The sequence below is a fragment of the Chitinophagales bacterium genome (assembly GCA_019694975.1).
GTDB lineage: Bacteria > Bacteroidota > Bacteroidia > Chitinophagales > UBA10324 > JACCZZ01.
Genome location: JAIBAY010000004.1, coordinates 346,029 through 403,699, shown reverse-complemented (window position 1 = coordinate 403,699; position 57,671 = coordinate 346,029). Strand labels below are relative to the sequence as shown.

31 protein-coding genes and 2 rRNA genes (2 of these 33 cut by a window edge) are annotated in these 57,671 nt (G+C 45.6%); 14 read left to right on the top strand and 19 right to left on the bottom strand.

The window, feature by feature from the left end:
* Positions 1-1,039, bottom strand: the 5' portion of a protein-coding gene (locus tag K1X61_10230; protein ID MBX7109011.1) for a DUF4397 domain-containing protein. 680 nt of this gene lie to the left of the window's left edge; 1,039 of the gene's 1,719 nt are visible here — the first part of the coding sequence; the start codon lies at positions 1,037-1,039; its stop codon lies beyond the left edge, outside the window.
* A 621-nt stretch (positions 1,040-1,660) separates the two neighbouring features.
* On the opposite strand from K1X61_10230, the gene K1X61_10225 reads away from it, so the two are divergent.
* Both K1X61_10225 and K1X61_10220 read left to right on the top strand, forming a co-directional pair.
* Positions 1,661-2,422, top strand: coding sequence for a toll/interleukin-1 receptor domain-containing protein (locus K1X61_10225; GenBank protein ID MBX7109010.1), 762 nt, complete (start codon positions 1,661-1,663; stop codon positions 2,420-2,422).
* Between the two features lie 13 nt (positions 2,423-2,435).
* Positions 2,436-3,218, top strand: a complete 783-nt coding sequence (locus K1X61_10220) for a TIR domain-containing protein (protein ID MBX7109009.1) — start codon at positions 2,436-2,438, stop codon at positions 3,216-3,218.
* A 212-nt stretch (positions 3,219-3,430) separates the two neighbouring features.
* On the opposite strand, the gene K1X61_10215 is transcribed toward K1X61_10220, so the two are convergent.
* The 4 genes from K1X61_10215 to K1X61_10200 form a co-directional block, all read right to left on the bottom strand.
* On the bottom strand, positions 3,431-5,575 hold the full coding sequence (locus K1X61_10215; protein MBX7109008.1) for a GH92 family glycosyl hydrolase: 2,145 nt from the start codon (positions 5,573-5,575) through the stop codon (positions 3,431-3,433).
* 144 nt (positions 5,576-5,719) lie between these two features.
* The gene (locus tag K1X61_10210; GenBank protein MBX7109007.1) at positions 5,720-7,705 is read right to left on the bottom strand and encodes a glycoside hydrolase family 127 protein; all 1,986 of its coding nucleotides are present in this window, start codon (positions 7,703-7,705) and stop codon (positions 5,720-5,722) included.
* Entirely contained in the window at positions 7,702-8,535 is an 834-nt protein-coding gene (locus K1X61_10205; protein MBX7109006.1) for a hypothetical protein, read from the bottom strand. Before K1X61_10205 ends, K1X61_10210 begins: the two co-directional genes overlap by 4 nt.
* Positions 8,525-9,361: a phytanoyl-CoA dioxygenase family protein gene (locus K1X61_10200; protein ID MBX7109005.1), complete on the bottom strand. Its 837-nt coding sequence runs from the start codon at positions 9,359-9,361 to the stop codon at positions 8,525-8,527. The genes K1X61_10205 and K1X61_10200 overlap by 11 nt, the downstream gene beginning before the upstream one ends.
* 129 nt (positions 9,362-9,490) lie before the next feature.
* Here K1X61_10200 and K1X61_10195 point away from each other — a divergent pair, with 129 nt between their 5' ends.
* A complete protein-coding gene (locus K1X61_10195) occupies positions 9,491-10,336 on the top strand; it encodes an AraC family transcriptional regulator (protein ID MBX7109004.1) in 846 nt (281 codons plus the stop codon).
* A gap of 191 nt (positions 10,337-10,527) precedes the next feature.
* Here the strand turns inward: K1X61_10195 and K1X61_10190 are convergent, their stop codons facing one another.
* From K1X61_10190 to K1X61_10130, 13 genes are all read right to left on the bottom strand, one after another.
* Positions 10,528-11,772 carry a hypothetical protein gene (locus K1X61_10190; protein ID MBX7109003.1) on the bottom strand — a complete coding sequence of 415 codons (1,245 nt, stop codon included), beginning with the start codon at positions 11,770-11,772 and terminating at the stop codon, positions 10,528-10,530.
* A gap of 324 nt (positions 11,773-12,096) precedes the next feature.
* Positions 12,097-12,208, bottom strand: a 5S ribosomal RNA gene (rrf, locus tag K1X61_10185).
* A gap of 124 nt (positions 12,209-12,332) precedes the next feature.
* Positions 12,333-15,233 (bottom strand): 23S ribosomal RNA (locus K1X61_10180).
* A gap of 1,666 nt (positions 15,234-16,899) precedes the next feature.
* Positions 16,900-18,945: a 1,4-alpha-glucan branching protein GlgB gene (gene glgB, locus K1X61_10175; GenBank protein ID MBX7109002.1), complete on the bottom strand. Its 2,046-nt coding sequence runs from the start codon at positions 18,943-18,945 to the stop codon at positions 16,900-16,902.
* A gap of 448 nt (positions 18,946-19,393) precedes the next feature.
* The gene (locus K1X61_10170; GenBank protein ID MBX7109001.1) at positions 19,394-19,816 is read right to left on the bottom strand and encodes a hypothetical protein; all 423 of its coding nucleotides are present in this window, start codon (positions 19,814-19,816) and stop codon (positions 19,394-19,396) included.
* Between the two features lie 299 nt (positions 19,817-20,115).
* Positions 20,116-21,708, bottom strand: coding sequence for a putative maltokinase (locus K1X61_10165; protein MBX7109000.1), 1,593 nt, complete (start codon positions 21,706-21,708; stop codon positions 20,116-20,118).
* A gap of 215 nt (positions 21,709-21,923) precedes the next feature.
* Positions 21,924-22,298, bottom strand: coding sequence for a four helix bundle protein (locus tag K1X61_10160; protein MBX7108999.1), 375 nt, complete (start codon positions 22,296-22,298; stop codon positions 21,924-21,926).
* Between the two features lie 279 nt (positions 22,299-22,577).
* Positions 22,578-24,524 (bottom strand): alpha-1,4-glucan--maltose-1-phosphate maltosyltransferase, encoded by a 1,947-nt coding sequence (locus K1X61_10155; protein MBX7108998.1) that lies wholly within the window; start codon positions 24,522-24,524, stop codon positions 22,578-22,580.
* 134 nt (positions 24,525-24,658) lie between these two features.
* The gene (locus K1X61_10150; GenBank protein MBX7108997.1) at positions 24,659-26,023 is read right to left on the bottom strand and encodes an MFS transporter; all 1,365 of its coding nucleotides are present in this window, start codon (positions 26,021-26,023) and stop codon (positions 24,659-24,661) included.
* Positions 26,024-26,097: 74 nt separating this feature from the next.
* Entirely contained in the window at positions 26,098-33,426 is a 7,329-nt protein-coding gene (sprA, locus tag K1X61_10145; GenBank protein MBX7108996.1) for a cell surface protein SprA, read from the bottom strand.
* A gap of 240 nt (positions 33,427-33,666) precedes the next feature.
* Positions 33,667-34,266: a Holliday junction branch migration protein RuvA gene (gene ruvA, locus K1X61_10140; GenBank protein ID MBX7108995.1), complete on the bottom strand. Its 600-nt coding sequence runs from the start codon at positions 34,264-34,266 to the stop codon at positions 33,667-33,669.
* A gap of 3 nt (positions 34,267-34,269) precedes the next feature.
* Complete coding sequence (locus K1X61_10135; GenBank protein MBX7108994.1) at positions 34,270-36,540, bottom strand: NADP-dependent malic enzyme; 2,271 nt, start codon at positions 36,538-36,540, stop codon at positions 34,270-34,272.
* Positions 36,541-36,910: 370 nt separating this feature from the next.
* Positions 36,911-38,503 (bottom strand): T9SS type A sorting domain-containing protein, encoded by a 1,593-nt coding sequence (locus K1X61_10130; GenBank protein MBX7108993.1) that lies wholly within the window; start codon positions 38,501-38,503, stop codon positions 36,911-36,913.
* A 109-nt stretch (positions 38,504-38,612) separates the two neighbouring features.
* Between K1X61_10130 and K1X61_10125 the strand changes: the two genes are divergently transcribed.
* From K1X61_10125 to K1X61_10105, 5 genes are all read left to right on the top strand, one after another.
* Positions 38,613-38,828 (top strand): hypothetical protein, encoded by a 216-nt coding sequence (locus tag K1X61_10125; protein MBX7108992.1) that lies wholly within the window; start codon positions 38,613-38,615, stop codon positions 38,826-38,828.
* A 65-nt stretch (positions 38,829-38,893) separates the two neighbouring features.
* Positions 38,894-39,274: a glycine cleavage system protein GcvH gene (gcvH, locus tag K1X61_10120; protein MBX7108991.1), complete on the top strand. Its 381-nt coding sequence runs from the start codon at positions 38,894-38,896 to the stop codon at positions 39,272-39,274.
* A 55-nt stretch (positions 39,275-39,329) separates the two neighbouring features.
* The gene (locus K1X61_10115) at positions 39,330-39,740 is read left to right on the top strand and encodes a VanZ family protein (protein MBX7108990.1); all 411 of its coding nucleotides are present in this window, start codon (positions 39,330-39,332) and stop codon (positions 39,738-39,740) included.
* Positions 39,741-39,924: 184 nt separating this feature from the next.
* A complete protein-coding gene (locus K1X61_10110; GenBank protein MBX7108989.1) occupies positions 39,925-41,775 on the top strand; it encodes a tetratricopeptide repeat protein in 1,851 nt (616 codons plus the stop codon).
* Positions 41,776-41,933: 158 nt separating this feature from the next.
* Positions 41,934-45,353, top strand: coding sequence for a T9SS type A sorting domain-containing protein (locus K1X61_10105; protein MBX7108988.1), 3,420 nt, complete (start codon positions 41,934-41,936; stop codon positions 45,351-45,353).
* A gap of 31 nt (positions 45,354-45,384) precedes the next feature.
* Here K1X61_10105 and K1X61_10100 read toward each other — a convergent pair whose 3' ends face one another.
* A complete protein-coding gene (locus K1X61_10100; protein MBX7108987.1) occupies positions 45,385-47,196 on the bottom strand; it encodes a hypothetical protein in 1,812 nt (603 codons plus the stop codon).
* A 279-nt stretch (positions 47,197-47,475) separates the two neighbouring features.
* Between K1X61_10100 and K1X61_10095 the strand changes: the two genes are divergently transcribed.
* The 6 genes from K1X61_10095 to K1X61_10070 form a co-directional block, all read left to right on the top strand.
* Complete coding sequence (locus tag K1X61_10095; protein MBX7108986.1) at positions 47,476-49,041, top strand: hypothetical protein; 1,566 nt, start codon at positions 47,476-47,478, stop codon at positions 49,039-49,041.
* Positions 49,025-50,632 (top strand): glycosyltransferase, encoded by a 1,608-nt coding sequence (locus K1X61_10090; GenBank protein MBX7108985.1) that lies wholly within the window; start codon positions 49,025-49,027, stop codon positions 50,630-50,632. Before K1X61_10095 ends, K1X61_10090 begins: the two co-directional genes overlap by 17 nt.
* On the top strand, positions 50,622-51,779 hold the full coding sequence (locus K1X61_10085) for a hypothetical protein (protein ID MBX7108984.1): 1,158 nt from the start codon (positions 50,622-50,624) through the stop codon (positions 51,777-51,779). The genes K1X61_10090 and K1X61_10085 overlap by 11 nt, the downstream gene beginning before the upstream one ends.
* An 857-nt stretch (positions 51,780-52,636) precedes the next feature.
* Positions 52,637-54,535: a guanylate cyclase gene (locus tag K1X61_10080; GenBank protein MBX7108983.1), complete on the top strand. Its 1,899-nt coding sequence runs from the start codon at positions 52,637-52,639 to the stop codon at positions 54,533-54,535.
* 628 nt (positions 54,536-55,163) lie between these two features.
* On the top strand, positions 55,164-55,796 hold the full coding sequence (locus K1X61_10075; GenBank protein ID MBX7108982.1) for a DUF1211 domain-containing protein: 633 nt from the start codon (positions 55,164-55,166) through the stop codon (positions 55,794-55,796).
* 342 nt (positions 55,797-56,138) lie between these two features.
* Positions 56,139-57,671, top strand: partial view of a methylmalonyl-CoA mutase family protein gene (locus K1X61_10070; protein MBX7108981.1) — the start only. 1,854 nt of this gene lie beyond the right edge of the window; 1,533 of the gene's 3,387 nt are visible here — the first part of the coding sequence; its start codon is at positions 56,139-56,141; its stop codon lies beyond the right edge, outside the window.

Below are 57,671 nucleotides of genomic sequence, written 5' to 3'. Positions count from 1 at the left end.
AAGCAGGTGCAGGATTGTAGCCCGTAGCACTTACAATACCGTTTGCCACCAGCAGGTAGGTGGAGCCACCTTCCAGGGTGTAGTTAAAGGAAGCAATCGGGTTGTCGGCATTGGTGCTGTTCTGATCCTTGATCGCAATGGTGAAGCTTTCACCGGCAGGAGCATCAATAAAAGGAGTGGCTGTCCTGAATATAAAATTGTCTATCAGTTTGGTATCATTCAGCCATACATCCACCGTAGCTGCAGCAGCATCGGAAGCATTGTGAATTACCTGCACACGGGCGGTGGAAATTGCGGCTGCAGGAAGGGCCACTAAGCTTCCACCTGACGGCAGCGCCACATAAATACCAAAAGCGGGGCCATTGCTGTTTACCGCAGGATTCAAAAATCCTGAAGCCAGTGCAACAGCTGCCGCACCATTCAGACCTAAGGTAGCCAGTGGTGCATCATATTGCGCTACGGTTGTAATGCCATGTGCATCACGCACCTGCAGGGAATAATCAGCGGTAGGCAAAGCCAGGTAGTCTGTAAAATCGCCGTATGCCAGGTCATCAATGATGGTACCTGCACCAACGCCTACTTCTTTCACATCCACTACCGGTGCATCGGTTGCTCCGTGAAATACCATGACTTCGGTGTTGGTAGACAGCGCCGCAGATTCCTTACCCATATCATAAGCATATAGATCAAAAGGTGTGGCAGGTGAATAACCCGATGGGCTTACGATGCCATTGGCGATCACCACATAGGTTTTTCCGGCGGTGAGTGTAAAATTTTTAGTGAATAAGGCATTCACCGTATCCGTGCTGTTTGCAGGCTGAATACTCACTTTAAAAGCGACGCCTGATGGCGCATCAATAAAGGGTGAAGCCGTCCGGAAATTAAAATCGTTCAGGAGCAGGGTGTTATCGAGCCAAACGTCAACTGTTGCGGCTGCAAGATCTGCTGCATTGTGAATTACCTGTAAACGCGCTGTTGCAAAAAGGTTGACACTTGTAACAAGCAACAAGGCGGATAAGAAGATGGATTTTCGTTTCATGGTAGAAGTTTTTTTGGTTAGTTAATTTGTGATGAATGCATGTCTTAACCACCGGCAATTTATTTTGTTTACACTTCACATCAATTCATTAAACAGTATTGCATTTTCATGACAATTTCAACTTGGGTTTTACCATTTTGATTGTCATGAAATAAAAACAGGATGGACACCCTCTAGAAGGTTTTTATAAACCAGACCCCGCATAAAAATGAAGCGGCAACGCTGACCATCGGCCCGATATTGAAGATTGGATATTGGGCGTCGGGTAATGAATATTGAGTTTGGAAATCCTGATAATCCTCTTGCCCGGCATTTTTCACGATTGCCGGCCTCATTGAAGCCTGTGGAAACCCGGACCAACAACTGACCCAATCCCATAAACTTTGAAAATACTCCAATCACCATTATTCAAAACATAGTAAGCTGCAGTGAAATAATACACTGCCTTATTCCATAAAATCCTGGTATTATATCAGCTGTTTGTTGCGGCAATAAGATTAATATTATCAAAATACATAAAGTTTTATTCCGTTAATTTGTGCATTAAAGAGAGGGCGGAATATTGGTCAACACCTTTTTCAGTGCGCTGTAGTGACTCACAACGGCTTTAATTTTTTTGATATGCGTCTATATATAAGCTATCATCCGGATGACAAAGGTTTTGTAGGAAGACTCCGTCTGTATATACAGGAGCATTTACCAGCATTAGAAGTTAAACAAAGTAACCCACAGACAACTGCTGCAACCATTGATTCAATAATCAGAGATATGGATGTGGTGTTGGTGGTGATAGGAAAAAACTGGCTACGCACGGTCAAACAATCCGCTACGATACTAAATGCGCCGGGCGACTATGTAAACCGGGAATTGACTGCTGCGCTGAAAAACACTCACATCCGTATTGCCCCACTGCTGATTGATGAAGCAAGAATGCCCGGGAAGCAGGATATCCCGCCTTCATTAACTGCCTTTGCAACCATACATGCCGCCACCATCAGGAATACTTCTTTTGAGAAAGATGTAATGCAGGTTGTTGAAATGCTTAGGTCTCCCGGAGACGAGAGTGCATGGCTCCCATCTGTTGAATATGGCACTATTCAGATTCGCACCAAAAAAGGGGGGTTCATCAGCCACTACCTCGAAACAGAATATCCTCCTGCCATTATTTTGATTGATAATGAAACAGTGGGAACCTTGCAGTTGATAAACAAAACATTTGAACACAAGGTTATTCCCGGAGAACATATTGTTGCAATCAAACCGGGCAATAAAGTTGGCAAACAATGCGAATGCCGAATAAAAGTCAGATCTCAACAGGTGTCTGTTTTATATGCAGATCGAAATGCGCATTGGGGTACGCTTTCACTAAGGTCAGAGAACTAAATTTTTAAACAGTATGCGTTTCTTTCTCAGTTACCGCCGGGATGACAGTTTGCATGAATCACATGCATTGGAAAAAGCATTGTTACGTTTAAGCACAGCAGAGTATCCGATTGAGGTATTCATAGACACGGAAAAGATCAAGGTTGGCCAGGACTTTGAAAAAAAGATGATAAAAGAACTGGAGAATTCAGATGTTGTACTAGCCATCATCGGACACAATTGGTTAAATGCCACGACCGGCAATGAAGGCAGAGCCCGTAAGATTGACAGGGCGGATGATCCTGTACGGATGGAACTGGAAAAAGCCCTCGAAAAGAAAATACCATTGGTGGTTGTCTTGCTCGACAAAGCCCAAAAACCACACAAAATGGATTTGCCTTCGAGCCTTGTCAGCCTGGTAAATGCAGAGCAATTCAAGTTAGACACAGATTTTGATGCATTTAAAAATGGCGTTCATGGCTTAACCAAATATCTTCAAAAATTCCCCAGCCGGCGCCCCAATGAGTCATTGCAAAAAGCACAACTATGTTTTTTTAACAAGGCTCCGGGTTTCCTCCAGAGTGAAAGCAACATAAACGTATTAGTCAATGGTAAAAAAATTGGTGAAATACTCGTTAACAAACTGACTTATAAATTTTCTCTCGAACAGGGAAAATATGAAGTCCAGCTTCGGCGGGGCCTGATCTATAGTTCCAATAAACTAATGCTAAATCTTCTTCCAGGCAGCACGGCAACCATTTCTTATGTATGGAATTCATTTGGCGGAATAGAAATCATGCTCAGCGGGCAATCATAACTGCACCGCCTGCTTTCCAACATACTGTTCCTGATATAGATCAAAATATGCCCCGTTGGTTGACTGATCAAAGCAAGCGAAAGACCCAGACTAGTAACAGTTACAAATGTGACTAATCAGTGGCGATTTGAATTTATTGCTGAATACCTGTGAAAATTTCTACGCACTTCATTCATCTGCACCTTTTCAACTTACATGCTCACTTAACCACTTTATTTAAATACCAAAACACCGCCTTTGCTGATTGTTGCATGTTCAATGAATGGATTGGAAACCGGTTGGCCATCAAAACAGGCAGTGACCTGGTGTGAATCCTGCATTTCATTTTCAATGGTTAAAGATTTGCCGTTGCTGAGATAAATGACTGCCTTCTTTACCTGAGGCATTCCAAACACATACTCGCCGCTTGCAGGATTTACCGGATAAAAGCCAAGTGTTGAAAAAATATACCAGGCACTCATTTGTCCGCAGTCATCGTTACCAATCATTCCATCCGGCGTATTACCATAAAACTGATTGCAGATTTGCGTAATAATCTGTCTTCCTCTTTCCGGCTTCTCAGCATAAGCGTAGAGGTAGGCAATGTGATGACTGGGCTCGTTGCCATGAGCGTATTGGCCAATCATGGCTTCCTGCCCTAAATATTTATTGGGATGTGGAGTTTGAATACTGAAGAAACTGTCGAGTTGCGCAGTGAATTTTTTCTTGCCGCCCAGCAATTGAATCATACCGGCTATATCATATTGTGCCGGTGTCCAGAAATATTGCCATGCATTGGCTTCTGTATAGTCGCCGGGATTACTCAGGGGAGAAGTGGCTATTAACGGATTAAAAGGAGTGCGCCAATATCCTTTGCTGTCTTTTCCCCGCATTTGTTGTGTAGTACTGTCATAAAGATTTTTATACAGCATTGAACGTTTGTAATACTGCTGTCCAATGTTTTGCTTACCCATCTTGTCGGCCATAAGTGCGATGCAATAATCATCTACACCGTGCTCAAGTGTACGTGATACAGCTTCATTGTCTAAGCTGTCGAAGGGATAATAGCCATACTTGTCGAGTAAGCTCCAGTTGCTGTTAATATGGTTTACTGTTGTTGATTTTATCATTTCCCTGAGCGCATCCTCTGCATCAAAACCAGGAATTCCTTTCAGGTATGCATCTGCGATCACCGGAATGGCATGATTACCAATCATACAATAATTATCCTGTCCCCATGCTGTCCAGATGGGAAGGAAGCCCGCTGCCTTACTATGCGCTATCATGGTATTCACCAGGCCGGACACTTTTTCAGGAACAAGGATGGTGTACAATGGATTGGCAGCACGGTAAGTATCCCACAATGAAAGCATTGAATAGTATTCACCGTGCTCAGCAGTACGAATCGAATCATCGGCACCTCTGTAACGGCCATCTGCATCAGCAATGTTTGCGGGTTGAATGAATAAACGATACAGGCAAGTGTAGAAAATCTCCTTTTGTCGCTTATCTCCTTCAATATCTATCATGCTCAAATATTTATTCCAGCTGTTTTTTGCATTGGAAACTGTTCTCATGAAATCCCAGCCGGGCAATTCTCTTTGCAGATTATTTTCAGCTCCGCTCACACTCACTGTTGATAAAGCAATTTTTGCTTTCAGCATCATATCCTTCAAATTAAAACTCAAAACATAACGTGGTGCATTTTCCTGTGGCTTCCTTTCCAGTTGCAGGGCAGCATAGAAGGGTTGACTGAAGCGGATCACAAAAAAGTATTTACGCTCTACCCAATTCCTGGTATGACAGTAACCGTAAATTGTGGTGTCATTCTCGATCTGCACATTGCTTTCCAACACTAATGAATCTGTCAGAAACCGCAGGCCATGTTGCAGATCAACCAATAACTTTGCCTGATGACCAGGATAGCTATACTGATGGAATGCGACCCTTTCCGTAGCAGTCAATTCAACTCTCACTTTATTTTGCAAGGTAACTGTGTAGTATCCGGGTGAAGCGCTTTCAGATGTTTTCAGTTTTATTTGACCAAACCCTTCTATTCTATTATCCGTAACAGGCTGCAGCAGTACATCACCAAATTCATTGATGCCTGTGCCATTGGCTCTTGTTTGTGAAAAGCCAAGGATGACAGTGTCTCTGTACTGATATCCGCTGGCATATTCCCAACCCCTGTCGGCATTGTCAGGTCCTGGCTGTACCATTCCAAAGGGCATACAGGCTCCGGGAAATGTATGGCCGGTGCCATCTGTGCCAATGAATGTGTTTACATACTGCGTGTAGTCCGTTTTTGCAAGCTGTGATTCTTCTTCACAACCTGTTAATATAAGAGCAGCGTACAGGAAAATAATGTGACGTATCATACCAGTTCATTTCTTACCCAAAAAGCAAGATGTTAAGTTCTTCAGAAGCTTTACAGATTAAAAAATATGCAATGAAAAATTGAACGATTGCAGGGAAATACCAACTTACTGATCGCAATTCACTATCATAAAGTTGAACTGTAACTATTCTTTCCTCTTGTAAGTCACCTGCCTTAAAGTGGTTTTCGACATGGGTTTCAAATCCAGTTCTTCTTCCAAACCGGTTGCCGGATTGAACAGCGTAGTCCGGAATGTCAACTCGCTGCGAAGGTCACCTGATGCAGCCGGCCGGACAGTGCTGTTTTCTATATATTGATAAATAGTAAGCTGATCCGGCGTGCAGGTAAATTCAGTAAACCCGCCAACCGGAAATCGTTTCGTTATCCTTTCTGCAGCCGTAATTGGATGCGCAAGCACAAGTGCACCATACCTGAAGAAGTACTCACCGTTGGATGCTGTTTCGGTAATAACAGATGAATCAAAATGAATGGTGAAGGTATCTCCGTCATTCCATTCTTTCCTGATTACGATGTAATCATCCTTCAATTGATGTTTTACCGGGCAGGCAAATTTCGATGCCCATACAGGTTTTCTGATTTTTAGTGTGAAGTATATAGGTTGTTTTGTTTTGATTCTAAATGTGATGCCGTTGTCGAAAGGATAGTTGGTGATTTCCTGGATCAGCACCTGCTGACCCTTCACACTCGCCGTCACTTCACAAGGGCCAAGCAAAGTTGCAACCAGTTCATCTGCATTTCTCATCCACATACTTTGAATGTAAGCCGGTCCGATCCTGCCTGCATTCGGTACACAGCAAACCGCTGCCTCTTTGTGCACCGGTGAGTAACGGTATCTCGTTTGCTTTTTGTTGGTTGTATCACCATTCATGCCACCGGTCAGATAATAGCAATTGTCCGTCTTCAGATAACAAATGGAATTCCCGTCAGGATATCTTGCCCCCTGAGCCGCATTAAAAAACAGCTGTTCTGTTTTATCGCCATAAGATGCTTCACCAGTTTTAGCCAACAGGCTGGTATAGGCCTGCAGCAACTCATGCAAAGAACAATACTCATAACCGGTATTGAGCGGATCTGCCTTTCTGCCGGCAATATATTCATCGCCGACAGGTGCGCCTGATGGGGTGATACAGGCAGCAATTTTTTTGAGAAATTCATTCATGGCAAATTTCAAATCGTCATTTCCGGACGCATAATATGCTGCTGCAACTGAGCGCAGGTGTTCATAGGTATGCACTCCGTGCCCCTGCAGCGGAAGCGCACCGTCGATAAGCTTTTTATACTGCGCATCTTCATTTAAATTTTGTTGAGAAAAATCCTTATACAGGAAAAGACAGTAGTCCAGATATTGCGGATTGACTGTATGCTGATATAATTTTTCAAGCACATCAGTAAAAGCAAGGCCATGGGTAAGCCCGCCTGCATTTGGATTCACGGAGTAAAAAGGATGAGATTGATTAACCGGATAATTGGCGATCACATTGTCAATTGCACGTTGTATGGCTTTCAATATTTCCGGGTCATTAGTGTATTCATACCATCCGAGCAGCCCTCTCAGCAACGTAGCTTTCGACCACAGCTCTCCATTTTCATTGTCGAAATGGTAACGCAATTCCTTATCGTAGATTCCAAGATATCCATCTGCATCCTGCGTACTTAAAATTCTATCAATATATTTTTGGGCCTTATCAAGCGCTGCGGAATCATTCAATAACACAGCTGTCCTGATATAACCATCCCACCAGTTACTCTGTGTTTCACTGTTCCACCACAGAAACTGCACCTGCCAGTCGCCACCCTCTGCAACAGCTCCCACATCTTTACTTTCCACATGCTTCGTTAAGCGGTCTGTTCCGTAGATATCATCTTTTACTAACAGATCGGGAGCTAACTCATCCAGATAGCCGGTGAAGCCATTAAGGTTTTCCCGTAACTGCATCAGCAGCCAGCCTGTTGGCCTGACTGCATTGAGTGGCAATTGCTGAAACTGTTCGGGAACAGGCTTTATTTTTTTAAACGGATCGCTCGTCATAGACTGTGCAGAGCATGGTTTGAACGATAACAGAAAAATTGCAATCGTGTACACAAATAATTGTAATAATGTATGGTTCATACTAATAAATATTCCTGGAGAAAATTTTTCATGACAACATTCATGTTCCATTGATAAGCGCTTGGTTGTTGTATGGCTGAATCATCGGGCAGGTAAGGAGCCGGACCAAACTCAGGACAAACAGTAAACATTTCATTGCCCTCCTGAATTTTACAGCGGATGATTTCATTCCACCAATCCAAAAACACTTTAAGATGACCTCTCCATGCAGGAGCAAACGGATCATTCACCTGTGGTGACTGTTCTTGCCCAACCCGTGCATGAAGATGTTGGATATGAGGGTAGATCTTTTGTAACAGTGACTGCTGATCTTGTAACAGGTTCTCCGAAACCACACAAAAATGGGAAAGGTCACCTGTTAATGCTATCCCGGGAAATTTTTCCAGATATGGAATGAGTGTGGCTGTATGAAATGAAAATCTTCCACGATGTGTTTCGTGCAAAATACTGATGTTTGATTTTACACTGATATTCATACAGGACTCAATGATCCTGCAATTGTCGTCAAATGAATAATGGTCTTTGCCCGTGTGTGCATTGATGAAGCCAGGCCGGAAACTGACGAGCTGTTGCAATCTGCTTTCGAGGCTGCTGCGGTGATCAGTGAACTCAAGAATATCTTCCGTAACCATTGCCTGTGCAATGAAAATAAATTCCGGATTGGTTATGCGAACATTTTCAATCGCCTTCAAAAACTGATGGGTAAAAGAACCTTCAACAGGCAGATTGATTTCAATACCATCAAATCCATGGTCAATTACCTTAGCAACAAAGGTTGCTGCATCCAGGTGTTCCTGACCCCAAAACGGGCATATGAACTTAATCTTCATTGCGGGAATAAAGAACAGGGTTTAACTGTGTGTTGATCACTTTACCAACTTCAGCTCCGGGGCACCATCGATGCCAGTCGTTGACCTGATTTTCATTTTCAGGCTTTTTCAGTTTCATTTCCTGATCCATATAAATCATGGTCATCACCTTGCGCATCTGACCACTTTTATTTGCGCCTGCACGATGAAATAGCCATCCGGAATGAAAGCTTACTTCACCTGCTTCAAATGGCTCGATGATGTGCGGGAAGTTGTTTATTTTCAGGTTACCATCTAACTTTTCCTGACTTTCATCGCTGATCATCAGTTCACGCCCAGCAATGAGTTTATAGCTTTGTGCCGCAAATTCAAGTGGTCCCATTTCCAGCGGTGTTTCCTGCAGTGGAATCCAGGCAGTGATGGTTCTGTCGGTTTCCAGTGGCCAGTAGAACTGATCAGCATGCCAGGGCGTGTGGCCTCCGCCCGGCTCCTTAAACAAGGCCTGATCGTGGTAGAGGCGCGTGCCGGCAACTTCCATCAGATTCGCCGCAATCTTTGCTATCCGTTTGCTGAAAACAATTTCCTTTACGGTATCAGACTGTGTCCAGATATTCATAATCTGCAGGAATGCTTTACCATAAGTGTCGCGCTCCTGTAAAGATTTTCGTTCTGTATTCAAACGGTCAACCTGCTGAGTGATGACCGCATCCATATAATGAAGCTCTTCAGGCGTAAATACATTTTTGAGTTTAATGAATCCATTCTTTTTAAAAAAGTTGATTTGCTCATTGCTAATGGAATATGGTTTATTCCATTTTAGTGAGAGTGCAGGTGTGATGTTGTTCATAAGCAGTTTTAATTGAATACAAAAATTGCAGAAATTCCCGTAGCCGGACAACACGATAGCAGCAAATATTGGCACTATATTGACAATACTGGTAATTTTATAGCTATATTCAAGAAAATATAGTGCAGCATGAAAGCCAGTTTTGAGGATATCAAGGTAAAAAAAGGGATGCAGTCCGTTATTGCCTTCCGCTTCACGATCGCGGGATTTCCATTCAGATGGCACTATCATCCCGAGTATGAGGTCACGCTGATTGAAAGCGGCCACGGTAAGCGATTGGTGGGCGACAGCCTGAAAAATTTTGAATCCGGTGATTTGGTTTTGCTGGGACCTGGATTGCCGCACACCTGGGAAAGTGTTCCAATGAATCAAAAGAAGAAAAGTACCGCAACAGTGGTTCAGTTTGCTGATGAACTGATGAAACCATTCATGGAGTTATCAGAATTTAGAGGTATAAAAAAATTATTAACGGATAGCAAGAGAGGATTGCATTTTAAAAAGGATACAACTGAAGCTATACTCGAACTCAAATCACTCACAGCAGCTAACGGTCCGCAGCGGATAATTCGTTTGTTGCATTTGCTCAGTTTACTCTCAGGTCTCAGATCGCAGCCTCTTTCTTCCGGCTATTTCATTTCTGTTAAAGGAGCTGAAAATGAAAGCCGCATCAACCAGGTTTGCCAATATGTGAACCGGAACTTCGCAAAAAAAATTTCATTAAAAGATGCTGCGAAACTTATCCATCTTTCATCCAGCGCGTTCTGCAAATTTTTCAAACGGACAACCGGAAAGACTTATTCTGACTATGTGAATGAGATCAGAATTGCGCAGGCTTGTACTTTGCTGACGGAAACCGATCGCACGGTCGCCACAATTGCAGGGTTATGCGGTTTCGAAAGCATTACTTACTTCAACCGCGTTTTCAGGAGAAAAAAAGCGTTCACTCCTGCAGCATTCAGAAAAAGGATTGAATGAACCAACAGTAAATCTTCTTCCTGGTATTTTGCCGACTATCTGCTATGCATAAAATTCATACGCCAAAAATGTAATCAGTCTCAGCGGGCAATGAAAAATGCAGCGGAGGTTTTCCGTTGCATTTCTCCTGTTGTAAATCAAAATTATTAATACGGGTGAAGAACTCCGGCTGCTTGCAACAGGTTGCCCTGCTAAAATTTATATCCCGCTGCCAGATACAGGGTAGTCACCCTGGTCAGCACATTGGCTAATGGTGTCATGCCATTGGATAGTTCAAACATGCCGGTAACCAAAAATTTTTTCATGGAAAGTCCTCCTTCCAGCAGGAGGCCAAACTCATAATTCCTGGCATCATTAAAAAGATGGAGCACGTTGCCGTTACTGTATGTTCTTGTGTTAACATCCTTCAGGGCAACAGCGTTTGTCATGCCTAATCCGAAAAATGGCTTCACACGTGTATTCAGGGAAGCATACTGCATGGTGGTGGCTAACTTAAGATACAGAAAGTCGATGTAGATTGAATTTTCCGGTTCATTGTCAGCCGCGATGTTGCCGTATGCTTTGTAATTCTTCAGGAAAAGTTTATTGTTGATCGACCATCTCTTATTGTTTCTCGGCGTAATCGCATTCAATTCAACACCAGCCATATAGCCGAATGATCGTTCCATTTTCGCCGAAGTGAGGTAGTAGCCGGTGTTATCGTGAAACCGCAGCTTACTGGTATTGATTCCTGCAATGGCAAAAAACTCAAAGGTCCAGTTTTCCTTAGGTTCAGAATATTCAGCATGCCTTCCTTCACATTGATTGTACGACTGCACGAGTGATACAAATGATGCCTTATTGTATTCCAGTGGCAACGTCATAAATTTTTCCGCCAGGCTTGCACAATCGGAGATGAGGTTCATCAGCTGCAAGCGATATCCTTCATTCGCCCTCGTATGCGTTCCATCAGCATCACCCACGAGATAACGGTTGTATTGCAATTCCGCAAGGGTATCACCCGGCTTGCTGATGAAAAAGTGATCCCGCTCCCTGATATCACGGCCATAATAAAGAAAGGCCGCGCCAGCTTCCAGCACACGCAGAAAAAATGTATCGCGGATATAATAAGGTTTGGGATGGTAGGTCAACTTGCTTACTTCCAGCGATGTTGCATCCACCAGACCGGAATAACTTACATACCAGTTGCCTTTTTCCAGCCTGAACATGGAGATTTGCAGGGGCGAGAAGATAGTTGGTTCCGCAGTTGCTGAATCCTTAAAGTAGATGAGGCTGGGGTTGACTTTCCATTCTTCATCTTCAATCAGTCCGTGCAAAGTATCGCCGGAATTCAAAACAACATACCCCTTGATAAAATTATCCAGGGCGAATGTGCTGCCGGCAAATAGTAAAAGAAGGAGTACGGTGAAACAGGATAGTCTGTTGCTGAGTTTCATATAAGAAATTTTATAAGTTAAGAAATAGATATACAGATCAAATGTAAAAAAGCATCTGATATTATTTTACAATTGCCGTGCAGCTTATTTTGAAATATTATGGCTCATGGAATAATACGGAATCATCCCGAATAGTTGCAACAAAGCTTCGGCCATTCACAGGCCGGCAGAATCAGAAGTTGAAAGCAATTTGGGTCCTTCTCCCTAAAGCAGTCCCTATGAAAAAACTTGATCGGGCAATAATATTCTACCAACCGCATACATATTCATCCTTCTTCGCTCTAAATAAAAAAACCCCCAACCTTTTCAGGTTGAGGGTTTAGGATCTGGCGACGACTTACTCTCCCGCATTTTGGTGCAGTACCATCAGCGCTGAGCGGCTTAACTTCTCTGTTCGGAATGGGAAGAGGTGGACCCGCTCGCCAAAGTCACCAAAAAATCTTTAGTGAGAAGCAGCAACACTTAGTGAAAGAAAACTAACGACCAAGGACTGACAACTTCAGACTTAATAAATCGTGACAATATTGAAAAACGGAAATACAATCAAAGAAAAATAAAAAAATAGAAAGCAATCGGACAATTAGTATGGCTCGGCTTTGATGTTACCACCTTTACACCTGCCACCTATCAACGTGGTCGTCTGCCACGGTCCTACGAAATCTCATCTTGAGGAATGCTTCGCGCTTAGATGCTTTCAGCGCTTATCATGGCCGAACGTAGCTACCCTGCACTGCATTTGGCAACACAACAGGTACACCAGAGGTTCGTACAACCCGGTCCTCTCGTACTAGGGTCATCTCCTCTCAAATTTCAACGCCCATCACAGATAGAGACCGAACTGTCTTGCGACGTTCTGAACCCAGTTCACGTGCCACTTTAATGAGCGAACAGCTCAACCCTTGGGACCTTCTCCAGCCCCAGGATGTGACGAACCGACATCGAGGTGCCAAACCTCCCCGTCGATATGAGCTCTTGGGGGAGATCAGCCTGTTATCCCCAGAGTACCTTTTATCCTTTGAGCGATGGCCCTTCCATGCGGAACCACCGGATCACTTTATCCGACTTTCGTCCCTGCTCGACTTGTTGGTCTTGCAGTCAAGCACCCTTTTGCTAATGCACTCAAGGCACGGTTACCAACCGTGCTGAGGGTACCTTTGAAAGCCTCCGTTACACTTTAGGAGGCGACCACCCCAGTCAAACTACCCGCCTAGCACTGTTCTCCGCTGATGCGGAGTTAGAATCTAAATAAACAAAGGGTGGTATTTCACATTGCGACTCCACGACCCCTGACGAGGCCGCTTCGAAGTCTCCCACCTATGCTACACATCATTTACTCAGACTCAATGCTAAGGTATAGTGAAGGTTCATGGGGTCTTTTCGTCCCGTGACGGGAAACCGGCATCTTCACCGGTAATACAATTTCACCGAGCTCGTGGTTGAGACAGTGCCCAGATCGTTAGACCATTCGTGCAGGTCGGAACTTACCCGACAAGGAATTTCGCTACCTTAGGACCGTTATAGTTACGGCCGCCGTTTACTGGGGCTTCAGTCGAGAGCTTTGGCTTGCGCCGAACCCCCTTCTTTAACCTTCCAGCACCGGGCAGGTTTCAGGCCATATACGTCTTCTTGCGAATTAGCATAGCCCTGTGTTTTTGTTAAACAGTCGCCTGGGCCTTTTCACTGCGGCTCTTCTTGCGAAGAGCGTCCTTTATTCCGAAGTTACAGGACCAATTTGCCGAGTTCCTTAACCACGGCTCACTCGAGCGCCTTAGATTACTCATCTCGTCTACCTGTGTCGGTTTACGGTACGGGCGGCATACATCTGAAGTTTAGAGGTTTTTCTAGGGAGTCTGATTAGGGTCATTATCGGCTTGTCCGAAGACTCACCGTACTGTCACCTTTCAGCAAACCGGGCGGATTTACCTGCCCAGCCTATACCTACAGGCTTCAACGTTCTATTCCGTCAGAACGCAGACCTTTCACTACTCCGTCACCCCATCACAACATATGCCGGTATCAGAATATTAACTGATTTTCCATCGGCTTCGCCGTTCGGCTACACCTTAGGACCCGACTAACCCTGATTCGATTAACGTGGATCAGGAACCCTTAGACTTACGGCGACCCCGTTTTTCACGGGGTTTATCGTTACTTATGCCTACATCTGCTTTTCCAATCGCTCCAGCCTCACTCATGTGAAACCTTCGATGCAATTGGAATGCTCCCCTACCATCCCGACTTGCGTCGGGATCCATAGCGTCGGTACCATGCTTGATGCCCGATTATTTTTCGCGCCCTACCACTCGACTAGTGAGCTGTTACGCACTCTTTAAATGAATGGCTGCTTCCAAGCCAACATCCTAGCTGTCATAGCAGTAAAACATCGTTTGATCAACTTAGCATGGATTTAGGGACCTTAGCTGATGGTCTGGGTTGTTTCCCTCTCGGCCCTGGACCTTAGCGCCCAAAGCCTCACTCCCGGCTTTATGTCATAGCATTCGGAGTTCGTCAGGGTTTGGTAGACGGTGAAGTCCCCTAGCCCAATCGGTAGCTCTACCTCTATGACACGTTTTAACCGAGGCTGTTCCTAAAAACATTTCGGGGAGTACGAGCTATCTCCCAGTTTGATTGGCCTTTCACCCCTACCCACAGGTCATCCTGTAGCTTTTCAACGCTAATAAGTTCGGACCTCCATTCCGTGTTACCGGAACTTCATCCTGCCCATGGGTAGATCACTAAGGTTTCGCGTCTACCCCCACTGACTAAACGCCCTGTTCGGACTTGCTTTCGCTGCGGCTCTTGTCCTGCGGACATTAACCTTGCCAGAGAGGTGTAACTCGTAGGCTCATTATGCAAAAGGCACGCGGTCATCCTTCCGATTGCTCGGAAAAACTCCCACAGCTTGTAAGTATACGGTTTCAGGTACTATTTCACTCCCTTGTTTAGGGTGCTTTTCACCTTTCCCTTACGGTACTAGTTCACTATCGGTCTCTCAGGAGTATTTAGCCTTACCAGATGGTGCTGGTGGATTCCCACAGGGCGTCTCCGACCCCGCGGTACTCAGGATACTGCTCGTCCCCATCATTTTTCGCTTACGGGACTATCACCCTCTTTGGTTCAGCTTTCCAGAAGCTTCTGCTTGATGATGGTTTCTAAATGCAGTCCTACAACCCCCCGACAACCGTAGTTATCAGGGTTTGGGCTAATCCGCTTTCGCTCGCCACTACTTACGGAATCACTGAATTGTTTTCTCTTCCTCCGGGTACTTAGATGTTTCAGTTCTCCGGGTTTGCTTCCCGACTTGCGCCGGGATAATACGTCTTCAACGTACTGGGTTGCCCCATTCGGACATCTGCGGATCACTTCCTATTTGCGGATCCCCGCAGCTTTTCGCAGCTTATCACGTCCTTCGTCGCCTCTGAGAGCCAAGGCATCCTCCGTATACTCTTACTTGCTTTCGTATCTTCAATATCTCGCACTCGATTTTGAGTATTGTTAATGATTTTTAATTAATTGTACTTCCGTTTCAATATGTCAAAGAACATTATTCAGCTTGCGTCAACACAGATGAGCTTATCTGCTGAGGCATCACTGAACCGGTAACCGATCAGCCGTTCAAGGCAATACTCCTGCTTTTATACAGAGGAGAATCAGTTGTTTTAAAGGAACTTTTAAGGGGGTGCTTTTTCAAAAGCGGGACACAAAGGTAAAGTCATTTTCTGAAGTTACAACTATGCGCTTAAAAAAAATATTCTGACCGATATAAGTGATTGACTATCAGATTGTAATATTTGAAACTACAAAATGCATCTTCCGGCTTCCCAATGCTTTGTGATACAGCAATATCAAGTTAGCGGCAAAAAAGAACAAAAAGGATTGAATAAATCAATGCCCTCGCCGGGCACACTCACCCGATATTGCTATTCCATAGCCGGCAGATGTGCAAAGAATACTAACCACCGACTTCTTTCAAAAGCAGAAAATTGGATATTGAGTGTTGGATATTGAGTATTGATTTTTTCAATATTCAGTAATGAATATTCAATATCCAATGTTCGGCGAGGACGCCGACATTGGGCAAGTGCCAACATTGGTTATTGAATCTTGAGTGTTGAATATTGAGTATTGATTTTTTCAATATTCAGTAATGAATATTCAATATTCAACATCCAATTGTTGCCAGTCGTTGGCTTCTTTGTCAAACATTTGAATTCAAAGACTAATACCGCTTGCCGTTAGATCAGAGAAGACACCGATCTTGGGCAAGTGCCAACATTGATTATTGAATATTGGGTGTTGGATATTGAGTATTTATTTTTTTAATATTCAATAATGAATATTCAATATTCAATTGTTGCCAGTCGTTGGCTTCTTTGTCAAACATTTGAATTCAAAGACTAATACCGCTTGCCGTTAGATCAGAGAAGACACCGATCTTGGGCAAGTGCCAACATTGATTATTGAATATTGGGTGTTGGATATTGAGTGTTGGTTTTTTCAATATTCAGTAATGAATATTCAACATCCAATTGTTGCCAGTCGTTGGCTTCTTAGTCAAACATTTGAATTCAAAGACTAATACCGCTTGCCGTTAGATCAGAGAAGACGCCGACCTTGGGCAAGAACCTACATTGATTATTGAATATTGAGTGTTGGATATTGAGTATTGATTTTTTCAATATTCAATAATGAATATTCAATATTCAATATCCAATTGTTGCCAGTCGTTGGCTTCCTCGCTAATCATTTACATTTCATAACTGATACAGCTTGCAGTTTGTTCGGCGAGGACGCCGACCTTGGGCAAGAACCTACCTTGATTATTGAATATTGGGTGTTGGATATTGAGTATTGATTTTTTCAATATTCAATAATGAATATTCAATATTCAATATCCAATTGTTGCCAGTCGTTGGCTTCCTCGCTAATCATTTACATTACTTGAATAGTAATGCTTGCATCTAGCTCGGCGAGGACGCCGGCCCTGGGCAAGAACCTACATTGGTTATTGAATATTGGGCGTTGGATATTGAGTATTGATTTTTTCAATATTCAGTAATGAATATTCAATATTGAACACTCAATTTCAACATAACTTGCTGGATCATTAGACACAGCGAAGATTTCTCAGTTTTTCTTTTTCACGCCTTTTTGTTTCTTCACATTCGCAGTGGATACCTTCTTTTTGCCAACCGGCAGTATCTCCGCTTCCGACGGCATGATCCGTCTTTTCCGCTTTTCGACATACTTAAACAGCAAGGCAGCCATCGGCGGAATGTCAATTTCTACGGAGTGGCTCTTGTCGTCCCACGGTGTGGCTGCTGAATGCACATTGCCTCTTGTGGTAAACCCAGCTCCCCAGTAGTACACCGAATCGGTATTAAGGATTTCTTTCCATTCACCGTGAAGCGGAACAGCCGTCCGGTAATCATAACGCGGCACCGGAGTGAGATTCAGCACGATGAGCATGACATCCGATTTTTTCACGCCTTTCCTGCAATAGATGAGGACGCTGTGCTCCGCATCATCCACCTTCATCCATTCAAACCCGTCGGGTAAGAAATTTTTATCGTACAGCGCATGCTCTTTGGTATAAAGCGTATTGAGGTCCTTCATGAGTTGCTGCAACCCTTTATGCGAACTGTAATCCAGCAGGTGCCAGTCTATACTTTGTTCGTGGTTCCATTCCCGGTATTGCCCGAATTCGCCGCCCATGAATAGCAGCTTGGTTCCCGGATGGGTGTACATATACACGAGCATGGCCCGCATATTGGCAAACTGCTGCCACTGGTCGCCCGGCATCTTATCGAGCAGCGATTTTTTCAGGTGCACCACTTCATCGTGTGAAAAGGGCAACATGAAATTTTCGGCGAAAGCATACATGATGCTGAAAGTAATCTGGTTATGGTGGTATTTGCGGTAGATGGGATCGGTGGAAAAATATTTCAGCGTGTCATTCATCCAACCCATCATCCATTTCATGCTGAAGCCCAGTCCGCCTTCCGAAACCATCCGAGTCACTTTGGGAAAGCTGGTGGATTCTTCGGCGATGGTCTGTACATCCGGAAACTCTTTAAACACGGCGGTATTGAATTCCTGCAAAAAGGAAATGGCTTCGAGGTTCTCTCTTCCTCCATGGATATTGGGTTCCCATTCTCCCTGCTTGCGGGAATAATCGAGGTACAGCATGGATGCTACGGCATCCACTCTCAATCCATCAGCATGATAACGGTCGAGCCAGAAAAAAGCATTGCTTAACAGGAACGACCGCACTTCATTTCTGCCGTAATTGAAAATGTAGCTGTTCCAGTCGGGGTGAAAACCCTTCCTGGGATCAGCATGTTCATATAATGCCGTGCCGTCAAAATAAATCAAACCGTGGCCATCGCCCGGGAAATGGGAAGGCACCCAATCGAGGATGACACCGATGCCGTTTTTGTGCAATGTTTCAATGAGCTGCATGAAATCCTGCGGCTCGCCGAACCTGGAGCTGGGTGCAAAAAATCCGGTCACCTGGTAACCCCATGAACCATAGAACGGATGTTCCATCACGGGCAGCAATTCCACATGGGTGAAATTCATTTCTTTCACATACTTCGATAATTCTTCCGCCAGCTGTTTATAGTCGAGCACTTTATCAGGATCATCCGGGCTTCTCCGCCACGAACCGAGATGCACTTCATACACCGAAAACGGCTGATTGAGTTTGTTCTTTGTCTTCCTGAATTCCATCCAGGCATCGTCGCTCCATTCTTTCCAGGTATCCCAAACGATGGAAGCTGTCTTCGGCGGCTGTTCCCAATAAAATGCGAAAGGATCTCCCTTTTCAAAAGCTGCCCCGCCGAAGTTGGATTGTATGTAATACTTGTAGGCTTCTCCTTTGCCAATGTGTGGAATGAAGCCTTCCCATATGCCCGACTCATCGCCACGCGCAATCAGTTTATGGGACTGATTATTCCATCCATTCCAGTTACCGATTACCGAAACCATGGCGGCATTGGGCGCCCAGACGGCGAAACAGGTGCCTTGTGTGTTTTTGTATTCAACGAGGTGTGCGCCCAGCTTTTCATACAGCTTATAATGTTTGCCCGACTTGAAAAGATCAATGTCGTAAGCGGTAAGCAGTGAATAGCCTTCAACAGGAAGTAAGGTTTCCTGTTGTACATCGGTAATTGTTTCACCAGTAGTTGTATCCATATTTATCAGCTATTGTGCTGTTTTCATTTTTTTGAATGGTATCTGTTATTACACGGACTTTTTCCTAAAAGTAATACCTAACCCGCTGTTTTCATCAGAATGAGACAGCGGGGTGGAATTACTCATTGAAAAATACTGCTTTGCCATGAAGAATAGCGGGATCTTTCTTATCGAATAAGAAACGTGTCATGCTTCGCTAAACCTGGGCAAGATAAGATTTATAGAGTATGGGAAGGACTGTGAAAGTTCGAGAAATAGCGAGGACTAACAAATCCTTTTGTCATCAGGTCCGGATTGGAAAAAGGTCCGGACTATCGGAGAGGTGCTGTGAAGCTTTGTGAAATATGTGAGGATTAGAAATCCTCTTCTCCGTTAGTCCGGATTGGAAAAAAATCCGGACTAACGGAGTACCAAAGTTTAAAACTTACATCACATCAATCTGCTTAAATCTTTCAAAGATTGATTGCAATCGATTATTTCGCGAAACAATTCCTCCAATAAGAACGGCTATAATAGCAAAGGTTAATCCTGAGACAATAAAAATTGCTTTGACGGCCCAAATGATAGCTGAAAATTCCGTATTGCTTGCATGAAGTGAAATTTGCGTATCCTGGTCTGAATAAATCATAGCATTTAATGTTGTTGGTATCCAAAATGCAAATATCAACATGGCAATGCACATCAGCCAGGAGATCAGTTGAAAAATGCGCCAGACACCATTCTTTAATAAACGAATCCATGTTCCTTCATTTAATTCAGAAAGAACTTGATGGAGATTTGATTGCATCTTAAGAAAACGTGCAGAATCTAATTCAGTTCGTGATTGAGAATTTGGAGTAGTTTCCATAAAGCTTATTTTATTTGTGAAAAATAATAAATATTTTAAGAAACACGTTTTTGATTCGCCACTACTTTGGCTCTTAATATAGTTTGTGCTTGCGCTTTCACTGCAACTTTTCTGAGGATAAGAAAATAGAGAGTTAAATGCTAAAGGTAGTCGGAAGGGACGTCGTAAGTGGACAAAAATTGGTTATTAAAAATTGAGTGTTGAGTGTATCAAAATTTTCAATATCCAGTATTGAAAATTCAATATTCAGCACTCAATTCTTTTCTGTGTCTGGATCCATCCTATGGATGGTGCAAACGCTAACTCAATTCCTTCAACACCTGTTCTATTCCCTTTAACGGAATCTTGACCCATGCAGGCCTTCCGTTAAATTCATATCCCAATTCATAAATCGCTTTTTCGAGCAAATGCATTTGCAACAGGAAAGCCTGCTCACTTTTATCACTGCTGATCAGGGCTGAACCTTCCATCACTTTGAAATAATGCTGCAGATATGTTTCCGAAACAACTTTATACCAATGCTGCGCGGCCTCGTCCATCAGTTCGTCACTGATGTTTTGGGTTTCAGGGCTGAAATATAGTTTGGCACTCACGGCATAATGGAATGACCGCAGCATGCCCGCAACGTCTTTTAAAGGAGTATGTTTGATCTTCCGGTCGCTGATGGAACTTTCCGGCTCTCCCTCAAAATCAAGAATGATGTAATCGCTTCCGTTATATAATACCTGCCCGAGATGGTAATCGCCATGAATGCGGGTGCGCAGTGATTGCACCGGTTGAGTTTTGATGCGCAGGAAGAAGTTGCGGATGGCATCGGCCTGCTGCATAAAAAGCTCAGCGAGTGGTTTTCCTTTTTCATCCAGTGCATTGAAATTTTCCTTTGCCAGCTGCAGTCGCCGTTTCAGCAGCGATTCAAAATGTGCAAACAGCCAGTCGCGGTATTCGTCGGTGAACGGTTCGGGTGCAAAAGCAGGATCATTTGCGTCGCAGCCGAGTCCCAAATGCATCTCAGCGGTTCTTGTAGCAAGCAAACCTACATGGTCAAGCACAAACTGATTCACGGTTTTAGTTCCATCCGCCACGCCAAAAATATATTCATTGAGATAGTCCCCCACCAGCGACCATACATCTTTTATGCTTTCCACTTTTTCCTGCATCATGCCAAAAGTGACGGGTGCGCTGTAAGCCTTTTTCCAGCCGAAGCTGCCGGCAAAAGCCGGAATGTGAGCATAGCCGGCTTTCTCAGTTAAGAAACTTACTACCTCCACGTCAGGATTGGTTTCCCTGAAAAGCTTTCGGTAGATCTTCATGAAATATTTCTCACCAAAAATCAGCGATGAATTACTTTGATCGGCATCGAGTACGCGTGATGAAATGTTTTCAGAGAAATCGCTTTCCCGGAAGGCTTTTCCTTTTTTGAAGAAAAGGGAGCCGTTTGCCTGTTTGATAGCGGAAGAATGAAAGAGATGGTGAAACAACGTCTTTCTGAAGGCTTCATCATAAATGGCATCAATGAGCAGCAGCTCCTTGTCATCTGTCCTCACGGTGCCGATAATTCCCTTCAGATTGATTTCATCAGCAGGGCTGGCCGGAACAATCGACAAGGGCAGCAGGTATTGCTCAAGTTTACCGGTTTTGTATTTGGCTTTCACAATCATCAGGTGAAACACCTGTTCACCGGCCGCTGCCGGAGCTGTAATCGTGAGCACGCTGTCGAGACATACGGCAGTGATGCGTCTTGCCTTGCCACCAAACCAACGGCATGAACGAATATATGCCGGCAACATCGCTTTTTCCAGTTGTTCGGTGGCTGCTATATCATGTGGAAATTCAGGCCAGGGTTTTGACAGTTCCAGCACAAGATCTGTTTTGTTTTCGGGTGCTTCGGTCATGGTTGGGTTTGGTGAGTGGTGAGTGGTGAAAAGTTAAAAGTGAGTAGTTAGCGTTGCGTGTTGAGTGTTGAGTGTTGAATGTTGAATGTTGAGTGTTGAGTGTTGAATATTCAATATTCAATATCCAATATTCAATATCCAATATTCAATATTCAATGATGAATGATTGAATGTCAATGAAAGCATCTGATGCACATTCATCTAAGAAACACTGCTTACTTTCCTTTTCCAAACTTTTCAATATTTGATTTCGCAGTGTCGATGCTTTTATGAAATATAGCTATTAATTCGTCATTTTCTTTCATCAGTCTTGCTATTGATTCATGATGAGGAAGAATTTTCTTCTTTATGATTATGGCCATGCAAATCATTGTTTCGCGCAGCTCTTTTATGCAAATTTTCATTTTATGCACAAAATCATTTGCGGATTCTGCACTGGTAGCTTCTGAATAGTTCAGCGAGGGAGAGATTCCCGCACGTATCAAATGATCAGCTAAATAGTTTCCCGTTCTTGTCTTTGGCAATGACTCAGCTAAATCACAACATTGGACTGTAAAGTCAACTAATCGATTCTGTAAATCAAATTTCATAAAAGTTGGTTTTTATAGGGATAAAATATGATAGCATCGTAAGATTAAATTCATAACTAAGTCCGACTATTCGTATTGAAAATTGAATATTGAGTGTTGAGTGTTGGATGTTGAATGTTGAGTGTTGAATGTTGAGTGTTGGGTGTTGAGTGTTGGGTGTTGAATATTCAATATTCAATATCCAATAATCAATATTCAATATTCAATAATCAATATTCAATAATCAATATTCAATATCCAATGCAATCTGCCCCGCTGATCTATCTGTTCAATTTTTCTTTATATCTCTTCTATCCTGAATAAATGGCAGGGCATCACATACGGATCCAGTTCAACATAATTCCATTCGCGGTGCCAGGTGTATGATGCATCATTGATGAGATCGTGCACTTTATAGGCCTGATGATCATTTTTCCCGAACAGGTGCATCGGTACCTTCACATAACCACCTTGCTTATAGTATGGGTCGAGACTGACGATCATCAGCATTGAGTTGGTGCCATGATCATTTTGCTTGAAATAAGCGATGAGCTTATCGTTGCCGGTTTCGCAGAACTGCAAGTTATTGGTTTGTTGCAGTGCTTCATTTTCAAATCGTGCTTCATTCACGATGGATATCAGCTCTTTCAGTTTATTGGTTGCGTCCCAGTCCCACCATTTCACTTCATACTTTTCTGAATTTAGGTATTCTTCCTTTCCCGGAATAGCATCATGCACCATCATCTCGTACACCGGACCGTAAAATCCATAGCTGGAGCTGAGTGTGGCAGCCATAAAAAACCTTGCAATAAATTGCGATTCGAGTCCGCTTTGTAGCATGTATGGATTGATGTCGGGCGTATTGGGCCAGAAATTGGGCCTGAAGTAATCGCGCATGGCTGTTTGCGTGAGCTCCTGCAGGTAGGAAGTAATCTCCTGTTTGGTATTGCGCCAGGTATAGTAGGTATATGATTGCGAGAATCCGAGTTTGCCCAGCAGCTGCATCACTTTTGGCCTCGTAAAGGCTTCTGCAAGAAACAATACTTCAGGATGTTCCTGTTTGACTTCACGGATCAGCCATTCCCAGAATGGAAAAGGCTTGGTATGCGGATTGTCCACCCTGAAAATCTTAACACCTTGTTCAATCCAGAAATCAACGATACTCTTTAATTCCTGCCAGAGGTTCTCCCAATCGGCCGTTTCAAAATTTATCGGTAAAACATCCTGGTATTTTTTCGGCGGATTTTCAGCATACTGCACCGTGCCATCGGGCCGCCAGGTAAACCATTCCGGGTGTTCTTTAACATATGGATGATCGGGTGAACATTGCAATGCATAATCCAGCGCTATTTCAATGCCATGCGAAGCGGCGGTTTTTACCAGGTGGTGAAACTGCTCCAGTGTACCGAGTTCTTTATGGATGGATTTATGTCCGCCATCCGCTGAACCAATAGCCCACGGCGAACCACATTCCCCCTTTTTGGCTACGGTAGCATTATTCTTGCCTTTCCGGTTGGAGACGCCGATGGGATGAATAGGCGGAAGATACAGGACATCAATTCCCATCTCTTCTAGCCTGGGCAATACTTTCTCCACATCGCCAAAATTGCCATGTTTGCCCAGTGTGAAAGAGGTGGAACGCGGAAACAATTCATACCAGGTGCTGAAACCCGCTTTCTTACGATCGGCGAAAACCTGTCCGCTGACAGGATATTCAGTGATGATGGAATCGTCAGGATATTTCCGGATCCATTGTGCCACCTGCTGACTCAGTGCTTCCTCAACGGCTTTTTCATATTTACGCTCATCACGAAACAATGCAATTACTTTAGTGATTTCCGTTTTCTCCCGGCGGGTTGCCTTCTTCAGCATTCTTTCAAGGTGGTTGGCACCGATGAGCAGTTCAACGGTAACAACCTGTTTCCCCTTAACCCGTTTTTTCAGATCGTGTTGCCAGGTCATGGCATGGTCTACCCATGCTTGTATCCTGAAATCCCAGAATCCCATCACTTCCACCACGAAACTTCCTTTCCAATGATCATTTTCAGTGGCTTCCATGGCAACATACTGCCAATCGTCAGCGGCGGCATGTTTATAGGCGATTCGCGCATTGATTTCATCATGGCCGTCGGAGAAGATATCAGCTTCCAGCGTCACGCGTTCTCCGGCAATGCGTTTAATACAGTATCGGCCACCGTCGAGCTGCGGTGTGAGGTTTTCGATGTTTACACGTAGTTGTCCTTGCATGGCAGGGGAATAAAGAATGAAAGTAAGTTGGGTTATGAAGATGGATTTGCAATGATAGATAATTTACGATGACACGGTTTCCTGATTTTTCAATCAACATGCTTGTCTTTCAGTACATGACATAAGCCAACTGCTTAACTGTTTTCGATATAGTCGAGGTCTTTGCCATAGGTTTCTGTTGTTCGCCACAGCGCCACAAAGGCCAGGAGCAGCACCACGATGCCAACGGACAGTGCCGCCGTGATAATGCTGCCCGAATAACCTTCGACCCATAAGAAAACAGAAGTCATCGGCACCACCGCGCCGCGCACAAAGTTGGGAGTGGTGGTGGTGACCGTAGCACGTATGTTGGTGCCAAATGCTTCGGAGGCTACGGTCATGAAGACCGACCAGTATCCGTTGGCAATGCCGAAGAGAAAAGAAAAAAAGTAAAACATGGGAACGGAGATACCGCTGAGGGAGACAAAGGCAAAGACACAAATGGTGTCCGCAATAAGAAAATACAGCAGTGCCTTCTTACGGCTTTGAAGATACTGGCTGAGCATGCCGCAAAACAAGGCGCCTGATGCGGCACCGGCATAATGATACATGATGGTATTGGCGCCGGTGACGATCGTTTTTCCGGTAGCAGGATCAATGCCAATACCTAATGCCTGCGCATACTCCGGGCCGAAGGTGATCAGGATGCCAATTACAAACCAGATGGGTATGCCGATCAGTATTCCTTTCACGTATTTCGAAAATCTTTTACGGTGTGTGAAGAGGCTGAGGAAATTTCCTCTTGCCACCGTTTCTCTTTTTAACTGATGAAACATGCCGGATTCGTAGGCGCTGATGCGCAGTATCAATAAGGCGATGCCCAACCCGCCGCCGATATAGTAGGCCATTCTCCAGTCAAACAGCTTAGCGACGAGCCCACCGACCACTGCACCGAAAATACCGAATGCCGCTACGATGGTGGTGCCATAGCCGCGGCGTTCTTTTGTCATTACTTCAGCTACCAGCGTAATGCCGGCACCGAGTTCACCGGCCAGGCCGACACCTGCTAAAAAGCGGTAGAAGGCATACATCTCCAGTGTGTTGACGGTTCCGTTAAGAATATTGGCGACTGAATAGAGGATGATGGATCCAAAGAGAACGGACAGCCTGCCGCGCTTATCGCCGAGTATTCCCCAGAGAATGCCGCCGATGAGCATGCCGGCCATCTGGCAGTTGAGCAGGTAGGCGCCGATATCGAGCAATTGCTTGTCTTCTGTATAACCCAATGCAATTAAACTCGGCCGGCGTACGATGCCAAATAAAAGGAGATCGTAGATATCAACGAAGTAGCCGAGTGCTGCGATGATTACAGCCATATTCAGCACATTGGTGGAAAGTGATTTTTTCTGATCCATTGTTTTTGCAGCGGATAAATATAAAACATGATTGAATCTAAAAGAGTAGAAAGAGCAATATTGCCCTACAAATAAAATAAGGCTGAAGAATGCGGTGCCACGCATACATGTTTGTGGACTATAGCGCATGATATGCGGCACCAGCTCAAACAACTGTTGAACAGAGGAAAAAGCTGCAATTACTGTCCCAGTGTAAACCGTATGGTCACGCCGCCATCGGTGTAGCGGATAGGATAGGAATTGGAGATCTTCGGTACGGTATAACGCTTATTGAAAAACAGGCGGACACTAAGCCGGTTATTCACCACGTAATCGAAAGTGGGTGAAAAGGCAAGTGTTTCAATTCCGGCCGTTGCCTGGGATGGTGTTTCCTGGTTCAGCTTCTGGCTGAGCGTGATATTATCACCATAGGAAACATTCATGAGGAAGGTGATATCATTCTTTAACCGTTTCTTTTTGCCATCCACTTTAAAAGGCAAGGTGGCATTGCGGAATTTATATCCGAGTCCGACGGTAATTTCCTGTGTTCTTGATTCGGTTAGCTGGTAATCAAGGAAGCTGAATGATAGGTTACGGCCTCTCTTGTATTCAAACTTTGTGGTGAGAGAATTCTTCCAGGTCATATCAATACCGATCAGCGGTGAAAATGCTTCCGTGATGGAGATGGCTGGTATGTCGTAGAAGGAAATGAAGTTTCCCGATAAGGAATCAATCTTGGATGGGAAAGCCACCTGATTGCCTGTAGCACCTACGAAGTCGAGCGATGAAGAGAAAGACGCAATGGACAGGTTTGAATTGTAGGCGTGGCTGATGTTAACAGAGCTCCAGATTTTTTTTGCCCATGGAATTTTGGTAAGGCCGTTGTAGGTTACACGCCAGTTAGGAAGCGGAAACTTATTCAGCGGAAGTCCGAGTGAAATAGAACCCGGATCCTTTCCGCCATAGGCCGCAAGAAAAGCCGGTATGAGCACGTCTGTTGAAAAAGGGCCATAACCCATTTCATAGTTAGACAATGAATCGCTGAATGTGCCAATAGAATTTGGATTCACCTCGCCCAGTCTTTTGGAGATGGTTTCCCGGTATTTCGCAAACTCTACAAAGGTTTCTGAAAAGTCGTTGGGCTTCAATGGAACGAAACTGGTCTTAATCGGTATGTATGATGAAGTGTAGGTTCCAAACTCTACGCGGCTGAGGTGTTGAAAGTCAGAGGAGGAAGTGGGCCGTTTAAAATATTCTGAAATATTATCTGAGTTGGTCCGGCTGAAGTTCAGATCTATCAGCAGGTCTTTAAAGGGTTCCAGCGTGGCTTTCATGCTGGTGTTCTGGTTGGAGTTTTGTACAAATAAATAATTGAGCGTTGTATCCGATGATATCCAGCCGGCCTGCGCCTTTTTATTCAGCCATACAGAATCGGGCTGATAGCCAAAAATGAATCCCCAGCCCGGTGCGCTATTTGTGAAATCCTGGCCGATGAATTTCGGTTTAAAGAGATAACCAGGCAACACAGTGTTATGATTCTCCGTATAGTTGAAGGAAACACGTTTCAGCATGAGCGGAATTCGGATGGCATAAGCCTCTATACCAATGGGCTTCGTTTTTTTGTCAGTTGATTTCTTGGTGTCAGCCACCGCCTTATCTCCTTCAGCCTCTTCATCCTCCTTATTCTTCGATGTTTTGCTTCCCGGCGCTTTCTTGCGGTTGGGAATGGCGGCATTGGTATCGTACCGTTTCAGAAATTTCGATTTGTTGTAAAGGTTCCTGAAATTCATCTCACCGTTGAAGCTCAGGTTTTGCGTGTTGGAGATGGTATTACCCAGCGTGCTTGGAATGATGCGGTTGGTACCACTGTCCAGCACCAACGGTGCCGTGAGCCATGTATAATTGGTGCCATAGCGACCTGTTAACTGTGTCCAATCGAGGAAAGGAATTTTACTCAGTGGCACTGTATAATTGACGTTGGTATTGTGCGTATAGTTGGTTGTTCGGCCAAAGCCCTTGATATTCTTAAAAATTGAATCTTTCTCTTCCCTGGTATCAATCAGTCCGACCGGCTCATCAATACGTGTATTGGCCAGCGCATTAAAATCGAGGTTCAATCCTTTCGAAATATCCAGCTTCAGTCCTTCCGCCCTGTCCCAGGTAAAGTATTTGTTGTACGTAGGTATGATGATTTCATCCTGCGAGATAGGCCGCAGCACTGTTTCATTAAACTGCCGGTCCATGGCAGTACGGAACGTGAGGTTAGTCGGCAGGAAGTTAAAGTTGATATCGCGGATCAGCTTCAGGTATTTATTTTTTGAAGGGATCATTTTTTCGAAGGGTGTGATATACCTCGACTTTCCGGGAAATGCATAGCCCAGCTCACCATGATGTTGCTTCGTGATATCGGATTGGATGATGGGACTGTGCAGCAACGTGCGGGTGTAGGCATACGTCAGGTTGAGGTTTTCGGGCGAATAGATCTTCAGCTTGCTGTTGGCATTTTTGCCCATGCTCACTTTTCTGACATTGGAGAAATTGAGGCTGCCGATAGACCGGTACGTCTGTGCATCTTTACGCACCTGTGCTTTCTGCGCCGGGTCAGTGATCAGCGCGAGTTTTTCTTTCAGCAGGATATCGTGATCGTACGGATCATACTGCGGATTGCTGTTGGCTTTGGAGATGCCTGCATACATGGGCAACCTGATACCTGCATTTTTAGGGAAGAACTTTCCGAGCTCCAGCGTGGTGGCGGCATCATATGCGGTGTAATCGTCCTTAAACCGTTCATTTAGTTTTTGCTCGAGCTGCCCGTAGCCGATCGTATGCATGGAGCCGGACAGCGTGACCGTTCCGAAATCTGCCAGCCTGATGTCGGCGCGAGCAATGGCAGCATAACCACCTTTTTCATCGAATCCTGCAAGGCGCAGTTCATCAAACCAGATTTCGGCGCAGACAGGATTGCCGTTATCATCCGGTGTTCCATTCTTCGGGTTACGGATACCGAGCATGGCTGTAGCCACGATACCCAGATCAGGATTACCGACCACCGTTATTCTTTTTCCATTGCCGAGCTCCACCACGTACGGCACGGTGATGGGAACACCGGCAAAATTGCGGGCCTGTTTGGCATCAATCATATCCTGCAAAGAGATATCGAAGTTGTTGGAGTCAGGCCAAATGTTGACATCCGTCTGAATACCTTCCGTGGAAACAATCAACGGTACTTCATACTCATAATAGTTGCTGGTAAAATCGCTGCCGAGCCGGAGCCATGCCGTGATATCGCCATTCTGCAGGGGTTCGTTTCCGGCCACCGATTCAGCGTGAACAAACATCTTAAGGTTCTGATACTGGCGGAGGTCGAGGTTGATGTTTTTATAGACCGCACGTGAATCGCCGTTTCGAAGGTTACACACCTGCAGGGAGAGCGATTGTTCATTCTGGTAGATGGTGTTAACCTGCCCAACGATCTGCTCCCGCTGAATACCGGGCGGCAGCACATAGTTGAACGGCAGCTTGCTCGAGTTTTCTTCAAGACTTACAGAAGTGAGGTTGAAGAATGTATTACCGGAGTTATCTCCGGGGATATATTCACCGGGCTGCTCGAGTGAAAAAAGATATTTCCTCCATTGGTTTCGGATGAGCTCCATGCGCGCAAAACGCATGATGATTGTGGTATCGAAGCCAGCCATATACATCCTGATAAAACGAATGGATTTGAAGTCAGGGATGCTGCCGACTTTTTTATTGTATTCATTGATAGGAATCTTGATCTGGTACCATCTTTCCTGCCCGGGGCTGTAACCATCTACCGCAGGCACATCATAGGTTACCATATCGGTGATGAAGTTTTGCCCTATAAGGGAGAGCGACTGCGGGTTGATTTGCACCTTATACTGAAAGTACTCTTCGTTCTCTGTAATCGTATTATCGCGGTTCAGATCTTCTGTTTCCGGCTCATTGGTAGCCGCGAAAGAAACGGCCTGGTTACCGCTGGAGATGGGTGAGTTTCCTTCTGAGTTGTTGTATTTAGCATAACGGTCAAGGATGCCGGTCTGCGCATCATTATAAACGGGATCATCGTAATAGCGGTAGTCATCATTAGATGGATCCGCTACCGCAGCATTATACACTGCTGAACCGACTCCGTAGATACTGCCAAGTGCATCAATGTAGGATTTGAAAAAGCGTTGTTCATCCACGGTGCGGTTACCATCGAATCCTATATCCTGGAATTGCCTTGCATTCGGATCATTATCGAATGAACGGGTGACAGGAGGCACCTTAGGTGTGTATGCCCATTTACTTTTACTTTCAATGGTCGTGTCGCCTGTTGCCGACAACCCGTTTTCATACTGGAACTTTGAATCCTTCAATACGTCTTCGGAAATGTTTCCCAGGTTGATGTAAAGATCTCCCCCGTCATTGGCCACATTCAGAAACGGATCAAGGACCCAGAACTGTATGTATTCGATGTTGGCTTCTTCAAAGTCAGTCTGATCGATGGCACGCTGGATACCGCCCCATCGGTTTTCCGGATTGGGCAACAGGATGTCGCCATTTGCATCAACGGTCAGTTGTTGTCCGAGGCTGTCTGTATCAAAATTATAAGGGCCGCGTTTGCCCGGTTCAAAACGAATGTCGAAGGTATTTTCATTCTGGTTGAATGGCTGATTGCTGTTGTCCTGCTGCGGGAAGATTTCAATGGACTGCACAGGTCTAGAATAAAAGTTATTCTGCTCGATGCCTACGCCTTTGATGCCGGCTGGAGCGCGTGTTCCCCAGAAATAAGGATCAATGTTATACCATGAAAACTTGGCCCTGTTGTAACCATAACTCAGGTCGTTGATGCGCGTACCTTCAGGAAACAGGCCGCCCTGCGGATCCTGCGGTGTGCTGGCCAGTGACCAGCTTGCAAAAGGAAACCGCAGATCGTAGGATGTTTGTGTGCCTTCAAAGTCGTCTATATAAACAGTACCGTCTTTGCCGATGGCCTTGGAATGGCCGGGTGCCAGACGGGCAGCTTCTCCGGAAAGTGTCACCGATGAAGTTTCCTTCGTATTGATGAGCGGAATGGCATTTACCATTTTCGTAAGCCAGGAAGACTCCGAGGTGTAACTGCCATCCAACCCATATATGGCATTGGAGATGGGATCGTCGCCGGCATTCAGCTTAACAGTGTATGGGCGCTCCCATAATTTCAGCAAGGTGCCGCCTAACGTAAACTTATCGTTGATGTAATAGTCGAGCCGTGTGCCAAACAAAGTCTTGATCTGAAAACTGAACAACTCATTATTTTCGAAAGCTACGTTAATGGGAACACCGGAATTGAGCAGGCTTTGATTCAGGATCTTTACGCGGCCAAGGTTATAATCTACCGTGAAATCCACGTTCTCAATCAATTTCTGTCCACCTGCAGTAACGGTAACCGAACCGCTGGGAACGTTAAATGCACCGAGTGAAATTTCCGACGACACGCTGGACTTGTAGGTGCCCTTAATGGAATAACGGTTGAACTCCGGAAACTGGTACGCAATAGTTTTAGTGGAATCATACAACACCTGGTAGACATAGGGCTGTGCTGCAACGAGTGAAGAGAATTTTTTGGCCAGATCAGAACCAAACGGTTCCAGTACGGGGAAGATGACCTTTCCATTGGAAGGATTGATCGTGATGCCGCTGATAAAGTCAAACACACCATCCGGCTGCGGGTCGTTGTTGTTGTTCAGCCTGTCGAGGCCCAGCACCTGAATTAATGGTGTACCGTTAATATTGTCGGAGGGCACATATCTTTTTTCACCTCCGCCCGGGTCGAGGTAATACACATCCAGGAAAAAGTCCTGTGAGTTCACCTGGTAAGCGCCAAGGGAGTACACGTTCTTCATCATGAGGTCCCAGATCGGCAACTTGGTGCGGGTAGAGGTGCTCTTCAGCATTTTCAGGAACAGCACGCCGGGTGTATCCACATTAGGCGGAACATCGGCAGCAAATTCACCCACCTGGTAAACCTGGCCGTTGACGGTGTACTGATAAGCAACGCCCAACACTTCATCAGGATTCAGCTGCTGATTGAGCATCAGGTAGCCCACACGGGCATCAAAAGTATATTCATTCGGACCCAGCTTACGGGCATATGTTTTTTCAAAATCCTGTATGGGTTGAAGGTTATATCCCGGACCCGTTAGCGTTTGCAGTGAGAGATCGAGTGAACGTACAGCTTGGTCATGAGAGATGGTTGTGTAAAGGTTATTGGAGTTGAGTGCCGGGTCGAGATTATTGGCATACGGCAACACATTATTCGTAGCTGGTCCGACAGCCGGTGAGGTGGAATAAGGTGATGACTCGCCAAGATCCATAAAGGCTACCACATCGCGCACATCCACCGTGGCACCCGTTTTATTCGTCACCCATACTTCAATCTTATTGATGGTGACCTGTGAATTCACGACAGGTATTCCAGCCAGCGCCTCATTGTAATGCTGGCGGAAATACTGGGCAAGCAAAAAGTTTCTGTTCTCATCATACTGGTCGGCCGTGATGCGGAAGGTTTGTGTCTGCGCGCCACCCTGCACCGTAATATTCTGTGCCTGCGACTGTTGCTGTGAAATTACGTTGGTAACGGTGAGTCGGCCGAACTGCAATTGCGTCTTCAATCCAAAAAGACTCTGGTTACCTGTTATCAGCGTGCCTTTTAACGGAAGCGAAACATTACCGGCTTCGATTTTTTTGATGATTTCATCTTCATATCCGGTATAGTCGAGCTTCACCTGGTTCTCGAAGTTAAAGACTGCGCCTGTGTTATAGTTGGTGGTGAGTTTCAGTTTGTCGCCGATCTTTCCTACAACGTTGATCTGAATATTCATAGCAAAATCAAATCCGCCCTGATGGCTTTGGCGCTTGGTAAGAATGGGATTCAGAATATTCTGATAGTTACCGCCAAAGGTAAGATCGATATTGCCCTGTGGCCTGATATCTACTGCCGTTCCGCCAAATATCCGGTCGAAGAGCCTGTTGTTCACATTCACTTCCGGAATCACTCCTTTCTGCGAAAGTGCCGATGCGGCATTGCTTCGGTCGAACCAGTATTGCTGCTCCGACTTTTTCGACTGATAGTCGAGGTATTCCTCGAATGTCATATAAGTAGGATTCCTGAAAAACTGATCACCAATAGTTTCTGTAAGGATGTATTGCCCTGATTCAGGATCATACTCGATATCTTTCTCCACATTAGACGGATCTTGCAGATCGAATGAGTTGTGCGGAGCGGTAAGCCAGTCGGAAAGGCGGTCGTAAATCGGATAGGTGAGATCAACACCGTTATCATCTGGCGGCGGAGTATCCACCTTCGCTTCGAGGGAAACAGGAGGTGGTTTCAGCAAAGCCGCATCGGCCGTTTCAGTGGTTTCCTCTGCAGCAGGAATACTGAAAGGGAGCTTCATGCGGCCATTTTTTCCCAGTGCAGCAATAATGCTCATGGAAACGACAGCCGTAACAACCAGTAAAGTGCTATTTACTTTAAAATTCAAGCCGGGCGTTTTTTATGCCAATGATAAATTGTTACACAGGATCACACAGCTTTTGGACGGCCGCCATGGTGAAGGGCAGCAAACAAATTGAAGCATGATGAGCGTTGTTATTATCGGGGGCAAATTGTCAATATTTGTTTGAAAAAAGTACTGCTTCCGTTCAATCAGTTTTTCCATGGGCATCTTCATCAAATTCAGCGGTTCATGCGGCTGCTAATAAGAAGATCGCCGCCTGTAATCTCAAATGGCTTTTAATGTTTGTTTAATCAATTCTTCTGTACTCATGCTTTGTCCTCCTGCAGCCCATGTTTTCTGCACGGCTTGTTCTGCCTGCACCCGTGAAAATCCAAGCATGACGAGCGCACTTAACGCTTCCTCTTTTACATTATTACTTCCGGAAACGGGCACAGACATCGGGGACAGGTTCCTACCCATTTTATCTTTCAATTCAAGTATGATTCGCTTTGCTGTTTTCGGGCCTATGCCTTTGATGCTTTCGAGCAGCTTGACATTATCGGTAACAATGGCCCGCTGAATTTCCTGTGGCGTCATGGCCGACAGTATCATACGGACGGTTGCGGCACCCACGCCGGAGATGCTGAGGAGCTCGGTAAAAATATGCCGTTCTTCTTCTTCATAAAAACCATACAACGATACCGTGATGGGACTTTGAAGGCTTCCTCCCAAATGAAGATAGGTATGCAGTTTACAGAACGATTTGTCCTGGATGCTGGCATATGTATTCAGCGAGATATTGACGAAATAACCCAGCCCGCCCGATTCGATGATTACATGCGTCGGCGTTTTTAAAGTGATATTTCCCTGCAGGTAGGCTAACATGTTTCAGGGTTTGGATTGTGCATCAATGACAGCGAGGGTAACCATATTCACGATTTCACGAACTGAACTTCCCAGCTGGAGGATATGCACGGATTTTTTCAATCCGAGCAGGATGGGTCCAATCGCTTCACCGGCACCCAGTGACTGCAGCATCTTATACGCTATGTTTCCCGCGGAGAGATTGGGAAAAATCAAAGTATTGGCACCGCCGTTAATCAATTCGGAAAAGGGGTAATTATCTCTCAGCAACTCTGCACTGAATGCGAAGTTGGCCTGCATCTCGCCATCCACAATCATTCCCGGGTATTTTGTCCGCAGCATTTGCACGGCCCAGCTAACCGTTTCCGGTTCCTCGCCTTTAGTGGAGCCGAAGTTGGAATAGGATAACAAAGCGATGCGCGGCTGAATATTGAGTTGCTGCACGGCATGTGCCGCCAGCGTAGTGATGTCGACCAGGTCTTCGGCACTTGGGTTCACATTCACCGTGCAATCGGCAAAGAACAAAGGACCGCGTTTGGTGAGCATGATATACATGCCGGCCACCTTTGCCGCATTGTCGCGGATGCCGATAACCTGCAAGGCGGGTTTGATAGTTTGTGCATAGTTGCGGGTGAGGCCTGAGATCAGGGCATCCGCTTCGCCTTCCATCACCATCATTGATCCGAAGTAGTTGCGGTCGCGCATCAGTTTCCTGGCTTCATAAAGCGTAAGACCTTTGCGCTTTCTCTTTTCGAAGAGCCATTCGCCGTATTTGCAGCGTATGGATTCCATCTCCGGCACGTTGGGGTCAATGATGACGGTATCTTCGAGGTCAAGCCCGTTTTCCGCAATCATGTCTTTGATTTTCTTTACCGGGCCCAGCAGGATGGGTTTTGCAATGCCTTCCTCCAGTACAAGCTGTGCCGCTTTCAGGATCTTATAGTTATCGGCTTCTGAGAACACCACGCGTTTCGGATCGCGGCGTGCCTTATTAATCATCACCCTCACTATGGCATCATCGGTACCCAACCGTTGCGACAACTCATTTACATAAGCATCCCAGTCGGTGATGATATGCCTGGCCACACCCGAATCGATAGCCGCCCTGGCAACCGCCGGCGCGACGGTCGTCAGTAACCGCGGATCAATCAGTTTGGGAATGATATATTCCTTTCCGAAAGTGATATTCTTTTCATTGTATGCCATGTTCACCATATCAGGAACAGGCTTTTTTGCCAGGTCGGCCAATGCACGAACAGCCGCGAGTTTCATGGCTTCATTAATCTCTTTTGCTCTCACATCCAGCGCTCCGCGAAAGATAAACGGAAAGCCAAGCGCATTATTCACCTGGTTAGGATAATCGGAACGGCCGGTAGCGAGGATGGCATCGGGGCAGGCTTCGAGTGCATCGTTATATGGAATCTCAGGGTCGGGATTGGCGAGGGCAAAGATGACCGGATTTTTTGCCATCGATTTTACCATTTCCTTGCTGACTATATTTCCTTTAGACAAACCGAGAAAAACATCAGCACCCACCATCGCTTCCGCCAGGGTGCGTACATCGTGCTGTGTGGCAAACGGTTTTTTATATTCATCTATTTCATCCCTGTCGCTGCGGATGACACCGGAGCGGTCAATGAGCAGGATGTTTTCTTTTTTCACACCGAGGAAGACATACAGCTTTGCGCAGGATAATGCTGAAGCCCCGGCACCGGAAACGACAACCTTCACCTCATCAATCTTTTTACCGACCACTTCCAGGGCATTGAGCAGAGCAGCGCCGGAGATAATCGCTGTGCCATGCTGATCATCATGCATGACCGGGATATTCATCTCTTTACGCAGCCTCGACTCAATTTCAAAACAATCAGGCGCCTTGATATCTTCGAGGTTAATGCCACCAAAGGTGGGTTCCATAGCTTTCACCACTGCGATAAAATGATCGGTATCCGCTGATTTCAGTTCAATATCAAATACGTCAATGTCTGCGAAGATTTTGAAAAGAATGCCCTTCCCTTCCATCACCGGCTTCGCTGCTTCCGGTCCGATATCTCCCAATCCTAATACAGCGCTGCCATTGGTGATGACGGCTACCAGGTTTCCTTTTGTGGTATAGGCATAAACCTTGTCGATGTTTTCTGCAATCTCAAGGCATGGTTCCGCCACACCGGGAGAATAGGCCAGCGCAAGGTCACGCTGTGTTTTGGTTTCCTTGGTTGATACCACTTCAATCTTTCCCGGGCGCCCCTTGCTGTGATAATTCAGGGCATCCTGCTTACTGATCTTTACCGCCATGTTTGTTTTTTTCCAAAGAAATCAAATGAAATTGCCGCTAAAACAGGTGAAAGAAGACTGCTTTACGATGCTGCATGCCGAAGCATTCACCATTGAATCAGTCAATCAAAAGGTATCGGGTACAAAGCAGGCAACCGAATCAGACCTTACATAATAATTATAAGGTTCGCCGGCGGTTCAGCCTTGTCCAAATTACTCATAAACTGTTTTTAATTGCAGGTAAAAGTAAGAATCGATAAGCAGCGATTTTTTTGGAATGCCGAAGATATGGATTTCACAGATAAAACAATTCAAAAAATGAGATCAGCACACAGTGGTTATTGCGACAGGCAAGAGGTAATAAGTTGCCGCTCACCGTTCAGCAATGTGGCTATTTCATGATTTCAAAAGGGATAATCTGCGTATGGCCCGTCGCTTCATTTTCCGTTACTTCCAACAAATAGAAGCCGGAGGGACAGTTACTAATATCCAATGATATGCCGGCACCGGTTACAATAGCTTGAGATATTTGCTTCCCATAGATATTTTTCACGCGCACAGCAGCGATACCGTTGTTATTTTTCATCTCCACAGTTAACCTGCCAGCGGCAGGATTTGGAAATACGGAAACAACATCGGCGCCAGTTGATGACGGCATCGCAGCAGTTGCATAATCCAGTTGCATGACCCAGCCATCGGAGGTTCCCTGCAGGTCAATGACATCACCATCAGTTGAGAAAGCGGCACCTGCCACAATACCGGGTTCAACGATTGCATAGGCAAAGTCGGATCCGGAGCCGCCCAGTGCCACGCTGGAAGCCAGCTTACCGTTTTTGCCAATCTGCACAACCCAGAAATCCTTGCCTGAACCGGCCTCATTCACCACATCACCATCAATGGAATTGGTTGATCCGGCCATAAAGTAACCTGAACCGTCGGGCAGTTTGCAAGCTCTTCTGAATTGTTCGCGGTCACTGCCGCCATAGATGCCCCTCCACTCAACATTCGCATTTGCATCCAGTTTCATGGCCCAGAAATCCATGTCGCCGTGCCATGAACCATTTTCAATGGGAGTGCCGGGGTCGCCGGATTCGCCAAAACAGACATAGCCGCCATCATCCGTATTCAGCGCATCGAAGATGTATTCGTTGTGAGGCCCGCCATAGGTGAAACTGGAAACAATATTTCCAAGCGTATCAATCGTGAGCACCCAGGCATCAGTAGAATCAACGCTTTGTCCTGCAAGGTCACCATCAGTGGATGAGGTAAGTCCGAATAGTGCGATATTTCCGTTGGCAGCAGGCAATGCTTTATAGAAATCATCATAACCCGTACCACCATAAATTTTATTCGTAAGGATATTTCCATCATCATCAATAATAAAGACCCATGCATCAAATAACAGCGAGTCTATGCTTGGTGGCACATCGCCATCGGATGAACTGGTACGCGACATCACCATGTATTTATGTCCCGGCAATTCATATAGATTTCTCGGCACGTCGTAGATATATCCGCCGAAAGATTTTGCCCATTCCATATTACCATCAGCATCCAGCTTCATCGTCCAGGCATCGCTGTATGCATGATGGCCGACCACATCAAAGTCGCTCGACCATGACTCGGTAACAAAAAGATATCCGCCATCGCTGGTCTGAATAATTTTAGAAAACGGGTTGCCTTCTTCCTTGCTTCCACCATAGCAATGTTGCCAGATGATATTTCCGGAAGGATCCATCTTAACGATCCAAACATCGTGAACACCCTTTACCTGGCAGTCGGATGAAACATCGCCGCCATGATCTGTTACCAGTCCGAACAGGATATAATTGCCATCTGCCGTCGGATAAATATCTTCAATGATATCATTTCCGGGCCCGCCGGGAGTTATCTGCCAGGCAATGGAAGGCGGTGTTTGAGAGAATACGAAGGAAATGCTGAAAACTGACAGGAAACTCAACAGCAGCATGTAATGAAACTTCATCCGGTAATTATTGAAGGTTTGAGAAAAATCAAAAGTACACAAAATGGAAAAACCGGCAGGATAGGATCGATGCCGTTAAAGGTGCTGCCGATTCGCTTATTTTTACGAGATGAATGAAAGAAACCGCATCCGCAAAGCTATTCCCGCCCTGGTCATGATTGCCTGCTTTTTTATTGGAACCACTACAGGCTATCTGACCAATGACCTTGCGGCAGGCATCTTAATCGGATCAGGAACCGGGCTTATCATAATGAGTATCCTGCGCATGGTGATGAAACGAAAGAAAAAAACTCCGGCGGAAGATGCTAATTCAGCAGATGAATAGATTTATCGCATCAGCAGTTGCCTATTTATCTTTTTTAAAGTTCCTTTACCCTAAAAAAAGAAACTATGCATTTCCCCGACAACGTAAAGTATACCAAAGACCATGAATGGATACGGGTAGAAGGCACCACAGCCTTTGTGGGCATTACCGATTTTGCACAGGGTGAATTGGGCGACATCGTATATGTTGACATCAATACAACCGGTGAGACCCTTGACAGGGATGCTGTGTTCGGCACGGTGGAAGCTGTAAAAACAGTATCTGACCTGTTGCTGCCGGTGAGTGGTGTCATTCAGGAAGTAAATACCGCCCTGAATGATCAGCCGGATGCTGTGAATAAAGATCCATACGGCACGGGCTGGATGGTAAAAATGTCCATCAGCAATCCGGCGGAGCTTAACGAACTGATGGATGCTGCTGCCTATAAACAGATGATCGGACAATAGTATTTCTTTACCAGGTATCTGTCCGGATTTTATTTGTGAATGCTATCCTATGCCCATGCCTTTAATAAAAAATTTCGGATACTTCCTGCTGTGGCTGCTGGTGATACTTTACCTTTCCTTCACCCCCTTAAAAAACTGGCCGCAGCCAACCATTTTTCAAAAATTATACATTGATAAAGTGGTTCACATCTTTATGTACGGTGTGTTGAGTTTTCTTTTGATGCGGAGTGTCTTCCTGCATCAGCAGAAACGGATGCCACGCTTTGATACCATACTTGCTGTCCTGCTTTTCTCGGCCGGCACAGGTGTATTGATTGAAATCTTACAACCTCTGCTTACCGCCTTCCGCAAGTTTGAATGGCTGGATATGGTGGCAAATGCAACAGGCGCCCTGACAGGTATTTTTCTGTTCCGGTGGTACCTGACCAAAGAAAGAATGGGAATTGAGACAGTGCAGAAAAAATAATGCACTCCAACTATACATCATACTCACACTGGCTGATGTACGTTATATGATGCATTGAAAAAGTCCGCTGCATTGCGGAATCCTTTTTTTTGAGTTCGCACTGCTTTGTACCATTTGCTGCGCACCTTCAACCCCAGCAAGTGACTGCAACTGCTGTCAGAAAGGAATATGTATTTTTGAAAAGATGAAAAAGTTGATTCACAAACTTACCTCTTATAAAACTATCGCCATTCTTATGGTGGCGCTGCTCCCCTGCATAACTGTGGAGGCTCAGACACAGCAGGATGTTCAGCTGGCACTTGAATATTTCAAAAACGGAGAGTTTGAAAAATCGGCTGTGATGTATGAGAAGTTATACAACAAGGCGCCGGAGAACACCCTGTTTTTCCAAAATTATATACAAAGCCTCACTGCACTCCGGCAATTTGATGATGCCGTCAAGGCGATCAGGAAACAGATCAAGAAATTTCCCGCCGACCTCACTTACTATATTGATCTTGGGACGGTGTATCATCTGCAGGGCGAGGAGAAATCGGCGACCGCACAATACGATGAAGCGCTGAAGCTGTTAGGACCGGATGTGCCCATGGTGAATAAGCTGGCTTATAAGTTTCAAAATGCGGCATTGAATGATTATGCCATCGCATGTTACCTTAAAGCACGCAGGATCTTCAGTGCGGAAAACTCCGATTTGTTTTTGCCTGAACTTGCGGCATTGTACAGGAAGCAGAACGACATACCGGCAGTAGTGCGGACGTATCTCGACATCGTTGACTACAACCCATCCATGGCTGATGATGTGGAAGGGCAGTTGCAGCCGCTTATTGAACTCGCGCCATATGCCACCGCGCTGCAATCGGAGCTGTATAAACGCATTCAGAAGAAACCCGGAAATGAAGTGTATGCGGAAATGCTGATCTGGTATTTTATTCAGAAGAAGGATTTTACCTCCGCTTTTCAGCAGGTGAAAGCACTTGATAAACGCAACAGGGAAGAAGGGCAGCGTGTGTTTCAGTTTGCACAATCGGCTTTTGACGAAGGAAATTATGATGCCGCCCTTGCAGCTTATCAGTATATTATCAATGAAAAAGGGAAAGGCAGCATGCTGTACCTGCCGGCCCGTGCGAGCGAGCTCACTACAGAACGGACGAAAATCACCATTGCACACAACTATACGGCAGATGAGCTGACACAGCTGGAACGCAAATACGAATCCTATTTTACCGAGTTTGGCAAGAGCGCACAAACTGCCGTTACGATGCGCGACTTTGCCAGCCTGGAAGCAAAATATCTGCACAATATCGACAAGGCAATCAGCATTGCACAGGAAGCACTGAGCATACCAACCAACGAAAAAAAGCTGACCGGCTATCTTAAGCTCGACCTTGGCGATTATAACCTGATAAAAAATGAAGTGTGGGAAGCCACCTTGCTTTATTCGCAGGTGGATAAAGCCTTTAAAGAAGATGAGTTGGGTGAAGAAGCCCGTTTCAAAAATGCACAGCTCAGCTTTTACATGGGTGATTTTCCCTGGTCGCAGGCACAGCTTGATGTGTTGAAAGGATCCACTTCCGAACTGGTGGCCAATGATGCACTTGCCTTATCCGTGTTCATGACCGATAATATGGGTTTGGATACATCGACAGTACCAATGGAAATGTATTCACGCGCCGAACTGCTGATTTTTCAGAATAAGTTTGAAGCGGCTATTCAGACACTGGATTCCATTACCACCACATTTCCCGGCAATTCACTGGCTGATGATGTGTTGTTTTCCAAAGGAAGAATCTATCTCTCGAAACAGGATTATACTACCGCCGCTTCCGTGTTTGATCAATTAGATAAAAACTATTCTACCGACCTGCTGGCCGATGATGCTCTGTTTCAGCTGGCGGAACTGTATGAAAACTATCTCCACGATAAAGCCAAAGCCATGGATCTTTATAAGGATATCCTGCTCAAATATAAAGGCAGCATCTATGTAGTGGAAGCGCGTAAAAGATTCAGGGAGTTGAGGGGTGATGAAGTGAATTGATGAAACAATAATAATGCTGATACGCGCTAAAGGAATGAAATGCTCCATTCCAGTTTTTCCTGTCCGGCACGATACACCTCGATTCGCTGCCATTTTCCGCCATTTAGCTTAGATTTGCCAGCCTCACGCGTCTCTTTCCGGTGGTGCAATTTCCAGCTATGCAAAAGAACTTTTACCCAGTATTCTTCAGGGTCATTTGTGGTATTGCCTGTTTACTGCTCCTGGCTGTACCTGCTTTTTCACAACTATCATTCATTGAAATGACCCATATCAGCCTGCTTTCCGATGATGGTGATCAGGTAGGGATCAGGTTTCAACCCGGCAGCATGCAACAGCATGCAGTGACTACCCCATCAGGTGAAGCCGTTACTATTATTACAGACAAAGCAACACCGATTCTTAAAGCAGGATTTCCTGATCTGCCAAAACTCACGGCAAGCATCATTGTTCCTGATGATAAAAACATGTCTGTTAAAGTTGTGGCAAGTGTTTACCACGACTATGAAAATATCAGCGTTGCACCATCCAAGGGATCTATGCTGAGAGATATTGATCCCGCCTCTGTTCCATATAAAAATGGAGAAGCATACAGCGAAAACCAATTTGTTCCCAAACAACTCGCGGAGTTGCGTGATCCTTACATTCTGCGTGATGTGCGCGCACAAACCGTCATCGTTTACCCTTTTCAATACAATGCCGTTACTAAAACATTGCGCGTATATTCGGAAATTACTATTGCAATTACTCCCGATAACATTCCGCCAAAAAATGTGTTGCTGAGAAATGCTGCCAACCAGGTGAAACCGGTTGCGGAATTCAATGAGCTGTATGCCACGCAGTTCCTGAACTTCAAAAATGACACGCGCTACGATCCTTTGGAGGAAGCCGGCAATATGCTCATCATCAGCGATGGTGCTTACATGAACGCCCTGCAACCATTGGCAGACTGGAAAATTCAAAGAGGAATCCGCACGGAAATAGTAGATGTTGCTTTTATCGGAAATAATAAAACTGCCATCAAAAATTTTGTGGTGGATTATTACAATACCAAAGGACTCACCTACCTGCTGCTAGCCGGTGATGCTGCACAGGTGGCCTGCAGCAGCACCGGCGCAGGCGATTCAGACAACGACTATGGATATATAACAGGTGATGATCATTACCAGGAAATTTTTGTCGGCCGCTTTTCCGCGGAATCTGAGACAGACATCATCAACCAGGTGAACAAAACCATTTCGTACGAGAAGACGCCGTTGACGGACAATCATTTTTCAAAAGGCATCTGTATCGCTTCCAACGAGGGCGCCGGCATCGGTGATGAAGGCGAAGCGGACTTTGCGCATGAAGATATCATCCGCACACAATTGCTCGGATATGGTTACACGGAGGTGGCGGAGTTATTTGACGGCACGCATAATGCTCCCGATGCGCCCGGTAATCCCACGGCTGTTGACCTTTCCAATCTCATCGATAACGGGACAGGTGTCATTAACTACACCGGCCATGGAAGCGGCAGCAACCTGAGCACTACCAACTTCACCATCGGCAATGCAAACAGCCTCATCAACACCACGCAATGGCCGTTTATGTGGACGGTTGGATGCAGTGTCGGCAACTTCACCGGCACCACCTGCCTGGCCGAAGCACTGGCACGTTCCAGCCACAATGGTCAGCCGGCAGGAACGGTTGCATCTTTCATGTCCACTATTCTTCAGGCATGGGCCGAACCCATGGAAGCGCAGGATGAAATGAACCTGTTGCTTACAGAGAGTTACGAGGATAACATCAAGCGCACCTTCGGCGGACTTTCCATCAACGGATGTTTCAGCATGAATGACAAATACGGCGCAACAGGTTATAACATGACGGATACCTGGATATGCTTCGGTGATCCGTCGCTTGAAGTAAGAACAGCGCAGCCAACCACCATGCTGGCCACACACAATCCCACCATTGAACTGGGCAGCACTCATTTCATCATCACCTGCGATGCGGAAAATGCATTGGCCTGCCTTTCGGCAAACGGGATGGTGATAGCCACTGCCACCGTGCAAAGCGGCATGGCCGACCTTGCCATGGATCCGCTGACGATTGGTGATACCTTACTGCTTACCATTACCGGTTACAATAAAATACCATACATCGCTCCTGTCCCAACCACGCAGCCTGCCGGCCCGTTTGTTTATAATGGATGGCCGGTGATCAGCGATATAGCCGGCAACTACAACGGACTGGCTGATTATAATGAACCACTTGCACTGGATGTGACGATGCAGAATTTCGGATTGTCGGCGGCAACAGGTGTAACGGCAATCATTGCCACCACCGATCCTTACATCACAATTACAGATGGGAATGCTTCGTACAACACTATTCAAAGCAATACTGCCGTCCTGCAAACCAATGCCTTCACGCTTCACACAGCAGATAATATTCCTGACGGACATGTGGCATGGTTCAGTTGCACCATTACCGATGCTGCTGCCAATACATGGAATTCATCTTTTACAATACCGGTGAATGCACCATTGCCGATGGTTAACACTTTTAATATTGAGGATGCTGCGAGTGGCAACGGGAACGGATACCTTGATCCTGCGGAAACAGCGATGATTACCGTGTCTATGGGCAATACCGGCCACAGCAATTCAGCAAATGCCATCGCCACGCTGAGCACCTCAAACAGTTTTATCACCATCAATACGGCATCAGCAGTGATGGATAGCCTTATCACCGGTGAAAATCAAACAGCCACCTTTGAAGTTACGGTAGCACCCAATGCGCCTTACGGAATGAAAGTGCTATTGAACTGCGGGCTGACGGCCGGCGCATACAGCACAGCCAAAGAATTTACCACCATCATCAGCCCGGCCATTGAAGATTTTGAAACTAATGACTTCTCCTCTTTCGACTGGCAGTTGAGTGGTGTTGCCAACTGGTTCACCACTGCAGAAAATGCCTTTGAAGGAAATTATTGTTCGAGGTCGGGTGATGTAAATAACTTTCAGTCATCCACGCTGGAGATCGTTTTACCGGTTCAGTTTGATGACGTCATCTCTTTCGCCCATAAAGTTTCTTCCGAAGCCGGATATGATTCACTGGCATTTTTTATTGATGGCGTGCTTCAAAACAGATGGTCGGGAGAACTACCATGGTCAGTATCTTCTTATCCGGTTGACAGCGGCATGCATACCTTCAAATGGATATATGCTAAAGATGGTTATTTCTCCGACGGTGCCGATGCAGCATGGCTGGATGACATACACTTGCCCCCTTTCAAAGTGAATGCTGTAACCGGTTCATCAGCACCAGTAATTATTGGCGCTGCCTCCGTCTTTCCTAATCCATTTGAACTATTCACCACTATCACTTATCAACTGCCGCAACCTTCCGAGGTGAGCATCAGTTTGTGTAACCTCACAGGACAAACAGTGCTGCAACCGTTGATTCATGAAAAGCAATCCGCCGGCAACTACCGGCTGATGCTCGATTGCAGCCAGCTGCCGCAGGGGATTTATTACTGTTCAGTTACAATGGATGGAAAGACCTTTGTGAAAAAATTAATATTGAGCAGATAAGTAACAAAGTCGCAAGCAGTAACTGCAGGATCTACTTCACCGGCACTTCCTCCACTTTCAGGTCATCAATAAAAATTTCCTTTTTGCTGTTCGCATTCCAGAAACTGACCTGTATAGTATCTGCCTTCAATGATGGCAGTTTGTGAATGTCCACTGTTACCGTCTGCCATCTTCCCTGTTCGGTGTTACGCTGTATGCGCATCATGTTGTTCCTCACCTCCTGCCGCTTTGCCTGCAACTTAACCACGAATTGTGTCATGCCCCATACATCCCATTCCTTATCAGGAAAATAGATTTTTGCGCTGGCGCGTAACCACGATTCCCCGCCATGACTGACAGGCACCGAATATGCTTTCGAAAACTGAATGCTGTCATTCAAATGAATCAGCAAGCCTGAACCATATCCATTCACATTATACAGGCTGTCAAATACCGGTGACTTAAAGGTGCCGGTCACCTGCAATTGTTGTTGCATTGCGGATGGCATTTCTTCTTTGCTGTCCAGCATTTTTTTATCAGCAGGATCAATGGTTGTTCGCCCGAAGATTCTCCAGTAGTACGCACGCGTCATGTTTTCAGCTTCAAAAATTCCCTTTGCATGTGCCTGGTAGGTTTGCAACAGGTTGAGCCAGCAGCAAAACAAAACCAGCATCAGTGTAGCGATGCGGGCTATCTTCCGCTTCGCGGAAAAATCAAAAAATGCGGCTAGCGGAAAAATCAATACAGCATATGATTGCACCATTGCACGTGATCCGAAGCTGCCGCCATACCACCAGATATCCCAGGCGAAAACGATGTATATATTGATCAGCATAAAAATCAATGATGGCCAGAATACCGGCCTGAATTTCTTGTACAGGAAGAAGAAACCAATCAGCGCCAGGCACATGACCGGTGTATAAACCAGCCAGCCGTTTTTATAGGTAAAAATACCGTCGTATAAATGCGGATGCGCCCAGCTGAAACCCTGGTCCTGATAGCTGTAATACAGCCATTCGCCTGACAGTATTTTCCAGTAGATGAGTTGCGGTAAAACGGGCAATACGAAAGCGGCGCCTGCCATCAGTATCATATTACGATTTTGCCAGAAGAACGTGATCCTTCCTGCTATTGCAGGCCAGGCAACGATGCCCCAGAGAAATGGGATGCACAGAATAATGATCTCCGTCGGGCGTGTCACCGTTGCAAGTCCGCATAAGAAGCCGATACCGGCACTGATGGCAAATGACGGCCGGTCAAACCATTTTATCGTCAGCCATATCACGAGGCAGTAAATGGTAAAAAGATAATTATGCGCCATGGCGCCGGCATACGACACATAATTGAAATAATTGGTGGCAAGCACCAGCACCAGCAATACCGTAGCTGTAATCCCGTCACCAAAATAGCGCAGCAGATTTTTCCTGGCAAACCACAACCCGATCCATGCTATGCCAATGCTGCCGAAAGCAATCATCACCTGGTAAGGAAAAGAAAATCCGTCCACCTTATAATCACCCGCCACAGCCCATAGATGGGCAACACCAAAAAATGGCAGGTACATCAGCGACATGCCCATCGAATATTTCATGAGATAGTTTCCATTCGGCAACAGGAAGGCATTTCCAAATCCGTTCACCGGCTGATATTGCTCCAGAATATATGGAAGCTGATGCAGCTTACTGATGTCATCATAAAAAAAAGAAGGGAGATAGAGGTAATAACCCATCACATCCCAGCTTATAGTAGCTTCCGTTGCGGGAATATTCCACTTCGGATAAAGGAAAGCCGAAACAGTCAGGAAGATGATGCTGAACAGAAAGGCAGCAAATGAAACCGGATGACTTTCCCTGTATTTCAGCATGCAAACAATAATTGCCTGCAAGCTGCAGCAATTTTATTTCCCATGCAAGAATGCAGACTCCGGCACAATGGCCTGCTGCATTTAAAAATCCAAGTGATAACAGTTGCTGAAAATGACAATACCATACCCGAAAGGTGAGTTGATCTCATCCCCTGAGCAGGATCAGCTGTCATTGATGCTGCAGCATCACACTCATATATCACGACTGAAAATAAATCGCCTCCTGATTAAACCAAACTGATATTTTTGAGTCGATAGGCTCACAGCCAAAAAACACCAATGACTTTACGCTACAGTGGGGTACGTTGTCTTCTTCCATCTGATTATAAAAAGTCAATTATTTTTTTCAGCCTGCTTTTTTTGCTGACCTGCCGGTTTTCCTTTGCTCAAGCGGGTAAAGATTCCATTGAAACAGCGCGTCAACTTCGCGATGAAATGAAACTGCGGAAAGCAACCGATCTGCTGCATGCTTATCATCAGCATCACCCGGAAGACATCAATGCATTGTGGCTGCTCGCACAAACCACATACTGGCGTCACCAATACAAGCGGTCGGTGCAGCTTTATGATGCTGCGCTGCAACTGCAGCCTGATAAAGAGCTGCTTCAACTGGATTATGCGAGGTCGCTAATTGGTATGGAGGAATGGGAAAAAGCGGATTCTATATTGGGGCTTTCAGAAAGCAGGAATCATTACTACTCTGATGGCTTGCTGTTGCGGTCACGCATTTTTTTCCACCTTGGCAATTATGATGCTGCCAAAGAATACAGCGAGAAAGCGCTGATCAGCTACAACCAAAACACGGAAGCGCAATTGTTGCTGATGGATATCAAAAGAGCGATGTCACCCTGGTTACTTTTCAATACCGGTTTCGGCTGGGATGATCAGCCGCTGCAAACCTTTTCACCCGGCGCAGAGAGCGGCTTTCATGTGAATGCCCTGCTGAGCCCTTCCATCACAGTTTATGCTCCGGTGTTTTTCTTTCACGACAGCACACAGGCAGCATTGCTTCTTTCTGCCGGTAATCTTTTTGTTTTTAAGCAAATCGGATTATCACTGAAAGGTGATCTCGGTATCGTAAAATTCCCATCTGGTAACCAATCAGACTGGACGGGAAGCCTTGCCGCACAGGAGATTTTTGCGAAGCATGTGCAGGCAGATTTCCGGCTGGAACACAAACCGTATTTCCATACCATCGCCAGTCAGCAAAGCAATATCAGTCAGACGCATCTTGCCTTTTCCATCGGCTGGAACGATCAACAAAGCTGGAACGGAAGTGCAGGCATAGATGCCGGTATCTTCCCGGATGACAACAGTGTATCTTCCGTTTACGGCTGGTTGTTTTGTCCTCCGGTAAGGCTGGCGGCTGTTGAATTGCGTGCAGGCTATGCATTCAACTTCAGCAACTCACGAGAAAGCAGGTTTGCGCCGGGCGAAACGTATGAGGAATTTCTTAATCATTATGCGACCGACAGCACGGTAAAGGGTGTGTATGATCCTTATTTCACGCCTTTAAATCAACAGATACACGCAGCATTGTTATCGTTCATCAGTCATCCTTCTGCCAGCTTTTCCGCAGGGCTCAACCTGCAGCTTGGCATATTCGCTCATGCCGATGCCCCCTACCTGTATTTACAATCAACAGATACAGGCACGGAACTGACCACGGGTTACGCGAAAAACACACGATATACGCCGCTGGAGGTGAGTGCCTCCTGCACCTATCAGGCATCAGATAAAATAGCACTCGGTGCATCGTACCTGTACCGTCATACCTTTTTTTACAACAGTCAGTATGCAGGCTTCACGTTAAAAATCAGTTGCTGGAATGATAAGAAGGGATGACAAAGATCTATGGCGTTTTCGCGAAGCCAAATCAATTAATGCATCCGACCGTTTTATTTTAATGGTGCTGGTAACGGCCGGTATCATCAGCATACTGGTATTTGCCGACTGGTGGTTCCGCCGCATGCATGTGGCCAACTGGATGTTCTTTATCACGCTCAGCCTGATTTTCTGGTGGGGGCTGGCACGGCTGGTATTGATGTGGATCAACAACCTGGGCATACAGAAACCGCTTCCTGTTTCACCTGGAAAAAATTTGCGGGTTGCCATCTTCACCACGAGTTCACCCGGCGAGCCGCTGGAAATGTTTGAGAAAACGCTGGCTGCCTGCGCTGCCATCCATTATCCGCATACCACATATTTACTGGACGATACACGGGATATACGTTTCAAAGAAGTAGCAGAAAAAAATAATGCCGTATGGCTTGAACTCGTGGGCATTCCCGGTGCCAAAGCCGGAAAAATAAATGCGGCGCTGCAACTAACCTCGGAAGATTTCATCCTGGTGCTGGATCCCGATCATATTCCATTCCCCGAATTTTTTGAACACACCCTGGGATTTTTCAAGGATGAAAAAGTGGGCTTCGTGCAGGTATGCCAGGCCTATTACAATCAGTACCGGTCATTCACGGCGAAAGGCGCAGCAGAACAAACCTATTCCTTTTATGGCCCCACGCAGATGAGCTTGCATGGCTATGGCTGCGCCGTTGCCATCGGCGCCAATTGCACCTTCAGAAGAAAAGCGCTGGAAAGTATCGGTGGCCACGGCATCGGATTGGCGGAAGACCTCATCACCTCTATCAGGCTGCATGCCGCAGGCTGGAAATCTATTTACAACCCGGTAGTGTTGAGTCGCGGACTGGTGCCCGAAGACTTCGGTTCATTTTGCAAACAACAACTGAAATGGTCGCGTGGCGTGTTTGAGGTAACATTTGTGGAGATACCAAAACTCTTCCGTCGTCTTTCTTTCTGGCAGCGCATTTCTTATTTCACCATTGGCACCTATTACTTAGTCGGTGTGATGCAATTTTTCTTCACCCTTCTTCCCTTTATCTTCTTCCTCACCGGCATCCTTCCCGCCACCATGCCATTCGCCGATTTTCTGATACACGGTTCCTTCGTTGCCTTGTTCGGAATCTCATCTTACCTGTTCATGCAGCGATGGCTCTGTCATCCTGCCATGGAACGCGGCCTGCACTGGCGCGGCATGGTATTGAAATATGCCTGCTGGCCGGTATTCCTCATCGGCTTTTTGCTGGGTGTGGTGAATGCTGATATTCCATACATACCGACAGCTAAAAAGGCCGTAACCGGTTACTTCACGCCATTTGCCCGTCCATTGGTGTTGCATGTACTGCTCTTCCTTGTTACCAGCATCAGCGTGTTCAGTTACCGGCGATATGGTATGCCGGAAGTGGAACTGGTAGCTACTGCGGAAAAAACCTGGGCCATGTTCGCCTTTGCGCTGATCGCCTTTGCCATGTCGGTGGGAGGAATTTTTGCAGCGCTTGAAGCAAGAAGGCTGAAGGAAGAAGATCCCTGGGACACGGTGGATATAGACAAACTAAAAACGACGCAGCATGAGCAATAAGATTTTCCGCATTTCAACCACACTCACAGCCATTATATTAGCGGCAGGCATTATTGCCGCATTACTATTGCTGGGAAAAGCCACCCGTGGTCCCCTTTCCAACTTCTTCTCCTTTACCGGGCACATGGCGAGTAATGTGGAGAAGAAGGTGATCATCGAGCAGCGTGAAGACAGGCGCGCGGATAAGCTCAGCTGGTTTGAAACCTACCGGCACGATGCAAGTACGCTGAAAAATCCGGCGAGCATCTTATTCGGTGCCTTTGATAACAACACCACTGAAAATTTCAAAAGCATCATTGACCTGGAGGATTCTTTGCACGTTACGTTGCCGCTTATCCATATTTACTGTGCATGGGGCAGTAAGGAAGAGGAAGCGTTTCCGGCGCAGAAAGTGAGGAGCATCCTCGAACTTGGTTCACTGCCGGTTATCACGTGGGAGCCGTGGCTCACCGATTTCGATGGAAGGGATCATCCGCAACTGAAGAAGACCGACAAACGCGACAAGCACGGACTGAATGATGTAGCCAACGGTGTATATGATTTTTATATCAGCGAATGGGCCGATGCGGCAGCGAAGACAGAGGCACCCATTTTTCTGCGGGTCGGCCATGAAATGAATGATCCCTACCGGTATCCCTGGGGCCCGCAAAATAATACGGCCAAAGAGTTTATCGCCGCATTCAGGCATATCCATGATTTGTTTATCAGGGCAGGCGCCAACAATGTTATCTGGATCTACAGCCCGCATCCCGCTTATGGTTACTTCCGCGATTTTTATCCCGGCGATTCTTACGTGGATTATATCGGTTGTGGCACACTCAACTATGGAACGGTGGCAACGTGGAGCAAATGGTGGACCTTTGATGAGATCTTCGGCAAATATTATCCGCAGCTTTCTTCCTTCAGCAAACCCGTTATGCTCACCGAGTTCGGTTCACTCGGTGTGGGCGGCAACAGGAGTGAATGGTTTGAAAACGCATTGGACAGCCTGCCGCGAAAATATCCGGCGGTGAAGGCGGTTTTGTTTTTTCACTTCAGTGATGACAGAACCACTACACAACAAGCTCTCAACTGGTATTTCAAAGACGACAGCCTTACCAACTTAACCATCAGGAATTGTCTTGCACGGCTGGAAAGGACAAACTAATTGGCACCTCAGTAAGTAATGATTATCCTTGTTTGGTTAACTGCCAGCATGGGCATTTCCCGCCAATCCGGATTTTTTTCAATCCTCACTGATTGCGATGTGGATTTACAATCCTCCGCAAGCCCATTCGAGCAATGCGGACATATTTTATTCGGATGTAAATATATTTCAGGGCGAGTCAATATAAATCTACAATAACGGGGATCCTTAGATTGTAAGAAGTTAATATCCTCACCATAAAGTCATTCAGCAGGAACCTCCTGACCCTCAGTGTCCACTTCTTACATTGACAGCAATTGTTACTGCAATAAATACTTTGTTGTTCATAATGGCTTCATACTATTATACATTGCATGGTATCTGAGGTGAGGATTGAAAATCCTCTTCTCATAAAGTCCGGATTGAAAAAAATCCGGACTAACGGGGGAATTTTTTGTCTCTGTATTAAATCTAACAAACTGCTATCAAAGGTTGTTGGTCTGTGCCTCCCACAAGTTTTGGCTAAAACCAACAGCAGCGAAATATCTTGTCTAACCGGATATGCCGGTTTTCAGATTATTAGTAGTTTAATATCCTCACCATGCAGTCATTCAGCAGGAACCTCCTGACCCTCAGCACCCAGTTCTTACATTCACAGCAATTGTTGCTGCAATAAATACTTCGGTCTTCATCGTGACTTCACACTATTATATATTGACTGGTATGTTAGGTGAGGATTCAAAATTTTCCTCTCATAAACTCAGGATTGAAATAAATCCGGACTAACGGGAAAAACAATTTTCTTTCCGGACTTATTCATTATTTAGTGCTAAATTCTGAACGTGTCCGCAATCCCGCAACGTCAACTGGCCGCCATCATGTTCACCGATATGGTGGGTTACACTGCTTTGATGCAAACGGATGAGAAACAAGCGCGGGCAAATCATTTGCGTCATAAAAAAGTTTTCGATGAAAGCGTGGCTGCATACAATGGAAGAGTACTGATGTATTACGGTGACGGAACACTGAGCATTTTTTCTTCCGCGCTCGACGGTGTCCATTGCGCCATTCGCATTCAGCAACAATTATTGCAATCCCCAAAAGTTGATTTGCGCATTGGTATTCATACCGGAGATGTAACACTTGAAGAAGATGGTGTATATGGTGATGGCGTGAACATCGCATCAAGGATTGAAACGCTGGCAGTGCCCGGCGGAATTTTTATTTCAGAAAAAGTTCTTGATGATATCCGGAATCAGAAAGACATCCTGGCCACCGAGGTCGGCTACTTTGAATTAAAAAATGTACTCGAACCCATTCATGTATTTGCCATCGCCAATGAAGGACTAGTGATTCCCACTCGCAATGATATAAAAGGCAAAACCAAACAACCTGTCAATTCCCTCGCTGTGTTGCCGTTCATCAACCTCAGCGGCGATGCTGAAAATGAATATTTCAGTGATGGCATTACAGAAGAACTGCTGAATGCACTTACTGCGGTGGAAGGACTTCGTGTAACCTCCCGCACGTCTTCATTTGCCATGAAAGGCAGGCAACTCGACATCCGCGACATCGCGGCAAAGCTGAACGTGGATAAACTGCTTGAAGGCAGTGTGCGTAAAGCTGGCAACCGTGTACGCATCACGGCGCAGTTGGTAAATGCGGTTGATGGCTTTCACATCTGGAGTGAAACCTATGACCGCGACCTTACTGATATTTTCCAGGTGCAGGATGATATCAGTAAAATCATTGCGAATAAATTAAGAGCAAAACTTTCATTGTCGCACAAAGAGGAATCGCTGGTGAAAATCTCTACCCAAAATCTCGACGCATATGCACTGTTCCTGAAAGGAAAATCTTTCAACAACAAAGAAACGCCTACTGAAATGTTTAAGGCGATTGAATGCTACAAGCAGGCGATCGCTCTTGAACCCGGTTTCGCCTTGGCCTACGCCACACTTGCAGGAGCCTATGCCATGCTCGGAAGTGTTGGTGTGATTCCGGGAAAAGAAGCGCATCAACTCATCTTGAATGCGAGCAACCGTGCATTGGAGCTCGATGCCTCACTTGCACAGGGCCACGTAGGACGCGGTATCGCGCAATTGTTTTTTGAATGGAATTGGAAGGAAGCCTATCAATCATTAATGACAGCAATAGCATTGAATCCGGGAGCAATGGAAAGTTATTGGGTGCTTGGCTATTATTACCTGGTGATGGATGAGCCTTCTCAGGCAGTAACCGCTTTTGAAAAAGCGTGGCAACAGGATCCTCTTTCCATGTCCGTAGCGCGTTCACTTGGCATCGCTTATTTTTATGAGCACCGCTATGATGATGTCATCCGTCTTTCCAACATGCAATTGGATGTGATTCCCGGCAACTGGTATGCCTTGTCCATCAAAGGTTTTTCTATTGGCCTTAAAGGTAACTGGGAGGAAGCATTGGAAATTCAGAAGCAGTCGCTTGAAATGTCTGGTGGTTCAGCATTGGCGATTTCATATCTTGCTTACTGTTATGGAAAACTTAACAGGAAGGAAGAAGCCATGGAAGTGGTAAAGCAACTGGAAGATTTTCACTTGCAACATCCTGAACTGGCAAAATACCAGGATCTCTGTCTCGCATGGTATGGTATCGGCAACTTTGAAAAAGCGTTCGAATACCTTTTCAAATCAATTGAACAACAGGAAGAGATGATCAGCTATATGATCAATTCGCCGGTGTATGCAGCATTGAGAAATGATCCGCGCTATGCATTGTCAAAAAAGAAAATGAATCTTTGAAGTTGGCTTTGTCCAAGGTCGGCGTCCTGTCGACCTATTTGAAGCAGTTTTAGTCTTAAGTGAAAAAATTTTGGCGAGGACGCCTACCTCGGACAGACATGCAGTCATTCAGGAAGTACCTCCTGACCTTAAGCAACCAATTCTTACATTGACCGCAATTGTTGCTGCAATAAACACTTCGTTCCTCATCGTGACCTCATACTCTTATATATTGAATGATATATGAGGTGAGGATTGAAAATCCTCCTCTGATAATGTCCGGATTGAAAAAAATCCGGACTAACGGGACTAACGGGGCAAAAATGGCGACTTATGCCTTGGAACACAAGAAAACGGTGCATATAAATTTAATGGGGCAACATTTGAAAAATTCACTCTATGCCAAGCGACAGAAGAACTACCGCTGATATGGGCTGCTGTGTAATCCCCTCACGTGGCGTTCACGAAGTCAATCGATTTTTATATTTCACTTTTTTCAATTCATCCTTGTCGTTAGTTCACATTTTCTGCGCGAAGATTCGTGCTTCGTATTCCCCCTTTTTTTAATTTCGCTACGAACTTCTTCATTAGCGGCAAGTTTAACCATCACACAACCGACATAATAAATAATAATCTGCAAACTATTTAAATGCAATCCAACGACCTTCACGAAATCAATAAGCTCAAACTTCATCGATTAATATTTTTTTCAGACGCAGTATTGGCTATCATAATCACACTCTTGGTTATTGAACTTCACCTTCCGGATTTGGCTGACAGTAGTTCGGCTACAGAAATGTTTGAAAAGCTGCTGTACATGGTTCCAAATTTCGGCGCATTCCTTATTTGCTTTTTGACAATAACACAAGCCTGGGTGGGGTTAAATACGCTTTTTAGTGCGGTTGTTAAGTATGACAATACACTTGGACTGCTCAATGCATTCTCACTTCTTCCGATTTGTTTACTGCCTTTTGTCGCATCTTTAATAGGCAACTATTTTGACAACCCGGCGTCCTTTATTTTTTTGAGCGGCGTCTCATTTGCGAGTTCCATAGCACAATCCTTTGTCAACCGACATCTTTTCAAAAACAAAATGCTTTCACCATTAGTTGACCACAAGTATTTTGAAAAATTAATGAAAACAGCTATTGTATTTCCTATTGTTTCATTATTAATCGGACTGACCGCATATCTTAGCACACTGTTATCTTTCTCTTTATTCATGTTGGCAATTTTATATTCTATGTGGATCTTGCATAAAATGAAGCTCACAAGCGACTAAACCATAACATGACAAGTTACGCAAAATATGAACCGACACATTTTAAGACAGAAAACAAACCAGCCATTCACCAGGGCTTAGTATTAGCGGACGCGCAATGCTTATTGCAAGCGTTGTCCTTCTATTTTACATTTGTGCCTGCCGACAGTTTAATGCTTCGTCATGTCCGCCATCGCCAAGCCCTGAACCGTGAGCCTGTGAAATAACCCCTTTTTGGCGCAAGCGTCCGCTTGCGCCAAAAAGGGGAATATACCGGCATTAGTGCACCCTTCAAAGTTTATACTCACCGCACTACGTCATACCCGAAGTGCTATCTTTATTCCAGAAAATTCCTGCTGCACAATGACAAAACCCGACATCTATAAACCCAAAAATAAAATACGCGTGGTAACTGCCGCTTCGCTGTTCGATGGCCATGATGCGGCTATCAACATCATGCGGCGCATCATTCAGTCAAGCGGCGCCGAAGTGATTCACCTCGGCCACGACCGCAGCGTGCAGGAAGTGGTGGACTGCGCCATACAGGAAGATGCACAGGCCATTGCCATGACGAGTTACCAGGGCGGCCATATGGAATACTTCAAGTACATGTTTGACCTGCTGCAGGAAAAAGGTTGTTCACACATCAAGATATTCGGCGGCGGCGGCGGCGTCATCCTTCCGGCTGAAATTGAAGAACTGCAGCAATACGGCATCGCGCGCATCTATTCACCCGACGACGGCCGCGCCATGGGCCTGCAGGGGATGATTAACGACATGCTGCAGCAATGCGACTTTCCCACAGGCATGCATTTGAACGGAGAAGTGAAGGAACTGAAGAACCGGAATCCGCATGCCATCGCCACACTGATTTCCGGCGCGGAAAATTTTCCGGAACAATCAAAGCCACTGCTGGATGAAGTGCATCAATTATCAAAACATGTGAAAACACCGGTGCTGGGTATCACCGGAACCGGTGGCGCCGGAAAATCTTCTTTGGTGGATGAACTGGTGAGAAGATTCCTCATCGACTTCAAAGAAAAAACGATCGCTATCATTTCCGTGGATCCTTCTAAACGTAAAACAGGCGGCGCACTGCTGGGTGACCGCATCCGGATGAATTCCATCCGCAACGAAAGAGTGTTCATGCGTTCGCTCGCTACACGACAGTCCAATCTTGCGCTGAGCAAGTACGTGAAGGAAGCCATCGACATTGTGAAGGCCGCGCAATTTGATCTCATCATTCTCGAAACTTCCGGCATTGGCCAGAGCGACACCGAAATCATCGAACACAGCAACCTGAGTTTGTATGTGATGACACCGGAATACGGTGCAGCTTCACAGCTTGAGAAAATTGACATGCTCGATTTCGCCGACATCATCGCCCTCAACAAGTTTGACAAACGCGGCGCACTCGATGCATTGCGTGATGTGAAGAAACAATACAAACGCAATCACCAGCTATGGGAAGTGGACGACGATGACATTCCCGTTTTCGGCACTATAGCTTCTCAGTTCAATGATCCGGGCATGAACCGGCTGTACAAATCGGTGATGGATAAAATTGCGGAAAAAACAGGCGCAGCACTGCAACCTCATCTCGATATCACGAAGGAGATGAGTGAAAAAATTTACATCATTCCGCCTGCACGCACACGGTACCTGAGTGAGATATCAGAGAACAACAGGAAATATGATCAGTGGGTGACGCAACAAAGCGCCGTGGCGCAGCAACTTTTTGCATTGCACACCTCAAGAAATATTCTCGAAAGCGCATCAGAAAACGCCGGCGAAAAAACAACAGCCATTGCGCACTTGAATGCACACTATTCCAATCTCGAATTATTATTAGACGGCCAAAACAGGAAACTGCTGGAAGGCTGGGAAACAAAATGT

Bases quoted from the DNA above. Each gene is read 5' to 3' on its own strand.
- K1X61_10215 (MBX7109008.1), bottom strand. From the start codon at position 5,575: ATGATACGTCACATTATTTTCCTGTACGCTGCTCTTATATTAACAGGT.
- K1X61_10125 (MBX7108992.1), top strand. From the start codon at position 38,613: ATGAATGAAAGAAACCGCATCCGCAAAGCTATTCCCGCCCTGGTCATG.
- K1X61_10165 (MBX7109000.1), bottom strand. From the start codon at position 21,708: ATGACCGAAGCACCCGAAAACAAAACAGATCTTGTGCTGGAACTGTCA.
- K1X61_10155 (MBX7108998.1), bottom strand. From the start codon at position 24,524: ATGCAAGGACAACTACGTGTAAACATCGAAAACCTCACACCGCAGCTC.
- K1X61_10075 (MBX7108982.1), top strand. From the start codon at position 55,164: ATGCAATCCAACGACCTTCACGAAATCAATAAGCTCAAACTTCATCGA.
- K1X61_10090 (MBX7108985.1), top strand. From the start codon at position 49,025: ATGATAAGAAGGGATGACAAAGATCTATGGCGTTTTCGCGAAGCCAAA.
- K1X61_10150 (MBX7108997.1), bottom strand. From the start codon at position 26,023: ATGCGTGGCACCGCATTCTTCAGCCTTATTTTATTTGTAGGGCAATAT.
- K1X61_10110 (MBX7108989.1), top strand. From the start codon at position 39,925: ATGAAAAAGTTGATTCACAAACTTACCTCTTATAAAACTATCGCCATT.
- K1X61_10105 (MBX7108988.1), top strand. From the start codon at position 41,934: ATGCAAAAGAACTTTTACCCAGTATTCTTCAGGGTCATTTGTGGTATT.
- K1X61_10100 (MBX7108987.1), bottom strand. From the start codon at position 47,196: ATGCTGAAATACAGGGAAAGTCATCCGGTTTCATTTGCTGCCTTTCTG.
- K1X61_10170 (MBX7109001.1), bottom strand. From the start codon at position 19,816: ATGGAAACTACTCCAAATTCTCAATCACGAACTGAATTAGATTCTGCA.
- K1X61_10085 (MBX7108984.1), top strand. From the start codon at position 50,622: ATGAGCAATAAGATTTTCCGCATTTCAACCACACTCACAGCCATTATA.
- K1X61_10200 (MBX7109005.1), bottom strand. From the start codon at position 9,361: ATGAACAACATCACACCTGCACTCTCACTAAAATGGAATAAACCATAT.
- K1X61_10210 (MBX7109007.1), bottom strand. From the start codon at position 7,705: ATGAACCATACATTATTACAATTATTTGTGTACACGATTGCAATTTTT.
- K1X61_10220 (MBX7109009.1), top strand. From the start codon at position 2,436: ATGCGTTTCTTTCTCAGTTACCGCCGGGATGACAGTTTGCATGAATCA.
- K1X61_10225 (MBX7109010.1), top strand. From the start codon at position 1,661: ATGCGTCTATATATAAGCTATCATCCGGATGACAAAGGTTTTGTAGGA.
- K1X61_10160 (MBX7108999.1), bottom strand. From the start codon at position 22,298: ATGAAATTTGATTTACAGAATCGATTAGTTGACTTTACAGTCCAATGT.
- gcvH (MBX7108991.1), top strand. From the start codon at position 38,894: ATGCATTTCCCCGACAACGTAAAGTATACCAAAGACCATGAATGGATA.
- K1X61_10080 (MBX7108983.1), top strand. From the start codon at position 52,637: ATGTTCACCGATATGGTGGGTTACACTGCTTTGATGCAAACGGATGAG.
- ruvA (MBX7108995.1), bottom strand. From the start codon at position 34,266: ATGTTAGCCTACCTGCAGGGAAATATCACTTTAAAAACGCCGACGCAT.
- K1X61_10205 (MBX7109006.1), bottom strand. From the start codon at position 8,535: ATGAAGATTAAGTTCATATGCCCGTTTTGGGGTCAGGAACACCTGGAT.
- K1X61_10095 (MBX7108986.1), top strand. From the start codon at position 47,476: ATGACTTTACGCTACAGTGGGGTACGTTGTCTTCTTCCATCTGATTAT.
- K1X61_10135 (MBX7108994.1), bottom strand. From the start codon at position 36,540: ATGGCGGTAAAGATCAGTAAGCAGGATGCCCTGAATTATCACAGCAAG.
- K1X61_10190 (MBX7109003.1), bottom strand. From the start codon at position 11,772: ATGAAACTCAGCAACAGACTATCCTGTTTCACCGTACTCCTTCTTTTA.
- K1X61_10195 (MBX7109004.1), top strand. From the start codon at position 9,491: ATGAAAGCCAGTTTTGAGGATATCAAGGTAAAAAAAGGGATGCAGTCC.
- K1X61_10115 (MBX7108990.1), top strand. From the start codon at position 39,330: ATGCCTTTAATAAAAAATTTCGGATACTTCCTGCTGTGGCTGCTGGTG.
- K1X61_10130 (MBX7108993.1), bottom strand. From the start codon at position 38,503: ATGAAGTTTCATTACATGCTGCTGTTGAGTTTCCTGTCAGTTTTCAGC.